General features: G+C 71.5%; 51 protein-coding genes and 1 tRNA gene (1 of these 52 only partly in view). 21 read left to right on the top strand and 31 right to left on the bottom strand.

What is annotated here, in order from left to right:
- The 4 genes from NE235_RS12435 to eno all read right to left on the bottom strand — a co-directional run.
- Positions 1-673, bottom strand: partial view of a Ppx/GppA phosphatase family protein gene (locus NE235_RS12435; RefSeq protein WP_252802083.1) — the 5' portion only. The gene continues 431 nt to the left of window position 1, outside the view; 673 of the gene's 1,104 nt are visible here — the first part of the coding sequence; it begins with the start codon at positions 671-673; its stop codon lies off the left edge, out of view.
- 121 nt (positions 674-794) lie between these two features.
- Positions 795-1,352 (bottom strand): DUF501 domain-containing protein, encoded by a 558-nt coding sequence (locus tag NE235_RS12430; protein ID WP_252802081.1) that lies wholly within the window; start codon positions 1,350-1,352, stop codon positions 795-797.
- 148 nt (positions 1,353-1,500) lie between these two features.
- Entirely contained in the window at positions 1,501-1,923 is a 423-nt protein-coding gene (locus NE235_RS12425) for an FtsB family cell division protein (protein ID WP_252802079.1), read from the bottom strand.
- 12 nt (positions 1,924-1,935) lie between these two features.
- The gene (gene eno / locus NE235_RS12420; protein ID WP_252802077.1) at positions 1,936-3,216 is read right to left on the bottom strand and encodes a phosphopyruvate hydratase; all 1,281 of its coding nucleotides are present in this window, start codon (positions 3,214-3,216) and stop codon (positions 1,936-1,938) included.
- Positions 3,217-3,485: 269 nt separating this feature from the next.
- Here eno and NE235_RS12415 point away from each other — a divergent pair, with 269 nt between their 5' ends.
- The 3 genes from NE235_RS12415 to NE235_RS12405 are packed head-to-tail and all read left to right on the top strand — an operon-like array spanning position 3,486 to position 6,214.
- Positions 3,486-4,532, top strand: a complete 1,047-nt coding sequence (locus NE235_RS12415) for an ABC transporter substrate-binding protein (protein ID WP_252802075.1) — start codon at positions 3,486-3,488, stop codon at positions 4,530-4,532.
- A 28-nt stretch (positions 4,533-4,560) separates the two neighbouring features.
- Entirely contained in the window at positions 4,561-5,340 is a 780-nt protein-coding gene (locus NE235_RS12410; protein WP_252802073.1) for an ABC transporter ATP-binding protein, read from the top strand.
- Entirely contained in the window at positions 5,330-6,214 is an 885-nt protein-coding gene (locus tag NE235_RS12405) for an ABC transporter permease (RefSeq protein WP_252802071.1), read from the top strand. The genes NE235_RS12410 and NE235_RS12405 overlap by 11 nt, the downstream gene beginning before the upstream one ends.
- A gap of 9 nt (positions 6,215-6,223) precedes the next feature.
- Here NE235_RS12405 and NE235_RS12400 read toward each other — a convergent pair whose 3' ends face one another.
- From NE235_RS12400 to mfd, 7 genes are all read right to left on the bottom strand, one after another.
- Positions 6,224-6,505 (bottom strand): PDDEXK family nuclease, encoded by a 282-nt coding sequence (locus NE235_RS12400; protein WP_252802069.1) that lies wholly within the window; start codon positions 6,503-6,505, stop codon positions 6,224-6,226.
- A gap of 201 nt (positions 6,506-6,706) precedes the next feature.
- Positions 6,707-8,227, bottom strand: a complete 1,521-nt coding sequence (locus NE235_RS12395; RefSeq protein WP_252802067.1) for an MFS transporter — start codon at positions 8,225-8,227, stop codon at positions 6,707-6,709.
- Between the two features lie 161 nt (positions 8,228-8,388).
- Complete coding sequence (locus tag NE235_RS12390; protein WP_252802066.1) at positions 8,389-10,788, bottom strand: penicillin-binding protein; 2,400 nt, start codon at positions 10,786-10,788, stop codon at positions 8,389-8,391.
- Positions 10,789-10,964: 176 nt separating this feature from the next.
- Positions 10,965-13,172: a transglycosylase domain-containing protein gene (locus NE235_RS12385; protein ID WP_252802064.1), complete on the bottom strand. Its 2,208-nt coding sequence runs from the start codon at positions 13,170-13,172 to the stop codon at positions 10,965-10,967.
- 85 nt (positions 13,173-13,257) lie between these two features.
- Positions 13,258-14,184, bottom strand: coding sequence for a MazG family protein (locus NE235_RS12380; RefSeq protein WP_252802062.1), 927 nt, complete (start codon positions 14,182-14,184; stop codon positions 13,258-13,260).
- Positions 14,172-14,855, bottom strand: coding sequence for a hypothetical protein (locus NE235_RS12375; RefSeq protein WP_252802060.1), 684 nt, complete (start codon positions 14,853-14,855; stop codon positions 14,172-14,174). The genes NE235_RS12380 and NE235_RS12375 overlap by 13 nt, the downstream gene beginning before the upstream one ends.
- A gap of 93 nt (positions 14,856-14,948) precedes the next feature.
- On the bottom strand, positions 14,949-18,533 hold the full coding sequence (gene mfd, locus NE235_RS12370) for a transcription-repair coupling factor (protein WP_252802058.1): 3,585 nt from the start codon (positions 18,531-18,533) through the stop codon (positions 14,949-14,951).
- 205 nt (positions 18,534-18,738) lie between these two features.
- Here mfd and NE235_RS12365 point away from each other — a divergent pair, with 205 nt between their 5' ends.
- From NE235_RS12365 to NE235_RS12355, 3 genes are all read left to right on the top strand, one after another.
- Positions 18,739-19,443, top strand: coding sequence for a class I SAM-dependent methyltransferase (locus tag NE235_RS12365; protein WP_252802056.1), 705 nt, complete (start codon positions 18,739-18,741; stop codon positions 19,441-19,443).
- 61 nt (positions 19,444-19,504) lie between these two features.
- Entirely contained in the window at positions 19,505-21,061 is a 1,557-nt protein-coding gene (cysC, locus tag NE235_RS12360; RefSeq protein WP_252802054.1) for an adenylyl-sulfate kinase, read from the top strand.
- A 104-nt stretch (positions 21,062-21,165) separates the two neighbouring features.
- Positions 21,166-22,158 (top strand): sulfite exporter TauE/SafE family protein, encoded by a 993-nt coding sequence (locus tag NE235_RS12355; protein WP_252802052.1) that lies wholly within the window; start codon positions 21,166-21,168, stop codon positions 22,156-22,158.
- Positions 22,159-22,258: 100 nt separating this feature from the next.
- On the opposite strand, the gene NE235_RS12350 is transcribed toward NE235_RS12355, so the two are convergent.
- Positions 22,259-22,714, bottom strand: coding sequence for an ATP-binding protein (locus NE235_RS12350; RefSeq protein ID WP_343886130.1), 456 nt, complete (start codon positions 22,712-22,714; stop codon positions 22,259-22,261).
- Between the two features lie 315 nt (positions 22,715-23,029).
- On the opposite strand from NE235_RS12350, the gene NE235_RS12345 reads away from it, so the two are divergent.
- The 4 genes from NE235_RS12345 to NE235_RS12330 all read left to right on the top strand — a co-directional run bounded on the left by NE235_RS12345 (position 23,030) and on the right by NE235_RS12330 (position 26,536).
- Positions 23,030-24,382 carry a sensor histidine kinase gene (locus tag NE235_RS12345; protein ID WP_252802048.1) on the top strand — a complete coding sequence of 451 codons (1,353 nt, stop codon included), beginning with the start codon at positions 23,030-23,032 and terminating at the stop codon, positions 24,380-24,382.
- Positions 24,379-25,062 (top strand): response regulator transcription factor, encoded by a 684-nt coding sequence (locus NE235_RS12340; protein WP_252802046.1) that lies wholly within the window; start codon positions 24,379-24,381, stop codon positions 25,060-25,062. The genes NE235_RS12345 and NE235_RS12340 overlap by 4 nt, the downstream gene beginning before the upstream one ends.
- Before the next feature lie 79 nt (positions 25,063-25,141).
- Positions 25,142-25,807, top strand: coding sequence for a hypothetical protein (locus tag NE235_RS12335; RefSeq protein ID WP_252802044.1), 666 nt, complete (start codon positions 25,142-25,144; stop codon positions 25,805-25,807).
- Between the two features lie 132 nt (positions 25,808-25,939).
- Positions 25,940-26,536 carry a hypothetical protein gene (locus NE235_RS12330; RefSeq protein WP_252802042.1) on the top strand — a complete coding sequence of 199 codons (597 nt, stop codon included), beginning with the start codon at positions 25,940-25,942 and terminating at the stop codon, positions 26,534-26,536.
- A 13-nt stretch (positions 26,537-26,549) separates the two neighbouring features.
- Here the strand turns inward: NE235_RS12330 and NE235_RS12325 are convergent, their stop codons facing one another.
- Entirely contained in the window at positions 26,550-27,416 is an 867-nt protein-coding gene (locus tag NE235_RS12325) for a beta-1,6-N-acetylglucosaminyltransferase (protein WP_252802040.1), read from the bottom strand.
- A gap of 169 nt (positions 27,417-27,585) precedes the next feature.
- Between NE235_RS12325 and NE235_RS12320 the strand changes: the two genes are divergently transcribed.
- Genes NE235_RS12320 through NE235_RS12310 form a run of 3 tightly spaced genes read left to right on the top strand, consistent with a single transcriptional unit; the run spans position 27,586 to position 29,878 of the window.
- Complete coding sequence (locus tag NE235_RS12320; protein WP_252802038.1) at positions 27,586-28,887, top strand: hypothetical protein; 1,302 nt, start codon at positions 27,586-27,588, stop codon at positions 28,885-28,887.
- Positions 28,836-29,333 (top strand): PssD/Cps14F family polysaccharide biosynthesis glycosyltransferase, encoded by a 498-nt coding sequence (pssD, locus tag NE235_RS12315; protein ID WP_406567566.1) that lies wholly within the window; start codon positions 28,836-28,838, stop codon positions 29,331-29,333. The genes NE235_RS12320 and pssD overlap by 52 nt, the downstream gene beginning before the upstream one ends.
- 26 nt (positions 29,334-29,359) lie before the next feature.
- A complete protein-coding gene (locus NE235_RS12310) occupies positions 29,360-29,878 on the top strand; it encodes a glycosyltransferase (protein ID WP_252802034.1) in 519 nt (172 codons plus the stop codon).
- 7 nt (positions 29,879-29,885) lie between these two features.
- Here NE235_RS12310 and NE235_RS12305 read toward each other — a convergent pair whose 3' ends face one another.
- The 5 genes from NE235_RS12305 to NE235_RS12285 form a co-directional block, all read right to left on the bottom strand.
- A complete protein-coding gene (locus NE235_RS12305; RefSeq protein WP_252802032.1) occupies positions 29,886-30,980 on the bottom strand; it encodes a glycoside hydrolase family 26 protein in 1,095 nt (364 codons plus the stop codon).
- Positions 30,981-31,090: 110 nt separating this feature from the next.
- A complete protein-coding gene (locus NE235_RS12300) occupies positions 31,091-33,166 on the bottom strand; it encodes a fibrinogen-like YCDxxxxGGGW domain-containing protein (RefSeq protein ID WP_252802031.1) in 2,076 nt (691 codons plus the stop codon).
- A gap of 218 nt (positions 33,167-33,384) precedes the next feature.
- A complete protein-coding gene (locus NE235_RS12295) occupies positions 33,385-34,284 on the bottom strand; it encodes a sulfotransferase domain-containing protein (protein WP_252802029.1) in 900 nt (299 codons plus the stop codon).
- A gap of 1 nt (position 34,285) precedes the next feature.
- Entirely contained in the window at positions 34,286-35,980 is a 1,695-nt protein-coding gene (locus tag NE235_RS12290; RefSeq protein ID WP_252802027.1) for a lipopolysaccharide biosynthesis protein, read from the bottom strand.
- The gene (locus tag NE235_RS12285; protein WP_252802025.1) at positions 35,977-37,398 is read right to left on the bottom strand and encodes an O-antigen ligase family protein; all 1,422 of its coding nucleotides are present in this window, start codon (positions 37,396-37,398) and stop codon (positions 35,977-35,979) included. Before NE235_RS12285 ends, NE235_RS12290 begins: the two co-directional genes overlap by 4 nt.
- A 282-nt stretch (positions 37,399-37,680) precedes the next feature.
- Here NE235_RS12285 and NE235_RS12280 point away from each other — a divergent pair, with 282 nt between their 5' ends.
- The gene (locus NE235_RS12280; protein ID WP_252802023.1) at positions 37,681-38,748 is read left to right on the top strand and encodes a hypothetical protein; all 1,068 of its coding nucleotides are present in this window, start codon (positions 37,681-37,683) and stop codon (positions 38,746-38,748) included.
- Between the two features lie 102 nt (positions 38,749-38,850).
- Complete coding sequence (locus NE235_RS12275; protein WP_252802021.1) at positions 38,851-40,779, top strand: Wzz/FepE/Etk N-terminal domain-containing protein; 1,929 nt, start codon at positions 38,851-38,853, stop codon at positions 40,777-40,779.
- 83 nt (positions 40,780-40,862) lie between these two features.
- Here NE235_RS12275 and NE235_RS12270 read toward each other — a convergent pair whose 3' ends face one another.
- Positions 40,863-41,759, bottom strand: coding sequence for a glycosyltransferase family 2 protein (locus tag NE235_RS12270; RefSeq protein WP_252802019.1), 897 nt, complete (start codon positions 41,757-41,759; stop codon positions 40,863-40,865).
- A 58-nt stretch (positions 41,760-41,817) separates the two neighbouring features.
- Between NE235_RS12270 and NE235_RS12265 the strand changes: the two genes are divergently transcribed.
- Positions 41,818-42,279 (top strand): PPOX class F420-dependent oxidoreductase, encoded by a 462-nt coding sequence (locus NE235_RS12265; protein WP_252802017.1) that lies wholly within the window; start codon positions 41,818-41,820, stop codon positions 42,277-42,279.
- A 59-nt stretch (positions 42,280-42,338) separates the two neighbouring features.
- Here NE235_RS12265 and cysN read toward each other — a convergent pair whose 3' ends face one another.
- From cysN to NE235_RS12220, 9 genes are all read right to left on the bottom strand, one after another.
- The gene (cysN, locus tag NE235_RS12260; protein WP_252802015.1) at positions 42,339-43,601 is read right to left on the bottom strand and encodes a sulfate adenylyltransferase subunit CysN; all 1,263 of its coding nucleotides are present in this window, start codon (positions 43,599-43,601) and stop codon (positions 42,339-42,341) included.
- On the bottom strand, positions 43,601-44,530 hold the full coding sequence (cysD, locus tag NE235_RS12255; RefSeq protein WP_252802014.1) for a sulfate adenylyltransferase subunit CysD: 930 nt from the start codon (positions 44,528-44,530) through the stop codon (positions 43,601-43,603). The genes cysN and cysD overlap by 1 nt, the downstream gene beginning before the upstream one ends.
- 22 nt (positions 44,531-44,552) lie before the next feature.
- Positions 44,553-45,323 (bottom strand): 3'(2'),5'-bisphosphate nucleotidase CysQ, encoded by a 771-nt coding sequence (locus NE235_RS12250; RefSeq protein ID WP_252802012.1) that lies wholly within the window; start codon positions 45,321-45,323, stop codon positions 44,553-44,555.
- Between the two features lie 17 nt (positions 45,324-45,340).
- The gene (locus NE235_RS12245; RefSeq protein ID WP_252802010.1) at positions 45,341-46,819 is read right to left on the bottom strand and encodes a sugar transferase; all 1,479 of its coding nucleotides are present in this window, start codon (positions 46,817-46,819) and stop codon (positions 45,341-45,343) included.
- 266 nt (positions 46,820-47,085) lie between these two features.
- The gene (gene pth / locus NE235_RS12240) at positions 47,086-47,673 is read right to left on the bottom strand and encodes an aminoacyl-tRNA hydrolase (RefSeq protein WP_252802008.1); all 588 of its coding nucleotides are present in this window, start codon (positions 47,671-47,673) and stop codon (positions 47,086-47,088) included.
- Between the two features lie 172 nt (positions 47,674-47,845).
- Complete coding sequence (locus tag NE235_RS12235) at positions 47,846-48,478, bottom strand: 50S ribosomal protein L25/general stress protein Ctc (protein WP_252802006.1); 633 nt, start codon at positions 48,476-48,478, stop codon at positions 47,846-47,848.
- Positions 48,479-48,868: 390 nt separating this feature from the next.
- Entirely contained in the window at positions 48,869-49,849 is a 981-nt protein-coding gene (locus NE235_RS12230; protein ID WP_308206063.1) for a ribose-phosphate diphosphokinase, read from the bottom strand.
- Positions 49,850-49,862: 13 nt separating this feature from the next.
- Complete coding sequence (gene glmU, locus NE235_RS12225; RefSeq protein ID WP_252802004.1) at positions 49,863-51,311, bottom strand: bifunctional UDP-N-acetylglucosamine diphosphorylase/glucosamine-1-phosphate N-acetyltransferase GlmU; 1,449 nt, start codon at positions 51,309-51,311, stop codon at positions 49,863-49,865.
- Between the two features lie 305 nt (positions 51,312-51,616).
- Positions 51,617-51,688 (bottom strand) — tRNA-Gln (locus tag NE235_RS12220).
- 283 nt (positions 51,689-51,971) lie between these two features.
- Between NE235_RS12220 and NE235_RS12215 the strand changes: the two genes are divergently transcribed.
- The 3 genes from NE235_RS12215 (at position 51,972) to NE235_RS12205 (ending at position 54,214) form a co-directional block, all read left to right on the top strand.
- Positions 51,972-52,913, top strand: a complete 942-nt coding sequence (locus NE235_RS12215; protein WP_252802002.1) for an acyl-CoA desaturase — start codon at positions 51,972-51,974, stop codon at positions 52,911-52,913.
- A 113-nt stretch (positions 52,914-53,026) separates the two neighbouring features.
- Positions 53,027-53,773 carry a TetR/AcrR family transcriptional regulator gene (locus NE235_RS12210; RefSeq protein WP_252802000.1) on the top strand — a complete coding sequence of 249 codons (747 nt, stop codon included), beginning with the start codon at positions 53,027-53,029 and terminating at the stop codon, positions 53,771-53,773.
- Between the two features lie 132 nt (positions 53,774-53,905).
- Positions 53,906-54,214 carry a hypothetical protein gene (locus tag NE235_RS12205; RefSeq protein ID WP_252801999.1) on the top strand — a complete coding sequence of 103 codons (309 nt, stop codon included), beginning with the start codon at positions 53,906-53,908 and terminating at the stop codon, positions 54,212-54,214.
- Between the two features lie 5 nt (positions 54,215-54,219).
- Here NE235_RS12205 and NE235_RS12200 read toward each other — a convergent pair whose 3' ends face one another.
- On the bottom strand, positions 54,220-54,597 hold the full coding sequence (locus NE235_RS12200; RefSeq protein WP_252801997.1) for a VOC family protein: 378 nt from the start codon (positions 54,595-54,597) through the stop codon (positions 54,220-54,222).
- Positions 54,598-54,709: 112 nt separating this feature from the next.
- Here NE235_RS12200 and NE235_RS12195 point away from each other — a divergent pair, with 112 nt between their 5' ends.
- Positions 54,710-55,210, top strand: coding sequence for a MarR family winged helix-turn-helix transcriptional regulator (locus NE235_RS12195; protein ID WP_252801996.1), 501 nt, complete (start codon positions 54,710-54,712; stop codon positions 55,208-55,210).
- A gap of 13 nt (positions 55,211-55,223) precedes the next feature.
- On the opposite strand, the gene NE235_RS12190 is transcribed toward NE235_RS12195, so the two are convergent.
- Both NE235_RS12190 and NE235_RS12185 read right to left on the bottom strand, forming a co-directional pair.
- On the bottom strand, positions 55,224-55,763 hold the full coding sequence (locus NE235_RS12190; protein WP_252801994.1) for a DUF488 domain-containing protein: 540 nt from the start codon (positions 55,761-55,763) through the stop codon (positions 55,224-55,226).
- On the bottom strand, positions 55,763-56,878 hold the full coding sequence (locus tag NE235_RS12185; RefSeq protein ID WP_252801993.1) for an amidase: 1,116 nt from the start codon (positions 56,876-56,878) through the stop codon (positions 55,763-55,765). The genes NE235_RS12190 and NE235_RS12185 overlap by 1 nt, the downstream gene beginning before the upstream one ends.
- A gap of 123 nt (positions 56,879-57,001) precedes the next feature.
- On the opposite strand from NE235_RS12185, the gene NE235_RS12180 reads away from it, so the two are divergent.
- Positions 57,002-57,574 carry a GNAT family N-acetyltransferase gene (locus tag NE235_RS12180; protein WP_252801991.1) on the top strand — a complete coding sequence of 191 codons (573 nt, stop codon included), beginning with the start codon at positions 57,002-57,004 and terminating at the stop codon, positions 57,572-57,574.
- Positions 57,575-57,671: the final 97 nt, after the last annotated feature.

The following is a 57,671-nucleotide window of genomic DNA, read 5'->3' as shown; positions in this document are numbered from 1 at the left end:
CGGCGCCCGGAGCGCCGTTGCCGGGCGGGCCGGGGACGCCCGCCGTCTCCTGCGCCGCCTGGCCGTCACGGACGCTCGCGAGGGCCGCGTCGATGTCCGCCACGGCGGCGGCCACCTGCTCCGGCGACGGCGGGTCGGAGCGCAGGTGCCGCTCCGTCAGGCGAACGCAGCCGATGTCGACCGAACGCGCCGCCTCGACCTCGCCGGTGCCGAAGACGAACTCGGTGGAGCCGCCGCCGATGTCGACGACGAGGTACGGGCGCATGGGCCGCAGCGCCGACAGGTCCTTCGTCGCGCCGATGAAGGAGAGGCGCGCCTCCTCCTCCCCCGTCACTACCTCGGGCTCCACGCCGAAGATGTCGACGACGCCCCGGACGAAGTCGTCCCGGTTGCTCGCGTCACGAGTCGCGCTGGTCGCCACGACCCGCGTCCGGATCGGGGTACCGGTGACGTCGTGCGTGGCGATCAGCTTCGCGTAGCCTCGCATGGCCGCGAACGTGCGGTCGAGCGCCTCAGGGGCCAGGCGACCGGTCTTGTCGACGCCCTGCCCGAGCCGCACGATCTCCATCCGGCGTTCGAGATCGGTCAACCGGCCGTCGACGATGTCGGCGATCAGCAGCCGGACGGAGTTCGTTCCGCAGTCGACCGCCGCGACACGCGTCGCTGTGCTCACGATTCGCTCGCCTCCCGGCGCACCTCTTCGGCGCGGTCGTCCCGCGCTCCTCCACCTCCGACCGCGCCCGAGAGGCCCGGCTCCCGCAGGCCGCCCGCTTCGGCCGCCGACTTACAGCAAATCATGACAGGCCCTGACAGGTCGTGTCATCGGATCCCGGGGGCGGCACGGCCTCGGTGCCACATGTGGCCGCGCACGAGCCCGTACGCCACCAGTCGGGCATCCGGTCCAGGGCCTCCCGGCCGAAGGGATTCACGCCGGGGACCGCCAGCTCGTGGGCGACCAGGGCGTGCAGGCACTTGACCCGGGCCGGCATGCCGCCCGCGGTCTGCATGCCGTCCGGGAGCGGCTCGAGGCCGTCCTCCTCGGCGGCGGCGTCACGGCGGTCGAGGTAGTCGCGGTGCGCCGCCTCGTACGCCGCGGCCAGCTCCGGGTCGGCGCCGAGCCGCGCGGTCATCTCGCGCATCAGCCCGCTCGCCTCCAGCGTCCCGATCGCCGAGGCGGCCTTCGGGCAGGTCAGGTAGAACAGCGTGGGGAACGGCGTGCCGTCGGGCAGCCGGGGCGCGGTCTCCACCACATCGGGCAGCCCGCAGGGGCAGCGATGGGCGATCGCCCGCAGCCCGCGCGGCGCGCGGCCCAGCTGCGCGGCCACCGCCGCGACGTCGCGTTCCTCGATCACCGGTAAGCCCTCCGGAGTCACCTGCAGGCCCGCCTGCCGGCCCGGGCCCGCAGCACCGGACCCGGCGCCGTCATCGGCGCGCCGGGCCGGGCCGGGACCTGCGAACCGGCCGCGCCGAACCTGATATGCCAGCGCTCAGAGTATGCGGTCAGCGGCGCCGATCCGCCGCGTCCACCGAGCGCCACAGCGTGACGTACCAGGGCGGGGTGGGCGGCGGACGCTTGTGGGAGGCGTCCTGGCCGCTCGTCTGCCCCCCACCCAGCACCACGTAGCACTTCGCGCCCGGATCGCACATGTGCAGGCGGCGGCGCGCCTCCCGCCTGATGTAGGACTCGTCGCCGAGCCGCTGTTTCTGCCGGGAGAGCTGCTCGACCTGAGCCCGCGCCACGCGCTGCTGCACGCGCAGCGAGGCGATCTCCCGTCGCTGGGCGATGTACTCCCGGACGGGATAGGCGAGGCTCAGGGCGATCGCGCAGGCGACGACCGCCAGGATGGCGGCGCGACTCGTCAGATGAGCGCGGCGCGCCTCCCTGGCCTTCCGCTCAGGCGGCCGCCGCTTCTCCTCCGCCATGGGGGCGTGGCCTCACTCCCCGTGGAAGCGAGGGAACGCCGCCTTTCCGGCGTACCGCGCGGCGTCGTCGAGGAGCTCCTCGATGCGCAGCAGCTGGTTGTACTTGGCCACCCGGTCGCTCCGGGCCGGGGCGCCCGTCTTGATCTGGCCGCTGCCCACGGCGACGGCCAGGTCGGCGATCGTGGTGTCCTCGGTCTCGCCGGAACGGTGGCTCATCATCGTGCGGAAGCCGCTCATGTGGGCGAGGCCGACCGCGTCGAGGGTCTCGGTCAGCGTGCCGATCTGGTTGACCTTCACCAGGAGCGCGTTGGCCGCGGCGGAGTCGATGCCGCGCTGCAGGCGCTCCGGGTTGGTGACGAACAGGTCGTCGCCCACGATCTGGACGCGGGAGCCGACGGCCTCGGTGAGCGCCTGCCAGCCGGCCCAGTCCTCCTCCGACAGCGGGTCCTCGATGGAGACCAGCGGGTACGCGTCGAGCAGCTCGCCGTAGTAGGACGCCATCTCCTCGGCGGAGCGCTTGCCGCCCTCGAAGGCGTAGGTGCCCTCGGAGTGGAACTCGGTGGCGGCCACGTCCAGGGCGAGCGCGATGTCGGCGCCCGGGCGGAAGCCGGCCCGCTGGATCGCCTCCAGGATCAGGTCGAGGGCGTCACGGTTGCTCGGCAGCTCGGGGGCGAAGCCGCCCTCGTCGCCGAGCCCGGTCGCCAGGCCACGGCCCTTCAGCACGGCCTTCAGCGCGTGGTAGGTCTCCGCGCCCCAGCGCACGGCCTCGCTGAACGTCGACGCGCCGATCGGCGCGATCATGAACTCCTGGATGTCGACGTTGGTGTCGGCATGGGCGCCGCCGTTGAGGATGTTCATCATCGGCACGGGCAGCAGGTGCGCGTTCGGCCCGCCGACGTAGCGGAAGAGAGGGAGGTCGGCGGACTTGGCGGCGGCCTTCGCCACCGCGAGGCTCACGCCGAGGAGGGCGTTCGCGCCGAGGCGGGACTTGCCGGGAGTCCCGTCGAGGTCGATGAGCGCCTGGTCGATCAGGCGCTGGTCGTCCGCGTCGTAGCCGAGGATCTCGGGCGCGATCTCGTCGACCACACCCTGCACGGCCTTCTCGACGCCCTTGCCGTTGTACCGCTCACCGCCGTCGCGTAGCTCGACGGCCTCGAACTGGCCGGTCGACGCGCCGCTCGGCACCGCGGCACGCGCCTCGGTGCCGTCGTCGAGCAGCACTTCCACCTCGACCGTGGGGTTGCCGCGGGAATCGAGGATCTCCCGAGCGTGTACGGCTTCGATCGACGACACTTGAGCTCCTTGTGATCACTATCGGACCTTTCGCCCCTGAGCCTAGTCGCCCAGGGGCTGACCGCCGCGCAACGCCACCCCCCTTCCGCGCGGACGATCGTGCCTTCCATCGTGCGGCCGGATCGGGCCACCGACCGTCCATCTGCGACCTGTTCGTCCCGTAGTCAGCCTGTTACACCCGCCTTCCCCGTACTTGACGCTCACTTCGATTCCCTTGTCTACTTAAGCGACCAATCAGACCTGTTCGATAGACAAAGTGGGAGACGCCCATGAAACCGCGGCTCGCGGCCTTCGGCCTTGCCATCCTCGCCGGCACCGGGCTGCTCACCGCGTGCGGCGGTGGCGGCGACGACGCGAAGGCGTCCTCCGGCGGCGACGACACCGTCGTCCGGCTCGGCTTCTTCCCGAACATCACCCACGCCACGGCGCTGGTCGGCGTGCAGAAGGGGATCTTCACGAAGCACCTGGGCAAGGCTCCCAAGACGCTGACCTTCAACGCCGGCCCGGCGGCCACCGAGGCGGTGTTCTCCGGCGCGGTCGACGCGACGTACGTCGGCCCCAATCCGGCCATCAACGCCTTCGTGAAGTCGCACGGCCAGGCCATCAAGATCATCGCGGGCGCGGCCAGCGGCGGCGCCGCCCTCATCGTCAAACCCTCCATCACGTCCGCCGCCGGCCTGCGCGGCAAGAAGATCGCCACGCCTCAGCTCGGCAACACCCAGGACGTGGCCCTCCGCTACTGGCTGAAGCAGCAGGGCCTCAAGACCGACAAGGCCGGCGGCGGCGACGTCCACGTCGTCCCCCAGGAGAACTCCCAGACCCTCCAGGCGTTCGCGCAGGGCCAGATCGACGGCGCGTGGGTACCGGAGCCGTACGCCTCCCGGCTCGTCCTGGAGAGCAAGGGCAGAAAGCTGGTCGACGAGGCGTCGCTGTGGCCCGGCGGCAAGTTCGTCATCACCAACCTGATCGTGCGGACCGAGTTCCTCAAGAAGCACCCCGCCCTGGTGAGGAAGCTCCTTGAGGCGCAGGTCGAGGCCACCGCCTACATCAACTCCGACAAGGCCGGCGCGGAGCAGGCCGCCAACACCGAGCTGGCGTCCCTGACCGGGAAACCGCTCAAGCAGGCCGCCCTCGACGCGACGTTCAAGAACGTCACCTTCACCAACGACCCGATCGCCTCGTCGCTGAAGGCCAGCGCCCAGCACGCCGAGGCGGTCGGCCTCCTCGACCACGTCGACCTGAACGGCATCTACGACCTCGGCCCGCTCAACGAGGTCCTCAAGGCGAAAGGCGAGCCGGCGGTGAGCGACTCGTGATCCGCGCGCTCGGCTGAGGGAGAAGGACATGTCTGCCACAACACGGGAACCGGAGCGCACGACCGCCCCGCCGGTGCGGATCGACGGCGTCTCCAAGGCGTACGGGACCGGCGGCGGGGCGCTGCTGGCACTCGACAAGGTGTCACTGTCGGTCGAACCGGGCGAGTTCGTCTGCATCCTGGGCGCGTCAGGGTGCGGCAAGAGCACGCTGCTGTCGATCGTGGCCGGGCTGGACCGGCCGACGCTCGGCACGGTCGACGCCGGCGGCGCGCGGGTCGGCCTGATGTTCCAGGAACCCGCGCTGTTCCCCTGGCTCACCGTCGCCGGCAACGTCGAGCTGGCCCTGCGCACGCGGGGCGTGCCCAAGGCCGAACGCCGGCGGCGGGCCGCCGAGCTGCTGGCCGCCGTCCACCTGGACGGCTTCGGCCGCAAGCGGCCCCACCAGCTGTCCGGCGGCATGCGCCAGCGCGTCGCCATCGCCCGCGCCCTCGCCCAGGACAGCGACGTCCTGCTCATGGACGAGCCGTTCGGCGCGCTCGACACGATGACCCGCGACCTGCTCCACGACGAGCTGGAGCGCATCTGGTCCGAGCGCTCCCTGACCGTGCTGTTCGTGACGCACAACGTGCGCGAGGCCGTACGCCTCGGCGACCGCGTCGTCCTGCTGTCCAGCCGCCCCGGCCGGGTGGTCGAGGAGTTCCCCGTGCCGCTGGACCGGCCCCGGCGCATCGACGACGCCTCCGTCGCCGCCCTGGCGGGACGGATCACCGACCGGCTGCGTGAGGAGGTCGGCCGCCATGGAGCGTGAACCGGCGAAGCCGGGCACCCCGGCGACGAACGTGCTCGAGCGACAGATCGCGGGCCTGGACGCGCTCGAGATGGCGAACCGCTCACGGCCCGGTCTCCTCCGGCGGACCTGGGCGTCGACGTGGCCGGTGCTCGCCGCGGTCGCCATCGCGATCGGCGCCTGGGAGCTCGTCGTGCTCAGCGGCTGGAAGCCGACGTACGTCCTGCCCGGTCCGGCGCAGGTCTTCCCGCAGCTGGGCAGGGACCTGAGCGAGTCGTCGTTCTGGGCGGGGCTGGGCCTGACCATGCGCCGCGCGATCATCGGCTTCGCGCTGGCGATCATCGCCGGGGTGCTGCTCGGCGCGGTCGTGTCGCGGGTGCGGTTCCTGCGGGTGGCGTTCGGCTCGCTGATCACCGGGCTGCAGACGATGCCGTCGATCGCGTGGTTCCCGCTCGCGATCCTGCTGTTCCAGCTCAGCGAGAGCGCGATCCTGTTCGTCATCGTGCTCGGCGCGGCCCCGTCGATCGCGAACGGGCTCATCGCCGGCGTCGACTACACGCCGCCGATCCTGCTGCGGGCCGGCAAGATCCTCGGGCTGCGCGGGCTCGCGCTGTACCGGCACCTGATCCTGCCCGCGTCGCTGCCGGCCTTCGTGACCGGGCTGAAGCAGGGGTGGGCGTTCGCCTGGCGCAGTCTGATGGCCGGCGAGCTCCTGGTGATCATCGGGCACCACACGTCGCTCGGCGTCCGCCTGGAGTACGCCCGGGAGAACATCGACGCCCCCGACATGATCGCGGTGATGATCGTGATCCTGTTCATCGGGATCGTGATCGACCGGCTCTTCTCCGCCGCCGACCGCGCCCTGCGCCGCAGCCGCGGCCTCGACCCGTCCTGAGGATCGCCGTCAGCGACGGCGCTTGAGCAGGTCCGCCGGGTCGATCTCCCCGAGCGGATCGGGCAGCTGCAGCGTCTCACCACATACGGCTCGGGCCACCTCGTCGTAGTGGCCCGAGCCGAGCCGCTGCAGGATCAGCGTCGGCCGCTCGTCGTCCTCATCGACCTCCACGAGGAGGTACCAGGGAATGCGGGCGACGGAGTACAAGTGATTCTTGTAGACCCCGTCTTCCTCGGTCCAGGGACCGTCATGGAACCAGAAGTCTTCGTACGGCACGGCTTCGGCGATCACCTTCGCCCGCCTTCCGACGATGTCGACACCAGTCTGGCATGCCGGCATCCTAAGCAGGAATGAGCACGCCGTGCAGGTGAATCACTACTCTTCGCAATCGACCGGCAAAACGCCGGATCACATCCACACGGCGCCCGGGCCCGCATCGGGGATTCTCCGATGCGGGCCCGGGCGCCGTCAGGATGGGGTGAGGTGGGGCCGTCAGACGGCCGGAGCCGGGCCGGGGCCGGGCTCGAGGTCCTCGATCCGCTCGACGAGCGTCTCCGGGACCTTCTTCGCCGCGCCGAGCGGGGCGGCGAGCTCCTCCAGCGAGACCCCCTCGGCCTTGACGCCGAAGATCGCGGCGATGACCCCCGCGAAGGCCATGACGCCCGCCGCGATCAGGTAGGCGATGAACAGCTTGCCGCGGTCGGGGTGGTCCTGGTCGCCGATCAGGGCGCCGAAGATCGTCGGACCGAGGGACCCGAAGACCTGCGCGATCGCGAAGAACAGGGCGATCGCCTGGGACCGGAGCTCCATCGGGAAGATCTCACTGACCGTCAGGTAACCCGAGCTGGCGGCGGCCGAGGCGATGAAGAAGATCACCGTCCAGAGCACCGTCTGCGTGAGAGCCGACAGCGAACCGATCTTGAAGAGGTAGCCGCTGACCGCCAGAAGCACGCCCGACACGAGGTACGTACCGGCGATCATCTGCTTGCGGCCGACCGTGTCGAAGAGCCGGCCGATGAGCAGCGGGCCGAGGAGGTTCCCGGCCGCGAAGGCGAAGAAGTACTTCGCCACGTCGTGGTCGGACACCCCGTAGAAGTGCTTGAGCACCAGGCCGTACGTGAAGAAGATCGCGTTGTAGAGGAACGACTGGCTGATCATCAGGGTGGCGCCGAGCAGCGACCGGGACGGGTAGTCACGGAACAGCGTCTTGGCGACCTGGGCGAACGAGACCGACTCCTGCGGCCGAATCTCGACGTACCGGTCGGGGTCGACCGGCTCCAGGGTGCGGCCGGACGCCTCGACCTCGCGTTCGATCAGCGCGACGGTCTTCTCCGCCTCTTCGGCCTGGCCGTGCGCGAGCTGCCAGCGGGGGCTCTCGGGGAGGGTGCGCCGCAGGCCCCAGATCGCGACGCCGATCACCGGGCCGATGAAGAAGCCGACCCGCCAGCCGACGTTGTCGGCGAGCAGGCTGTGGTTGAGCAGGGCGTACTCGCTCAGTGAGGCGACGATCGCGCCGAACCAGTAGGTGCCGCTGACCGCCAGGTCGACGCGGCCTCGGAATCGCGCGGGAATGAGTTCGTCGATCGCGGAGTGGATGGCCGCGTACTCACCGCCGATGCCCATTCCGGCGATGAAGCGGAGCGCCAGGAAGCTCCCGTAGTTGAACGAGAAGGCGGTCAGCCCGTTGGCGACCAGGTAGAGCGCGAGGGTGGCGACGAACAGCCGGCGGCGTCCGAGCCGGTCGGACAGCCGGCCGAACACCAGCGCGCCGACGACCTCGCCGATCAGGTAGATGGTCGCCGAGAATCCGACGTTCTGAGAGCTGAGGTGGAGGGTGCCGGAGTGCTGTAGAACCGGGCCGACGATGCTGGCGATCTGGATCTCGAGCCCGTCCAGGATCCACGCCACGCCGAGCGCGGCGATCATCCGGGTGTGGAAGCGGGACCAGGGCAGCCGGTCGATTCGGGCGGGCACGAGGCTTCGTACGGGGCCCTGTTGCGGGATAGCGCCCACGTCGTCTCCTTTGCCGTGTGGTTGCGTACCGTCAGGATGCGCTTACGTTAGAAAGCGGCGAACACACGAAGAAGAGATCGTGGATAGATCTGAGGTTCAGGGCGTGATTCGGCGCGCAACGCCCGATATTTGGCGATATGCGGCGTTCTCCGGATGCGGGATCAGAGGGCGCCGTGGGCCCGGCCGACCGGGGGGATCGTCGGCGGGGTCGGGATGCCGGGCGGGGGCGTCTGGACCGGGCCGCCCGGCGGCTTCGGCCCGTCCGGCGGGGTGGGTCCCTTCGGCGCGCCCTTGCTGACGTAGAGGGTGACCGTGGTGCCGGGCTCGACCGAGGCTCCGCCGCCCGGCGAGGTCCGCGCGACGGTGCCCTTGGGGTAGGCGTCCGAGGAGACGCGCGGGCCGAAGCTCACGTCGAAGCCCGCGCCCCTCAGCCGGGCGGCGGCCGCCGACGCGCTGAGACCGAGGACGTCGGGGACGTGCACGCGGTCCTCGCCGGATCCCTCGCTGTAGTAGTCGCTCGGCGGGCGGTGGAAGTCGTGCGCGGGCACGTCCCGCAGCGCGCCGAGCATCGTCTGGCGCCAGATCGGCGCGGGGATGTCCGCGCCGAACACCTCGCCGAAGCAGCGGCCGCCCAGGCAGACGTCCCGCAGCGGATGCCGGTAGCCGCCCCGCGGGTCGCCGACCCAGACCGCACTCGCCAGGTCGGGGGTGTAGCCGGCGAACCAGGCCGAGGAGAAGCCGTCGACCGTGCCCGTCTTGCCCGCCGCGTCGCGGCCGATGCCCTCCCCGGCGGCCGTGCCCCGGGTCAGCACCCCGCGCAGGACATGGTTGACGGCGTCGGCGACGCCTCTGTCGACCGCCTGGTGGCAGTGGGCGCTCGGCACCTTCAGCTCGTGCCCGGCGGTGTCGGTGACCCTCGTGAGGACGATCGGGTCGCAGTACTCGCCGCGCGCGCCGAACGCCGCGTACGCCGCCGCGACCCGCAGCGGCGAGACGGTGTTGAAGCCGAGGGTGAAGGAGGGGTACTGCTGCAGCGCCTTTCCGTCGGCGCGGCGCATGCCGAGCTTCTCGGCCACCTTCACGGTGTCGCAGAGGCCGACCTCCTTCTCCAGCCGGAGGAAGAAGGTGTTGACCGAGTGCCAGGTTCCGGTGACGAGGCTGAACGTCCGGCCGCCCTCGCCGTCGCCGGAGTTGCCCAGCGACTCGGTGGAGCCGACCGGCTTGCCGTCGCAGTCACGGAACCCGGTCGGGGTGTAGTGGTCGGGGGCCATCAGGCGGTGCCCGAACGGCATCCCCTGGTCCAGCGCGGCCGCCAGCGTGAAGATCTTGAAGGTGGATCCCGCCTGCATGCCGATGCTGGTGCCGTGGTCGGAGTCGGCGGCGAAGTTGACCCAGGTCTTGCCGCGCTTCTCGGCGGGCCCCAGCTTCCGGTCGACGACCATGGCCTTGACCTTGCCGGTGCCCGGCTCGACGAGCGCCTCCGCCGCCGCCTTGTGGCTGGAGTTCTTCGGCGGGACGTAGTGGTCGACGGCGCGCTGGGCGGCGCGCTGCATCCGCGGGTCCAGCGTCGTCCGGATGACCAGACCGCCGCGCCGCAGGAGCCTGGTGCGCGCCTTGACCGTCTTGCCGAAGATCGGGTTTCCGAGGATCTCCCGCTCGACGTAGTCGCAGAAGAACGGCGCCGAGCTCTCCGTACAGCCGTTCGGCGTCGACGTGACGTGCAGGTCGAGCGGGGTGCGCTCGGCGGCGGACGCGGTGCCGGCGGACAGCCAGCCGAGCTCGCTCATCCGGGCGAGCACGGTGTTGCGGCGCTGCGCGGCCAGTTTCGGGTTGACGGTCGGGTCGTAGGCGTACGGATAGCGGACGATGCCGGCCAGCAGCGCCGCCTCGGAAAGGGACAGCTTCGCGGCGGAATGCCCGAAGTAGTGCCGTGCGGCGGCCTCGACGCCGTACGCACCCCCGCCGAAGTAGGCGATGTTGAGGTACCGCTCGAGGATCTCGTCCTTGGTCAGCCGTTTCTCCAGCGCCACGGCGTACCGCAGTTCGCGGAGCTTGCGGGCCGGCGTCGTCGCCAGCGCCGACCGGCGTTCGGCGTCGCTGTCGGCCGTCTCGACGAGGAGGTTCTTGACGTACTGCTGGGTGATGCCCGACCCGCCCTGCGTGACCTCGCCGGCGGCGAGGTTGCTGGCCAGCGCGCGCACCGTGCCCTTGAGGTCGAGCCCGCCGTGCTCGTAGAAGCGGCTGTCCTCGATCGCGAGGATCGCCTTGCGCATGATGGGGGCGACCTTCTTCAGGGGCACGTCCAGGCGGTTCTCGTAGTAGAACGTCGCCAGCTTCGACCCGTCGGCGGCGAGGATCACCGAGCGCTGCGCGACCGGCGGGGTCTGCAGATCACCGGGGATGGCCTCGAACCAGTTCGCGCCGTTGCGCGCGCCGACGCCGACCATCCCGACGGTGGAGAAGGCGATGAGCGCCGCCAGCACGCCGGCGACGACCCCCGCGCCCGCGAGGCGCCCGATGATTCTCAGGGCGTCACTGCGCGGGCCGACCCCAGAAGACACGGGGTCAGCGTACGCCGAACCGAGCTCGGAAGGATCTCCGCGGTCCAACAAAACACCGCCGCTTCCGGACACAGCAGCACAGGAAGCGACATATCAACCACGGAATCGGCGTTCCGCGGCCGTCCGGGAGGAGTTCGGTACCGTCCGGGAGGAGTTCGGTACCGTCCGGGAGGAGTTCAGTCTCCCTTCCACGGCCAGGTGGACGGCGGCCTGAAGAACCACGGCAGGTGGCTGTTCGGCTCGGGACCGTCCCTCCGCTCCTGATCCGCGCCCTCGGCCTTGTCCTTCGCCTTGTCCTTGTCCTTGTCGTCGTCCTCCTTCTCGCCGTCACCGGCCCGGAAGTACTCCCCCGGCGGGGACTCGAAGTCGTGCGCCGGGACCCCCTTCAGCGCGGCCTCCATCGTCGCCCGCCAGATCGGCGCCGGGACGTCCGCGCCGTACACCTGGGCGTAGCACGCCTCACCGAGGCACACGTCGCGCAACGGGTGCTTGTAGCCGCCACGCGGGTCGCCGACCCAGACCGCGCTCGCCAGGTCCGGGGTGTACCCGGCGAACCAGGCGGCCGAGAAGTTGTCGACCGTGCCCGTCTTGCCCGCCGCCGGGCGCCCGAGCTCGTTGCCCTTGGCCGTGCCCTTGGTCAGGACGCCCCGGAGCACGTGGCTGACCGCGTCGGCGACGCCCTCGTCGATGGCCTGGTGGCACTTGGCGCGCGGGACCGGCAGGGGCCCCGTCGGGCCGGTGATGCTCGTGATGGCGATCGGGCGGCAGTAGCGGCCGCGGGCCGCGAACGCCGCGTACGCCGCCGCGAGCCGCAGCGGCGAGACCGTGTTGAACCCGAGTGTGAACGAGGGGTACTGCTCCAGCTTCTGCCCGGTCGCGCGGCGCATGCCCAGGCGCGTCGCCATCTTGTACGTGGCGCAGAGCCCTACCTTGCGCTCGAGTTCGAGGAAGAAGGTGTTGACCGAATGCCACGTGCCCGTGACCAGCGTGAACTGCTTCCCGCCCTCGCCGTCGCCCGCGTTGCCGAGTGAGACGCTCGGGTCGCCGACGCGGTCGCCGTCGCAGTTGCGGAACCCCGTCGGCGTGAACGACTTCGGCGCGTCCAGCCTGTCACCGAACGCCATCCCCTTCTCCAGCGCGGCGGCGAGCGTGAACACCTTGAACGTCGACCCCGCCTGCATGCCCAGGCTCGACCCGTGGTCGGAGTCGACGGCGAGGTTCACCCACAGCGTGCCGCGTTTGGTGCTGTCCCCCATCCGGCGGTCCAGGGCCATCGCGGTGATCTCGCCCGTACCCGGCCGGATGAGCACCTCGGCGGCCGCCTTGCCCGATTTGTTGTCCGGGGGAACGAAATGGTTCAGCGCGTGCTGGGCGGCCTTCTGCATGCGTGGTTCGAGGCTCGTGGAGATGCGCAGACCGCCGCGTTGCAGGAGGAACCGGCGCTCCTGGGCGGTCCTCCCGAAGGCCCGGTTCGCCAGGAGCTCCCGCTGGACGTAGTCGCAGAAGAACGGCGCCGAACTCTCCACGCACCCGTTCGGCGTGGCGGTGATCCGCAGTTCCAGCGGCCGGGCCTTGACCTCCGCCGCCTGCGCGGGCGTGATGATCTTCAGCTCGGCCATGCGGTCCAAGACCGTGTCCCGGCGCTTCCGGCCCCGCACCGGGTGCAGGTTCGGGTCGTACGTCTGCGGCGCCCGTACGACGCCCGCCAGCGTCGCCGCCTGGGCCAGGGACAGGTCGGCGGCGTGCACGCCGAAGTAGTGCCGGGCCGCCGCCTCCACGCCGTACGCGCCGTCGCCGAAGTAGGCGATGTTGAGGTAGCGCTCCAGGATCTGGTCCTTGGTGAGGTGCTTCTCCAGGCCGATGGCGAGCCGCAGTTCACGGAGTTTGCGGACCGCGGTCGGTTCGAGCGCGTCCTGGCGCGCCGCGGTGGTCGTCGCCGTCTCGGCGAGGGCGTTCTTAACGTACTGCTGGCTGAGCGTGGACCCGCCCTCGACGACGGTTCCGGCGCTGAGGTTGGCGATGAGCGCCCGCAGGATGCTCTTCGCGTCGAGGGCACCGTGCTGGTAGAAGCGGCTGTCCTCGATCGCGACGATCGCCTGGCGCATGACGGGCGCCACCCGGCTCAGCGGCACCTCGACGCGGTTCTCGTAGTAGAAGGTCGCGAGCTTGGAACCGTCCGCGGCCAGGATGACCGAACTCTGCGGCAGCACCGGGGTGGCCAGCGAGTCCGGCAGCGTCTCGAAGGCGTGGTTCGCGGCCTTCATGCCCAGCCCGGTGGGCAGCAGGACGGGCAGCGCCAGGCACGCCGACAGCACGCCGGCGGCGACCGCGGCGATCACCAGGTCCTTCAGCCGCGCCGATCGCCGCCCCGTATCCGTCCCCACACTTCGCGGTCATCCCCACACAGACGGTGATCGGAACCTGGGGAGGGGATTTCCGGCCATCGCCGCGGCCGTCCGGTCTCGCCGGTTATCGGCCCTGATGCCGCTCGACCCGCTCCTGGAAGCGGCGGGCGGCGGCGCGCAGCTCGGCCTCGGGGTCGCGGCCCTCCTCGCGGAGCCGGCGGACGAGTGCGAACAGGTCCGCGCCCGCGCCGTCGTCGGCGAACAGCTCCTCCGGCACGTCCGCCTTCGCGGCGCGCCGCTGCAGCTGCGCCGCGAGTGAGAGGGCGGGCTGGGCCATCGGGACCCCGTGGAAGATCGAGGCGTCCTCGCCCCGCTCCGCGGACTTGATCTTGTCCCAGTTCGCGTTGACCTCGTCGGCGTCCGCGACCGTGACGTCGCCGAACACGTGCGGATGGCGGCGGACGAGCTTCTCGATGATGCCCTCGGTCACGTCGTCCACGGTGAAGTCCGCCGACACCTCCGAGTGGAACACCACCTGCATGAGGACGTCGCCGAGCTCCTCGCGCAGCGCCTCCAGGTCACCACCCTCGATCGTGTCGATGACCTCGTACGCCTCCTCGAGGAGGTACGGCGCGAGGGAGGCGTGCGTCTGCTTGCGGTCCCAGGGGCACTCGCGGCGCAGCGTCTCCATCACCGCGACGAGGTCGAGGAACCGCGCGCCGGGCAGGTCGTACGCGCCCTGCACGACCTCGACCTGCGGGGGCTCGTCCATCCCGACGAGGAGCGAGCCGACCGCGCGCATCAGCGCCTCCTCGCCGTCGGGGCCGGCGAGCCACACGACCGTGCCGGACGACGCCTCGCGGACCAGGGCGGCGGCGTCCGGCTCCACGATCTCCACCGGAACACCGGCGTCGCGGACGTACGGGAGTTGCGGGTGCTCGCCGTCGCCGGCGAGCACCCGGTCCGCCGAGCGCAGCGTCTCCCAGGCGGCCCAGGTCAGCTGCCCCGGCGCGACGCGCGGCGAGGAGGCGAGGAAGGTCAGGCCTGGCACGAGACTCCACCGCTCGTGGTCGGCGTGCCGGAGTCCGGCTTGGACAGGGTCGGGCAGACCGGGCCCAGGACCATGCGCTGGAAGTCGAACGAGCCGTAGCGCGGGTTGACCTCCAGCCTGAGGCGGTGGCCCGCCCGCTGGTAGCTGCCGGCGGCCTGCTCCAGCGCCCGCTGCTGTGACTGCTGATCCTGTGCGGTGTTCACGCCGTACTTCTGGAAGACCGCGCCGCGGAGAAGGATCGACTTCACCCAGTCGCGGCCGTACTCGACCGGCAGGCCCTGCGCGAGCACGTTGGCGTCGATGGCGGGCTTCCCGCCGTTCTGCGCGATGACCGCGTCGACCTGGCCGCCGCTGATGCTCACGCCTTCGGCGCGCGCGACCTCGTTCCAGACCTTCATGTCGACGAGTTGGTAGAGGGCGCTGCGCTGCGGGGAGGACGGGTCGAACGGTATCTGCTTGCCCTGGGCCTGCGCCTGCTGGGCGACCTGCTGCGCGGCGGGGTACTTCGGGAGCTCCTTGGACCACTCGTCGACCGTGGAGTTCAGCTTCGCGATCGTGATGCGGTCGTTCCCGACCAGGGCGGCCGCCCCCGTCTTCACGGGGCCGCAGGCGGTGAGCGCCGCGCCGGCCAGCCCGGCGGCGATCATGATCTTGAATGGCTTACGGATCACAGCGTCCTTCTCGATTCCTCGCCCGCGGGGGTCGCGGGGTACGTCCGGCACCGGGGGTCTCCTCGCCCCGACTCGTCATCTGGCCACGGCACGTCATCGGGCCACGGGATCTGGCAGGAACAGCGCCTCCACCAGATCGGTACACCATTTCAGCAGCTCCTGGTCGCGCAGCGGACGCCCGCCGAGCGGAGCGGTCTTGGGCACCGGCACCAGCAGGGTATTCGTCGCCGCCTTGAGGATGCTCTTCGGGTACAGGCGCTGCAGCCGCACCGTACGCGACTCCGGCAGGCTCACCGGTGAGAACCGGATGTGGTTGCCCTGCAGGGTGACGTCCGTCAACCCGCCCCGGCGGGCCAGCGCCCGGAACCGCGCGACCTCCAGGAGGTTCAGCACCGGCACCGGCGGCGGCCCGAACCGGTCCGCCAGCTCGTCGCGGACGGCGACGATCTCGTCGTCGTTCTGGATCGCCGCGATCCGGCGGTACGCGTCCAGCCGCAGGCGCTCGCCCGGGACGTACTCGTGCGGGATGTGCGCGTCGACCGGCAGCTCCACCTTGACCTCGGGCGTCTCGGGCACGCCCTCCTCGCGCAGCTCGCGCACGGCCTCGCCGACCATGCGCACGTACAGGTCGAAGCCGACACCGGCGATGTGCCCGGACTGCTCGGCGCCCAGGACGTTGCCCGCACCCCGGATCTCCAGGTCCTTCATCGCCACGAACATGCCCGCGCCCATCTCGGTGTGCTGGGCGATCGTGGCGAGCCGCTCGTGCGCGGTCTCGGTCAGCGGCGTCTCGGGCGGGTACAGGAAGTAGGCGTACGCGCGCTCCCGGCCCCGGCCGACGCGCCCGCGCAGCTGGTGCAGCTGCGACAGGCCGTACATGTCGGCGCGGTCGACGATCAGGGTGTTGGCGTTCGGGATGTCCAGGCCGCTCTCCACGATCGTGGTCGCGACGAGGACGTCGTACTCCTTCTCCCAGAAGTCGACCATGATCTTCTCGAGCTGGTGCTCGTTCATCTGGCCGTGCGCGACGCCGACCCGCGCCTCCGGCACCAGCTCGGTCAGGTGCTTGGCGACCTTGTCGATCGAGCGGACCCGGTTGTGGACGAAGAAGACCTGGCCCTCGCGGAGCAGCTCCCGCCGGATGGCCGCGGCGATCTGCTTGTCGTCGTACGGGCCGACGAACGTCAGGACCGGGTGCCGCTCCTCCGGCGGGGTGAGGATCGTCGACATCTCCCGGATGCCGGTGAGACCCATCTCCAGGGTGCGCGGGATCGGCGTGGCCGACATGGCGAGCACGTCGACCTGGGTGCGCATCTCCTTGAGGCGCTCCTTGTGCTCGACGCCGAACCGCTGCTCCTCGTCGATGATGATCAGCCCGAGGTCCTTGAACCGGGTCTCCGGCGACAGCAGGCGGTGCGTGCCGATGACGAGGTCGACGGTGCCGTCGGCGACGCCGCGCAGCGTCTCGGCGACCTCCCGGTCGGTCTGGAACCGGCTGATCGGCTTGATCACCACGGGGAACGACGCGAACCGCTCGGTGAACGTCGACAGGTGCTGCTGCACCAGCAGCGTCGTCGGCACCAGCACGGCGACCTGCTTGCCGTCCTGCACGGCCTTGAAGGCCGCCCGCACCGCGATCTCGGTCTTGCCGTAGCCCACGTCGCCGCAGATCAGCCGGTCCATCGGGACGGGCTTCTCCATGTCGGACTTGACCTCGTCGATGGCGGCGAGCTGGTCCGGCGTCTCGATGTACGGGAAGGCGTCCTCCAGCTCGCGCTGCCACGGGGAGTCCTGCTGGAACGCGTGCCCCGGCGACGCCTGCCGGGCGGAGTAGAGGCGGATCAGCTCGCCCGCGATCTGCCGGACGGCCTTGCGCGCCCGGCCCTTCTGCTTCTGCCACTCGGCGCCGCCGAGCCGGTGCAGGCTCGGTGCCTCGCCGCCGACGTAGCGGGTCACCTCGTCGAGCTGGTCGGTCGGCACGAACAGCCGGTCGCCCTTGGCGTACTCGATGATGAGGTACTCGCGGGTGGCGCCCTGCACCGTCCGGCTGGCCATCTCGACGTACCGGCCGACGCCGTGCTGCTCGTGCACGATGTAGTCGCCGGGGGTGAGCTGCAGCGGGTCGACGCCGCCGCGCCGCCGCGACGGCATGCGCCGCATGTCCTTGGTCGAGGACTTCTGCCCCGACAGGTCGGTCTCGGTGAGCACGGCGAGCTTGACGGCGTCCCAGACGAAACCGTGGTCGAGCAGGCCGCAGGAGACGTTGACGATCGCCGGCTCCGGCGCGCCGGGCAGCTCCGTTACCTTCGCGCCCAGGCCCTCCTCGCGGACCACCTCGGCCAGCCGCTCGGCCGGGCCGTGGCCCTCGGTGACGAGCACGACCCGCCACTCCTCGTGGATCCAGCCCTTGACGTCGGCCATCACTCGCTGGGTGTCGCCCCGGTAGGACTCCGCCGCCCGTGCCCCGATCCGCAGCGCGCCGTCGTCGCCCGCGTCCGGCGCCTCGCCGGCGGCCACCTCGGTGAGCTCACCGGTGGCGGCGGAGTACTCGCGGCGGGTCCGGCCGGTGCCCGTCGGCTCGGCGCTCGCGAACGGCGTGATCGTCCACCACGCCAGCCCGAGCTCCGTCGTACGGTCGCGGACCTCCTCCAGGGTCCGGAACGCCGCCGCGCCGAGGTCGATGGGGGCCTCGCCGCCGGCGGCGGCGTTCACCCAGGACGCCTCGAGGAACTCCTGGCTCGTGCTGACCAGCTCGGCGGCGCGCGTGCGGATGCGCTCGGGGTCGCAGACGACCAGCGAGGAGCCGGCCGGCAGCACGTCGAGGAGCAGCTCCATGTGGTCGGCGAGGACCGGCGCGAACGCCTCCATGCCCTCCACCGCCGCGCCGTCGGCGATCTGCTGGAGGATGTCGGCGAGCGCCGGGTGCTCGGCCGCCAGCGCGCGGGCGCGCTCGCGCACGGCCTCCGTCAGCGGCAGCTCACGGCACGGCGGCGCCCACAGCCCGTCCTGGGCGACCTCGAGCGAACGCTGGTCGGCCGCCTTGAAGTAGCGGACCTCCTCCACCTGGTCGCCCCAGAACTCCACCCGCAGCGGGTGCTCCTCCGTGGGCGGGAACACGTCGAGGATGCCGCCGCGGACGGCGATCTCACCGCGCTTCTCGACCAGGTCGACGCGGTTGTAACCGGCGTCGACCAGGCGGCGCACGGCGTCGTCGAGCTCGGCCTCGTCCCCGGGGCGGAGGCGTACGGGCTCCAGGTCGCCGAGGCCGGCGACGATCGGTTGCAGCACGGCCCGGACCGGGGCGACGACGGCCTGCAGCGGCCCGGCCGCCGGGTCGTCGGGGTCGCCGTGGGCCAGCCGCCGCAGCACGGCGAGGCGCTGGCCGACCGTGTCCGACCGCGGCGACAGCCGCTCGTGCGGCAGCGTCTCCCAGGCGGGGAAGTGCGCGACCGCGGCCGGATCGAGCAGGCTCGTCAGGGCCGCGGTCAGGTCCTCCGCCTCCCGGGCCGTCGCGGTGACCATCAGGACGGTACGCCCGCGCTCACGGGCCAGCGCGGCGCCGAGGAACGGGCGCAGCGCCGGCGGCGCGACGAGGTCCAGGTGGGCGTCGGCGCTCTTCAGCGCACGAACGAGCGCGGGATCGGCGGCGGCGACGTCGAGCAGTCCGGAAAGGGTCATGGGCTCATCAAGGGTCAGGCAGGCAGCGTGAGGGCCCGAGAGTGATCTCACCCCGGGGTCCCCAGCCTACGCGTCGCCGGTACCACAACCCGCAGCGCCCCGGTCAAGCGGGTGGTTCGGAAACCGCCGATGACCGATGACGCCGACGACACGGACAATGCCGAATGGGGCCACACTCCGCGAGCGGACGGCTACGCTCCGGGGCGTGACCGAGCTGCGGACCCCGCCGATCTCCGATTCCGACGTCTTCCACCGGCGCGTTCGCGAGTACGCCGACGAGCGGCCGTACGAGCGACTGCGCGTCCTGGACGCGGGCTGCGGCCGGAGCGCGCCGCTCGACCTGCACCCCGCCGAGTGCCACGTCACCGGCGTCGACGACGACCTGCCGGAGGCGCGCGCGGGCGTCCGCGCCCGCCGCGACCTCGACGCCTGGCACCTCGGGGACCTGCGCACGGTGCCCATGCCGCCGCGCGTCTACGACATCGTGCACGTCTCGCACCTGATCGAGCGGGTCCCGCACGCCGAACTGATCCTCGACCGGTTCGTCGCGGCGCTCCGGCCCGGCGGACTGATGCTGGTCCGGGTACGGGACCGCGACAGCGCGTTCGGCCGGCTCGACCGGGTCGCCCCGGGGTGGCTGCGCTCCGTCCTGTGGCAGCGCGACACCCCGCCGCGGCCGGTGTACGAGCGGGTGGCCTCGGCGGCCGGTATGCGGGCGTACTGCCTGATGCGGGGCCTGGTCGTCGTCGAGGAGCACACGTCCGCCGGGATGACGGCCCGGTCGGGGACCATCGTCCGGCTGCTGTGCCGGGCGGTGGGCGTCTTGTCCGGGAATCGCGCGACCTCGGCGTACAGCGACGTCGCCATGGTGATCCGCAAACCGGAGAATCGCTACGCCCGCATCATCTGAGGTGACGCCGCCAGAGCGTAGAGTGCAATGGTCAACGGTCGAATCACGATCGGAGCCTGCGTTGACGACGGAAGCCGGCGACCTACGCGACCTGCCGAGCCTGACGCCCGGCCCGGCCGAGCTGGCCGACCTCGAACTGCTGCTGAACGGCGCGTTCCAACCGCTGACCGGTTTCCTCGGCGCGGTGGACGCGGCGACCGTGGCCGCCGCCGGGCGGCTGGCGGACGGCACGCCGTGGCCGGCGGCCGTGACGCTGGCCGTCCCGGAGGACCTCACCAAGGAGGAGCGGGTCGTCCTGACCGACCCGGAGGGCGTTCCGCTCGCGATCCTGCACATCGCCGAGACCTGGCAGGACAACGTGTCACCGGCCGGGTTCCCCGGGGGCGATCCGCTCCGGGCGTCGGAGACGACGTCCTGGCACGCGGCCGGCCGGGTCGAGACGCTGGCCCTGCCGGAGCACGGGACGTTCCGGCGGCTCCGCCTGACCCCGCGCGAGGTGCGCGCGGAGCTGGCCGGGGCGACGACCCTGGCGCTGGCGACCCGCGGCCCGTTGCACCGGCGGCACCTCGGCCAGCTGCGCCAGCTCGCCGAGAAGCTCGACGCGCGGCTGCTGCTGATGCCGTTGATCGGCGAGGGTCACGACGACGCGCTCGTCCGCGCCCTGCTGGCCGTCCGCCGCGAGCTGCCGGCCGGCACGCTCGTCGTTCCGGTCCCGCTGATCGAGCGGCCGGGCCGTGACCTGGCCCTCGCGGCCCACGTCGCCGCCGCGTACGGCGCCACCCACTTCTTCCTGGAGCCCGCCGCCGGCGCGGAGGAGGCCGCGCGGGCGGGCGCCCAGGCCCTGCCGCTGACGAGCGGGCAGCTCCCGATCGAGCCGGTCACGCCGGAGCCGTGGGCGTACGACGAGAGCGTCGAGGTCTGGCGGCCGGTCTCCAAGATCGAGCCTGACCACATCCGGCCCGAGCCGACCGAGGCGGAGCTCGCCGCGATGCTGGACCGCGGCGAGAAGATCCCGGAGTGGTTCACGCTGCCGGCGGTCGCGGAGGAGCTGCGCCGGGCCAACCCACCGCGGCATGAGCGGGGTCTCACCGTGTTCTTCACGGGACTGTCCGGCTCGGGCAAGTCCACGATCGCCCGCGGGCTCGCCGACGCGCTCGTCGAGCGGGGCGGCCGCACGGTCACCCTCCTGGACGGCGACGTCGTCCGCCGGCTGCTGTCGGCCGGCCTGACGTTCTCCCGGGACGACCGGGACCTCAACATCCGCCGCATCGGCTACGTCGCCGCCGAGATCACCCGGCACGGCGGGGTCGCGATCTGCGCGCCGATCGCGCCGTACGCCGCGACGCGGGCGGAGGTGCGCCGGATGGTGAACGCCGCGGGCGACTTCGTCCTGGTCCACGTGGCCACGCCGCTGGAGGAGTGCGAGCGCCGCGACCGCAAGGGCCTGTACGCCAAGGCGCGGGCCGGCCTGATCCCGGAGTTCACCGGCATCTCCGACCCGTACGAGCTGCCGGACGACGCCGAGCTCACGATCGACACCTCGCAGCTGACGCCCGAGGCCGCGGTGGAGCGGGTCCTCGACCTGCTCGTCGCCGGCGGCTGGGTGCGCTCCGAGTAAGGAGTCCGTCACCGAACGCCAACGGGGACCTGCCTGGCGCTCCCCGGCCATCACCGTTTAACCTGAGTGTCCGACTTTCCCGATATAACGGGTAGGGCATACGGATGCACTTCGATTATCAGATGGCCCTGGGATCGTTCCTGGTCGCGATCGTGGTGGGACTGACCGGCATGGGCGGCGGCGCCCTGATGACGCCGATGCTCACGGTCTTCTTCGGCGTCCCGCCGCTCACCGCCGTCTCCAGCGACCTCGTCTCCGCGGCCGTCATGAAGCCGGTCGGCAGCCTCGTGCACCTGCGCCGCGGGACGGTCAACCTGCGCCTCGTCGCCTGGCTGTGCGCCGGATCGGTACCGACCGCGTTCTGCGGCGTCCTCCTCGCCCGCGCCCTCGGGCACGGCAGCCACGTGCAGGACGTCATCGAGATCGCCCTCGGCGTCGCGCTGCTCATCGCCGCCTCCGGACTCGTCATCCGCAGCTACCTGACGATGGCCGCCGGCGGCCCGCGCCGCGCGGCCCGCGCCACCGGCTCCCCCGAGGACGGCGCGTCCCCGGCGGCCGTTTCCGTACGCCCGATCCCGACCATGCTGGTCGGAGCGGTGGGTGGTCTCGTCGTCGGCATGACCTCGGTCGGCTCCGGCTCGCTGATCGTCGTCGCCCTCCTCGCCCTGTACCCGAAGCTCACCGCCAACCGCCTCGTCGGCACCGACCTGCTGCAGGCCGTGCCCCTGGTCTGGTCCGCGGCGCTCGGCCACATCCTGTTCGGCGACTTCCAGCTCAGCGTCACGCTCGCGCTGCTGGCCGGGTCGATCCCCGGCGTCTTCCTCGGCTCGCTCGCGTCGTCCCGCGCCCCGGGCGGCCTGATCCGGTGGGCGCTGGCCTTCGTCCTGCTGGCGTCGGCGCTGAAGATGTTCGGCGTGCACACGACGCCGATGGCGTGGGCCCTGATCGCCGCCGTGGCCGGCGGCACGGCGGCCTGGTCCCTCCTCCGCACCTGGAACGGCCTGCCGCCGTTCCCCCTCCCCCGCCACGACGCGCCCTCCCCGAGGGCCGTCCCGATCCGCCGCTCCGAGAAGGACCCGTCCGTCGTCCCGCACTGACCCGGTCCCTGCCGCCGCGGTCCAGGAGGCGTCGCGAGGGTTCACCGCCGCCCGACCCTTACCGCCGCCCCCACTCATCCGGTCGAATCGGACGAGGCGCTCATGTCCAGATCTCCTTGACCTCACAGGGAAGATCCGCAGGGGTGGCGAGCCGGCCTTCGCCCTGACTCGGCAGGATCGCCCAGACGCACTTGCCCGAGGCCGCCAGGCGAGAGCCCCACATCCCGGAAAGGCAAGCGATGAGATGCATTCCCCGCCCGGACTCCTTCTCGAAATCGATGGGTACGACTTTCGGCCGGTCGGGAGAGTCGTCCCACATCTCCAGCCGTATTCGCCCGCCGTTCCAGTCGATGGCGGCGACGAGTTCTCTGGACGCGGCGTGCAGGAGTGCGTTGTTGAACAGCTCTCCGATGATCACGGTGGCGTCTTCGATCTGATCGGCGCGCCCCCAGGCTCTCAGCCGGGACTCCACGAAGTCTCGGGCCGTCCCTGCGGCGGCCCTGACGGGAGGGAGGTGCCTTTCGTAGCGGTGCTGAACGTGTGGGGCGACTGTCATGCCGATCTCCGTGTGTCCGGCTCTGAATTCACTCAGCGTGACGCCTCGATCACTGGCGAGGAAGCGGATTCGGCTCTACCCTCGACAAGTGCGGCCCCCACCGCACCGGGTACGGAAGGGTGTGAGTCCCGATGCCAGCACGCATGACCGGCCGGGCGTACTTCGGCCGAAGGCTGAGAACGGCTCGCGAACGGCAGGTTCCGAAGCTGAGCCGGCGTGCTCCACTCCACCACCTGGTGGAGATGGCGAAGCACGAACATGTGATCATCCAGGGGCGGGAGTGCGTCGCGGGGTGATCGTCCGTACGGTGGGGGCGTGGACCTCACACGGCTGCGTCGTCGGGCGGAAGCGGTTCCGCCGTGGGCCGGCGAGGCGATCCTGTGTACGGCCGCCCTGGCGGTGACCGTCTACCGCATCGGTACGGCGGCGCCGGACGGTGGTGAGCGGAGTCCCGATGCCTGGGCCTACGGGATCGGGCTCGCGATGGCCGTGGTGCTGCCGGTCCGCCGGCGCAGTCCCGCTCTGGCGCTCGGCGCCGTCTTCCTGTTGTGGGTGATCTACCACATCGCGAACTATCCGGGCGGGGCGCCTGCCATTCCGGTCTGGATCGCGCTGTTCTCGGTGGCCGCCGCACCGCGGCGGAGAACGGGGCTGGCGCTCGCGGGCTGGCTGATCGTGTCGGACGCGCTGGCCCGGACGAAGTCCACCGGCGCCAGCCTGTTCGACGCGGCGCTCGACGGATCGACGGTGGTGTTCGTCGCGGCGCTCTTACTGGGCGATTCCGTACGCAGCCGTCGCGCGCGGCGCGCCGAGTACGAGGCCCGGCTGGCGCTGCTGGCCGCGCACCGGGACCAGGCCGCCGCGCAGCGGCTCACCGAGGAGCGGATGCGCATCGCCCGTGAACTCCACGACGTGTCCGCGCACACGATCGCGGTGATCAACGTGCAGGCGAGCGTGGCCGCCGAGCTGCTGACCGAGGCCCCCGACCAGGCCCGGGAGGCACTCGAGGCGGTCCGGCGGGCCGGTGGCGAGGCGCTGGCCGAGATGCGGGCGACCGTCGGCGTCCTGCGGGAGCCGGACCGCGCGGAGGGCGACCTGGCACCTCCCGCTCCGGGCATCGACCGGCTGCCGGACCTGGCCCTGGCCGGTGCCGGGAGCGGGCCGCGCGTCGACGTGCGGGTCGAGGGCGAGCGCCGTCCGCTGCCCCGTCTGGTGGAGTTCACGGCCTACCGGATCGCGCAGGAGTCCCTCACCAACGCATTGCGTCATTCCGGCGCCGGCCTGGTGGAGATCCTGGTCCGGTACAAGGAGGCCGGGCTCGTCCTGGAGGTCCGCGACGACGGCGGCGGAGGTGACGACCGCCCCCGGAAGGGGCCCGGGTGGGCCGGGGAGGGCGACCGCCGCACCGGCTGGCGGGGACGGGTGACGGAGGACGACGGCCGTACCGGCGCGCCCGGGCGGGCCACGGGCGGTAACGGCCTGCGGGGCATGGCCGAACGCGTGGCGGGCCTGGGCGGCCGGTTCAGCGCGGGCCCGTTCGAGTGGCCCGGCGGCGCGGGACGGGGGTTCCGGGTGCGCGCCTGGCTGCCGGCCACGAACGACGACCCGGCGACGCGCACGAGGGTGTCCCGAGCGGGCGACCGGACGCGAGGCGAGGAGACGACGTGACGATCCGTGTGCTGGTGGCCGACGATCAGGCGCTCGTTCGGGCCGGGTTCCGCGTCCTCCTCGACCGGACGGAGGACATCGAGGTCGTCGCGGAGGCCGCCGATGGAGAGGAGGCCATCACCCTGACGCGGACGCACCGCCCGGACGTCGTGCTCATGGACGTGCGGATGCCCGGCACGGACGGGCTCGTCGCAACGAGACGGATCCTCGCCGACGAGCGGACCCCGGACGTCAGAGTGATCGTCCTGACCACCTTCGACCTGGACCAGTACGTCTTCGCCGCGCTGCATGCGGGGGCCAGCGGGTTCCTGCTCAAGGACATGGATCCCGACACTCTTCGACAGGCGGTGCGCACGGTGTTCGCCGGGGACGCCCTTCTCGCGCCTCAGGTGACCCGCCGGTTGATCTCGGCCTTCGTGGGGCGGCCGGGCGGGCCGTCCTTCGACCCGGCCCTGTCAGCGACTCTCACCGGCCGGGAACGCGAAGTCGTGGCGCTCGTCGCCGAGGGCATGTCCGACCAGGGCGTGGGCCGGCGGCTAGGGATGAGCCCCGCGACCGCGAAGACCCACGTCAACCGGGCGATGACCAAGGTAGGGGCGCGGGATCGTGCCCAGCTGGTGGTGTTCGCCTATCGGTCGGGGCTGGCGGTGGCGCCACCCGGCGTACCGCCTTCGGGGTAATTCCGGTACCGCGAAAGCCGTATCGCATCGCGCCGTGAAGCGGATGGAATCCGCGGCGCGGATTTCTAGCGTTGCCCGCATGGTCATCCACTCGGGCAAAGGAGAAGCGATGCACTCGGTTTCCCGGATCATCGCCGGCGGCTGTCTCGTCATGGGCCCGGCGCTTCAGGCCATTTCAACGTTCTATTGGAGCGACCGCTACCAGGGCATCACCGCCGGAACTCTCATCGTGGCCGCGACGACCTGCTGGCTCATCGGCCTGGTCGCGCTGTACCGCCTCATCGAGCCACGGGTGCCGCGCTACACGGCGATCGCACTGCCGCCGGCGATCTACGGGTGCGTCGGCGGCGCCTCATTCGGGCTGCAGGGAATGCACGAGGAACTGTTCGACGTCTCGCACTCCGAGGCGGTGCGCCTGATCCAGCAGCATCCCGGGGCGGCGTTCGTGACGTTCTGGTTCGCCGGCTCTGCCTTCCCGCTCAGCCTCTTCATGCTCGGCGTCGTGCTCACCCGGATCCGCGCGGTTCCCGGGCCGATCGGCGTCCTGCTGTTCGGTGGCGCTCTCGCGTTCCCGCTCAGTCGCGTACCGCGCGAAATCGCGATAGCCCACCTCGCGGACCTCGTCCTCCTGGTGCCTTTCGTCTATCTCGGGGCTCGGATGGTGCTGGGCCATCTGGCCCTGGCTCCTGCTGCGGACCGCTCGACGGCCGCTTTGCCGGATTCGCCGATGAGCTCACGACAATGAGCGGGCAATGATTCAGCAGCCCACCGCCCGGAGCGTGATCGGCATATCCGCTCCGGGTACGCCCGCGGAACGGACCGTTCGCGTCCGGTGGCAGCGACTCGCAGGGGTGGGGAAATGATCCGACGGGGCACCTTGGGCGCATCGACCGGTGGGAAGGTCACATTTCACCGCAGGGCGGCCGCCGGGGCCCTGGTGGGCGGCGTCCTCGGCCTCGTCTGGCTCCCCTCCGTGGCCGCGGCCGCCCGCATCCCGGCCAATCCGCAGGGCCGGCTGGTCACCGACCACAACAATGGCGGGAACGGCCATCACAACACCACGGCGATGTCCGTGCGCAGTCCCATCCGCAATCGCGGCTATCAGCACACCACCAACCGGAACGCCGGGGGTGTGAGCGACGTGCAGAACGCGCTCTGCCACAGGGCACGGGTCTGCAATCTGACGCAGAAGGTCACCATCGTGAATCCCGAGCGACCGGCGCCGACGGCCGTGTCCGTCGTGCCGCCCCGGCCCGCCGTCGTACCGGATCCCGCCACCGCCGCACGGCCTCGGCCCGCCGTCGTACCGGCTCAGGCCATCGCCGCGCCACCGCCGTCCGCCGCCGGTCCGCTGCTCGCCATGGGACCGTACGGTCTGCTGCTTACCGGCGGGCGGTCCGCCGGCGCGGACTCCGCCGAGGACGCCGACGGTCCGGCGCGGTGGCTCGCCTCATGGATCGGCCCCTTCTCCTGACTCGGATCCCCGGTCAGGCGACCGGCCCGCGGTCGGCGGCGAGCTGGTCGAGCAGGTCGGGGACCTCGGGGTGCGCGGAGGCGTCGACCTTGCGCGCGAAGAACGCGTCACTGGCCCGCAGTTCGTCCAGGTGCGCCGCGGTGATCAGGTCGGGGTGGCTCGCGTCGGCGCCCCACCGGATGAACCGCCTGCTGTCGTTGGCGACCGAGCGGGCGGGCCGGGCGTTCAGGGCCATCGAGCAGATGAAGGTCTCGTCCGGGATCGGCGCGTACCGCAGGTAGCGCAGCAGGCGATCGGCCAGCGGGTCGGCCAGCATGCCGTGCACGGTCGCGGCGGACAGGTTGAACCACATGTCGCCGACGTACAGCCCCACCCCGTTCCGGTAGGGGTGCCGCCGCTCGAACGGCAGCGGCACCGAACGGTGGGTGCCGGGCAGCCGCCGCTTGCGCAGGTAGCGGCGGCGGGTCACCGCCTGCCAGGGGTCGGTGTCCGCCGCCGGGTCGGGGGTCACCGCGAAGTGCCGGAGGTACGCGTCGTACGGCGAGGCGGCGAGCTCCTTCTCGATCGCGGTGATGGGCCGGATCGGGTAGTCCTGGCCCGAGACGAGGAGCGCCCAGGAGAATTCCGGGATGTTCGCCGCCACCCAGCGCAGCGACCGCCACTGCGCCTCGACCAGGGAGAGCCGCCCCCACTGGCAGGGCCTCGCGTCTGGGACGAGCGCGACGTTCGATGACGGGCGCAACGTGAGCGGCTCGCCGGTCGGGTCGTGGTGGACGACCGCGACCGTGTCGACGCCGGTCCGGATGCGGTCCACGAGCCGGGCGACCTGACCCGGGTTCCGGTGCGACAGCACGATCACGACCAGCGGTCCGCCGCCCATGCCCATCCCGCGCCCTTCACCGTGTTCCGCCTGCGTGACCGAGCGTACCGACGTTCCGGAAAAGCGGTGACGCGTCCGCTGATGACAGGCTGATTACGGTAAAGTGCCGGGAAAGTTGGAGTCGGTCACCGGGACGGATCCGGGCTGATCAAGGGCACCAGGGGGCGCAGTGCTCCGCGCACTTGTCGAACGGCTATGGCTGCCCGAGCCGGAGTCCTCAGGGTGGCCGGTCCGGGTCACGTCGGGCGAGGTCCCACCGGGGTACCAGGTGGTCGAGCGCTACGCCGTGGTGCCCTCCCCCGATCGGCCGCGTTTCCTCGTCCCGCTCGACGGCCGGGCCGTCGCCGCCGGCAGCCTCACCCACTACAACGGGCTGCGCTGGGCCCGCCTCCGCGTCCCCCGTACGGTCCTGGGCGCCGGTTTCCGCACCGGAATCGCGCCGCTCGTGCTGCGCCACCGGCTGCTCGTCTGCGTTCCCGAGAAACTCCCGGACGCCGAACTGAGCGACTACCTGCTGAGCGCGCATCTCGGGCGCGTGCTGGGTCTGCCGCGCCCTGCGCTGGGGGTGGGCGTACGCGCGCCCGATCCGAACTCGAAGCCGACGCTCCAGCTCTTCGGCGCCGACGGCGCCCCCGTTGGCTACGCCAAGGTCGGCTGGAACCCCGCCACCCGGGAGATGACCCGGCGAGAGGCGGACGCGATCGCCGCGGTCAGCGCGACGCCGGCGGCCGGCATCCGCGTTCCGGAGCTGCTGCACCACGGCCCGTGGCGCGACTACGACCTCACCGTCACCGCGCCGCTACCGCCGAAAATCCGCCGTTACCGCGAGGCCGAGCCGCCCCGTGTCCCGCACGACGCGGGTTCCCCCGACCAACCGACCCCGACCGGCCTGCTGTTTTCCCCCGACCAACCGACCCCGACCGACCTCCCGGGCCCTCCGAACCTCCCGGGGCCCTTCGCCGTCCGTACGACGAAGCTGGCCGACACGGCGTTCTGGCGGGCGCTGCGGGCGGAGGCCGCCGTCCTGGCCGCCGACGATGACGAACGGCGTCTCGCGGCCCTCGTCACCGCGCACTTGGACGAGCTCGAACGCGAGCACGGCGACACTCCCCTGCGCGTCGGCCGGTGGCACGGCGACTGGGTGCCCTGGAACATGGGCCGGTACGCCGGGGACCTGTACGTCTGGGACTGGGAGCACAGCGCCGAGGAGGTCCCGGCGGGCTTCGACCACCTGCACTGGAGGTTCCAGGACGCGCTGGTGCTGCGCGGCCGGCCGCTGGCCGAGGCGGTCGCCGCCGTACGGGCCGCCGCCGGGACCGAGCTTCCCGAGCTCCCCTCCGACCATCGCCGACTGCTCGGACGGCTCTACCTGCTGGAGATGTTCATGCGGACCTACCACCTCAAGCGGCTGGGCGGCGGATGGAACCCCGCCCTCCATCCGGCCATGCTCGAGGTCCTGGAGGAACGGTGAAGGTCCTCCTGGTCTGCTCCACCGGCGGGCACCTGACCCAGCTGTACCGGCTGCGGCCCTGGTGGTCCGAGCACGAGCGGATGTGGGTGACGTTCGAGAAGGCCGACGCGTGCTCTCTCCTCGCGGACGAGCAGGTGACCTGGGCCTACCATCCGACGACCCGGAACATCCCCAATCTGCTGCGCAACCTGTGGCTCGCGCTGCGGCTGGTCCCGCGTTACCGGCCGGATGTGATCGTCAGCTCGGGGGCGGGCGTCGCCGTGCCCTTCTTCCTCCTGGGGAAGCTGCTGCGCCGGCGGACGGTCTACCTCGAGGTGTACGACCGCATCGACTCGGGCACGCTGACCGGCCGCCTGTGTTATCCGATCGCGGACCTGTTCCTCCTGCAGTGGGAGGAACAGCGGGCGCGCTACCCGAAGGGCACCGTCGTGGGGCAGTTGCTTTGACCGGCCCGGACAGACCGCTGGTCTTCGTGACCGTGGGCACCGACCATCACCGGTTCGACCGGTTGATGGGGTGGATGGAGCAGTGGCTCGCGGCGAACGGCCACGTCCGCTGCGTCGTGCAGCACGGCCCGGCCGGCCCGCCCGCGGGCGCCGAGTGCCACGAGTTCCTGCCCCACGCCGACATGCAGGAGCTGTTCCGGCAGGCGACCGCCGTCGTCTGCCAGGGCGGCCCCGGCTCGATCACCGAGAGCCGGCAGGCGGGCCGGCTGCCGATCGTCGTTCCCCGGATCGCGCGGCTGGACGAGGTCGTCGACGACCATCAGGTGCGGTTCTCCCGGCACGTCGCGACCTTCGGCAAGGTGGCCCTGGCCGAGACCGCCGAGAGCCTGCACGCCCACCTGAACCGCGCCCTGGCCGACCCGGCGAAGTACGCCGTGCCGGACGAGGCCGACGAGACGGCGCCCGCCGTCGCGCGGTTCGGGCGGCTGGTGGACGAGCTCGTCGGCGAACCCCGGCGCCGCCGGCGCTCCCGGCCGGCGCGGTGAACCCGCCTCAGCGACCGGCGGTGTTGAGGTAGGAGTCGCGGCCGGCCGCGGCGTACGAGCCCAGCATGCCCGGTCCATTGTCGACCTTCAGGTTGCAGCCCGGCCCCGCGTCGAAGCGGATCAGCCCTGCGATGTTGGGGTACTTGCTCCGCAGCACGCCGGGGATCGCGCGGTACCACTGGATCGAGCGCTTCGGATCGGCCGGGTCGTACTGCGTGCCGTACTCCGGGAGCATGAACGGCTTCTTGGCGAACCCGTGCTGCTGGAGGAAGCGGTACGTCGGCCCGACCTTCTCGTCGAACGTGTGCCACGGCCCGTTGTGGCACTTGTAGAAGTTGTACGGGTCCCAGCCCACCCAGTCGGCGTACGCGTCACCGGGGTAGGAGTCGAGCATCCGCTGGGGGTTCTCGCCGCTCATCGTGCCGGTGACGACCCAGACCCACACGACGTTCGTGACGCCGGCCTTCTGGAAGACGTCGTGGACGTGCCGGGCCGCCGCGACGTACTCGGCCGCGGTGCCCTTCATCTCGCCCTTGTTCTGGTGGCGGTCCATCTCCGGGTCGAAGGACATGAAGACCTTCTTCCCGTACGCCTTCACGCGCCCGGCCACCGGCTCGAGCACGGAGCGGTCGTAGGCGCCGGCCGCGATGTCGCGCCACTTGTAGCTCTGCTGCCGCTGGTAGACCTTGCTCTCCCAGGCGAAGAACAGCAGCCGGTCGCGGCCGAGCGCGCGTTCGGAGGCGTCCGGGAAACGGCCCGGCCCGGCCGCGTTGGACCAGTCATGGAAGCGCAGGACGATGTCGAAGCGCCGGCCGACTTTCCCCTCGATGCCGGTCACGGCCGAGGTGAGCGACCTGCCCTGCACGGAGTAGATGCCCCAGTAGGCGCCGCACTTGGGCATGAGCTTGGCGTCGGCGCCGCAGTTCCCGCCCGCCGCGGCCGACCTGCCCTCCGCGAGGGTGGCCGCCCGTGCGTTCGCGGAGGTCTTCCCGCCCTTGCCGTCGGTGCCGGCCGCGGAGCCGCAGGCCGACAGCATGGCGCCCGCGCCGACCAGCGCCACCGCCGACAGGGCGGCGCGCCCGCGCACTCTGGGGATCCTCATGTCTCAAGCCTCCCATTCCCGGGGCTCCCAACGTGGGATCGGGGAATCACCCGGTGGGTGATTCCCCGATCACGATGCGGAAGGTGTCCGCGCCCGGTCCGGATGCGGGATCAGGGGCAGAACCGGCCGAAGCCACCGAGCCACTGGTAGGCGGAGCCGTTCCAGGAGCCGCTCTTCAGGTCGCCACCGGCCCACATGCACCCGTTGCCGTCCTTCACGAGCGCCCACACGCCGTTGCCGGCCCGCGACGCGAAGGAGGGGTTCCAATTCGGCAGGTACTTGCCGGTCTTGGCGTCCCACGCGCCCACCATGTTGAGGCGGTGCACGTTGGAGTAGCCGCCGGTCTTCGGGTCCGGGTACGTCCAGCCGTCGGTGTAGTCGAAGTCGAAGCCGTGCGACCCGGCGTACAGGACACCGTTGATCTCGACGGTCGACTGGAAGTCACCGCCGGAGCGGGCGAGGTTGCCGCCGATCTTCTTGTCGAAGTCCCGGTCGTAGACCTGCAGGTCGTGCTCGGAGCCGCCCATCCAGACGCGGTCGCCGACCTCGAGGATCGTGTTGCGGTACGGCTTGTCCGGGTTGTCCGTGCTGGGGATCCACTTGGTGTCGCCCAGCCCGGAGATGTGGCCGCCCGGCGCCGCCGTGCTGACGATCGCGAAGTCGTTGACCGACACGTCCTTCTGCTTGCCCATGTGCTTCATGCGGCCGCCGAAGTAGACGCGGTCGCCCTTCGAGCTGGCGTCGACCGAGTACACGCCCGCGTCGAAGAACGGGTTCCAGGTGGTGTCCGGGGTGCCGTCCGTCACCTTGACGCGCGCGGCGCCGCCGACCCAGAACGGCGACTTGGTGATCGTCGTGCCGCCCTTGATGTGGTCGAACGTGCCACCGATGTACAGCCAGCCGTCCTGGACGTCCATGGCCCGGCCGCGCGGGATGTTGGGGTTGCCGTTGGCGTCCTTGCCGCCGCGGATCAGGCTGGCCTTCCAGGTGGACAGCGGCGCGCCGGTCTTGAGGTCGAGCGCGGCGACACCCGCCGTGTTCGCGACGCCGTTCACGTTGGTGAAGTCGCCGGAGACGAACAGCTTGTCGCTGGTCCCCTTGATCGCCCAGACCCTGCCGTCGAGCTTCGGGCGGAACCCGGTCTTCCACTCGCCGGTGCTCGTGTCGAACGCCGCGAGGTAGGACTGCTGGACCTTCTCGCCGGAGGCCGGGTTGGCGCCCTTCTGCACGTACTTGAATTCGCCGCCGACGTAGAGGGTGCTTCCGACGACGCCGAGGGCGTGCACCTCGATGTGGTCCTCACCGCTGAGGCCGCTGACGACGCCCGTCACGCCCCAGGGGCTGGAGGAGGTCTTGCCGCTGAGCAGTTTCGGTGTCGCCGGGGCTGGCCCGCCGGTCGAGGTCGTGATCTTGGGGCGGATCCAGACCTGCGTGAAGGGGGTGGGCAGGCCGCTGGAGGTCGCCTTCCAGAGGTAGCTGCTCGCGCTGCTCGACGCGCCCGACACGCTGGTCGTGTACGCGAAGCCCTTCTTGTACGAGTCGTCCTTGGTCTTGACGGTCGACAGGCCGTTGTACGGGTGCAGGTAGTCGGACTTCTTGATCGCGTCGGTGTACCCGCCGCTGTAGGTCGCGCCGTCGAAGGACGCCGAGCTCAGCGGGAGCCCGCCGTCGAAGGTCCAGGACCAGTCGGCCAGGTCCTTGAACTTCAGCGAGACGTCCTGCCATGAGGTGCCGTCGGCGTTCTTGGCGCGGTGCAGCCGGACCTCGTCGATCGAGCCGCCGTTGAACAGCCCGTTGATGGTGTCGCCGGGGACCGTCGCCGGTGCGAAGGCGGCGGTGCCGGTTGGAGTGCTGCGCACCTTGGACGTGCTGCTCTGACCGGCGTAGTGGAAGTTCCAGCTCTCGCGACCGCGGCCTACGAGGATCCATCCTCCGCCATCGGTGGTCATGTCGCAGTAGAACTGCTGGGCGCTGCTCATCCGAGGCGTCTTCAGCCAGTACAGGCCGGTGGCGCTCTTCGGGTAGTCCTGCTTGACGGCCCAGCAGGACAGCGCGGCGGCGCCGGAGGACTTGCCGTCCGGCGCGCCCGCGCTGGCCCAGTTGGGAACGAAGATGACGCCGGCGGCGACCAGGGCGGCCGCACCGGCGACCAAGGGGGTCTTGCGCGCAGGCAGACGGAATGCCATGAACTCTCCCGCGGAGTAAAGCGGCGAGCAGAGGGGCTCGGGGGATAATCAATCTGCGGCACAGAGAAGCTGGCGCAGGAACGTGGCAAAATTAGTGCAACGTGCACTCGTTGTCAACGAGAGTAATCATTTCGCTATTACTGGTGATTAGCGCCCGAAAAGTGGCTGCTGAGGCGTAAACCTTCGCCGGGTGCTACGCGTCCCCCTGTCTCGCGGCGTCAGGCCGGCCAGGAGTAATCCTCGCCCAGCAGGTCGTAGAGCGCCCGGTTGTGCGGACGGTAGAACTCGGTGAGCTCCTCCTTGGTGGCCGGGTTCATCGGCGGCGCCGGGAGATGGTTGTGCCTCTCGGCGATCTTCAGCGGATGCTCAGGAAGTCCCAGGAATCGGGTGACCCGGTCCACGGCGGCCTGTTCGTCGGCGTACAGGTCCTCCGCCGGCATGATGAGGAACTGCGCGCGGGGGAAGACCGAGAACCAGTTCTCCAGTTGCGGCCGGTAGATACCACGGTCCCGGTAGGTGTAGAAGTCGTGCGCCCGGCTGTAGTACATCGGGTCGGCGGCCATCTTCTCCCGCTCGCCGCGCAGCCGCTCCGGCTCGGCGGCCAGGGCCTCTTCGAAGCTCAGGTCCTCGGCGCCGTCCCCGACCCGCTCCCAGTAGTGGGAGTAGGCACGCTTCACCGGATCGCGCAGCGTCACGATGATCTTCACGTCCGGGGTGCGGGCGCGCACCCGCTCCGGCACCGGCGGGTAGTACATGTAGTACGGACACGCCTCCCCGGTGACGGGCCGGGTGCCGAGGCGCTCCTGCACCCGGTCGAGCTCCTCCTCCGTGGCGAAGTGCGAGCGGTACCAGTCGTCGCCCTTGTGGTAGTTGACGTAGTAGTAGCCGGGGCTCTTGACCCCGCGCGACGCCGGGTACATCGGCATGACCAGCGGATGCTGAATGAGGTAGTTCCACAGCGAGGTCGTGCCGCCGCGCTTGGTGCCGATGATGAGGAAGTCCGGCAGGTGCCGCCGGTCGGCGGTCCGCACGGCGTACGCGCGCGTCGTCGCGTTGGCCGCGTCCTTCATCCAGCGTGGCGAGCGGTCCTTCGCCCACCCGACGAACCCGGTCGGCACGTCAGCCCTCCTCTTTCCCTCCGGAGCGCCCGCGTGACCGCAGCGCCCCGACCATCACATCGGCGTGCAGCACGTGCCGCAGCCGCCACAGCACGGCACCGTAACCGCCGGTGGCCAGGACCGCGTACGCGGCGAACACCGGCAGGCCGGTGCCCAGGAGGGCCCGCAGCGCGACGCCGAGGCCGCCGAACCACACCAGCGCCCAGGCCCCGACGGGCGCGAGCGTCCGCGTCCGCAGCCGCAGGCCCATGAGGTAGCGCACCTGCACGACGGCCAGCAGGTTGTCCACGAGCATCGAGACGCCCCACGCGGTGGCGGCGCCGATGATGCCGAACGGCGGCACCAGCAGCAGGTGCAGCACCACCATGAGGACCACGACGACGGCCTTGTCGATCAGGTTCCACGAGCTCTTGCCGCCCATGAGGAGGACGGTCTGGACGTTCCCGGTCGCCAGTACCAGCGCCATCGCGCACGCGAGGATCGCCATCGCCCCGGCGCCGCCACGGAAGTCCGTGCCGAACAGCGTGAGGACGAACGGCCCGAACACCGCGAGGGCGAGGTACAGCGGCCAGGAGGCGGCGACGATCCAGCCGGTGGCGACGGCGTTCAGGTCCTCGGCCTGCCGGGTCTCACCCCGCGCGAGCAGGCCCGCGATCTGCGGCGCGACGGCGAGCCGCGTGGCGGCCAGCACGAGGGTCCCGGTCGTGATGAACCGCCCGGCGGTGGCGTAGATGCCCGCGTCGTGGCTGGACACCATCGCGCTGACGAGCGGCACACCGAGCCAGGTGACGACGATCTCGAGCATGGCCGCCACACCGCGCAGCCCCGAGAAGGCCCAGAACTCCCGGACCGCCGAGGACGCCACGGGGCCGGGCGCGGCCTCGTCCGCTCTGGCTGCTCCGTCCGCTCTGGCTGCTCCGTCCGCTCCGGCCACGGGCGGCGCGGCGCGGCCGGCCGTCACCGCCGCGGGTTCGGCCCCGGCGTGAACACCGGCGTTTCCCGCGTGCCCCTCGGACTCGGCCCGGCGGAGGAGCCGCCACAGGATCGCGACCGCCGCGACGAAGGTCAGCGCGATCGGCAGGGACCAGGCGACCATGACCCCGCCGGCGCCGTACCCGACGGCGGCGACGGCGATCACCAGCACCGGCCGGCTCAGCGGTGTGATGACGTTCGCCTGGACGGTGAACGCCGCCAGGCTGCCCATGCCGCGGGTGCCCGACAGCGCGACGTTGCGGGCGGCCGACACGGCCAGCACGGGCCCGCAGACCCGCAGCAGGAACACCGCGTCGTCGTGGTGCGCGGCGTCGACGAGCAGCCCGGCCAGCCACGGCGCCAGCGCGAACACCGCCAGTCCGGTGACCGCGCCGGCGGCCAGCACCGGGACCAGCGCGGCGACGACGACCCGGCGCAGGTCACCGACCCGGCCGAGCGCGCGCAGGCGCGCCGTGGTGCGCACCAGGCCCGTGTCGGCGCCCAGCTCGGTGACCTCCGTGAGGATCATGAAGAGGGCGACGACCGTGAAGAAGACGCCAGTCCGCGCCGGGCCCAGCACCCGCGCGACGACGACGGTGAGCAGGAAGCCCGCCACCGCCGCGACGCCGGAGCCGACCAGCCCGATCGCGCCGCCGCGCGCGAACTCCCGGACGTGCGAGCGCCCGGCGCGGTCGTCCCGTGCGGCCTCGGCCTGAGTGGTCAATCGTCGTCCTCTCCCTGGCTCCAGGTCGGCCCGGGGGTGTACCGGCCCCAGCCGGACAGGGCACGGGCGTCCGGCCTGGCGAGACCGGTCCCGGGCCGCCGGCGGGGCGAACCGGGCGGTGCCGCCTCCGGGCCGCCCACCGTCTCCCGCATCACGAGCGCCGCCGCCACGAAGATCACCACAAGCTGTGAGCCGTCCAGGCCGTAGTAGAACATCATGAAGGAGGCCATCACCGTGACGACGTGCAGCCACAGCAACGCGCCCGGCGCGGCCCGCGTCCGCAGCGGGAGCGACCACAGCCAGGCGCAGAACAGGATCAGCGCCACGAAGCCGAACGAGAACATGACGTTCCAGAACTGGCCCTGGGTGCCGACCGAGATGTTGAGGGTGAGCGACGGGCGCGGCGCGCCGAACCCGATGAACGGCGACTCCAGCGTGCGCTCGAACGCCTCACGGTAAATGGTCGCCCGGCCGGCGTTCGTCGAGCTGTACTGGGTGCGGCTGCCGATGCTCTGCCCGACCCCGAGCGCCGACGCCGTCGCCAGGCCGATCGCCAGCAGGACGAGCACCGCCGCCAGCCACTTCACCTGGCCGCGGAAGCCGAACCGGACGGCGGCGTACACGACCCCGACACCGACGGCGAGGAACATCCCGCGGTTCAGGGTGCTGAAGGCGGGGACCAGCGAGGCGAGCAGCAGCACGGTGACCGCCTGGCGCCGCCACCGGACCGCCGCCGTGCGCATGTACAGGATCGCGAACGGCACGAGCAGCGCGAAGTGGCTCCCCCACGTGTTGGTGTACGGGAACGGCGCGCTGGGCCGGTTGTACGCGCGCGGCGCCCCCCACGGCCGCTGCACCTCGGCGAACTTCGGGTGGACCAGATCCTTCACGTAGTCGTTGCCGACGATCGACCCCGGCAGCAGGCTCTGCATGGGCGTGCTGATCGACCCGTTCGGCAGGAGGACGCCCAGGTAGCCGCCCGCCACCACCCAGATCCAGAACAGCACCATGAGGCCGATGACGCGGGACAGCGGCAGCGCGCGGCGCGAGGCGTTGTAGACGTAGAGGAAGAAGACGGTCGCCGCGGCGTAGTTCATGAACCGGAAGACGAACCCGATCATGCGGCCGGCGGAGTCCAGCTGGGTCCCGGAGAATGTCATCCAGATCAGGAACAGCAGCCACAACCCGAACGCGGGCGGCACGCGCAGACCGCGGCGCAGCAGCAGGATGCCGAACATCGGCAGCGCGGCCAGGTCGGCGGCGAACCCGCCGAGCCCCAGCACCCACAGGACGGGGTATCCCGCGAAGAAGACGGCGAACGGCCACCGGGGCAGCTCCTGGCCCCACGACGGCTCGTCGGCGGAGGGCGCGCCGGAGCCGTGCCGGGACCCCGACCGCGGGTTCGAGGGGCTGCTCACGGCGGTCACGAGGCGGTCAGGCCCGCAGGCCGGGAGACGCGTTCGACGGGCCACGCCCGGCCGCCGGAACCGCCCCTTCGTACCCGTTCGACACCGACAGCTCCTTAGACTGCTCGTCCCATCGCAGGCTTCCTGGCCGTCCTCGGACTGTTCGTCCCGTCCTCAGACTGCTCGGTCCGTCTTTAGACTGCTTGTCCCGCCGCCACGCGGGCAGGAGTTTACCGGGGCCCACCCCGGGCCTTACCTTCTCAGAGTCCTCAGTGGGGAGATCCAGGGATCAGCATGCCCATCCGCCTCTACCGCGCGCCTTCGGTGGTGCTGGCCGCGCTCTGCGCCTTCTGGCCGACCGCCGCGGCCGCGCGTGCCGGCGGGGATCCCGGCCCCCTCGACGCGCAGGTCCTCGAGGTCGTGACCGACACGCGCATCACGCAGGCGAGCGGGCTGGCGACGAGCGAGAACGGCCGCGTCCTCTACAGCCACGAGGACTCAGGCCGGTCCACGGACGTCTTCGCGCTCGACGCCAAGGGCAGGACGCAGTTCACCGTACGCCTGCCCGCGCGGTCCAACCAGGACTGGGAGGACCTCGCCGCGGTCCGGCTGCGCAGCGGCAAGCGGGCCGTCTACGTCGGCGACATCGGCGACGCGCTCCGCACCCGGCAGACGGCGCGCAGGTCCGGCCGCCGGGACTACACGGTGCTGAGGTTCGACGAGCCGCCCGCGAACTCGACCGGACAGGTCACCCCGGCCGGTCTGGCGACCTACCACCTGCGGTACGCCGACGGCGTCGCCGGGCGCACCGCCGAGACGCTGCTCGTCCAGCCGGGCACCGGCCGCGTCTTCGTCGTCACCAAGACCGAGAGCGCGCAGCAGCGCGCGTCGCTGTGGGAGGCCCCGGCGAGCCTGAACCCCCAGGGCGTCAACCTCCTGCGGAAGGTCCTCGACGTACCCGTCACCCGGGCGTCCGGAGGCGCGTTCTCCCCCAGCGGCGACCGCGTCGTCATCCGCAACGACGACACCGCCTACGTCTGGTGGGTCACCGACGGCGACGTGGCCAGGTCCCTCACCGAGAGACCGACCGAGGTCCTCCTGCCCCAGCAGCGGCAGGGCGAGGGCGTGACGTTCACCGCGGACGGCCACTCCCTCCTCGTCGACTCCGAGGGCGCCGACCAGCCCATCTGGCGGGTGCCGCTGCCCAGCTCCGTCAACGCGATGAGCACACCCTCGGCCGCGCGGCAGGACGCCGGCGCCGCCGGCGGGCAGCACACCACCACGATCGCGCTCGCCATCGGCGGGGCGGCGTTCGCCCTCGCGGCCGTGCTCATCGGCTTCAACATCAGACGACGCGCCTAGGGAGCGCGCCGGGGAGCCCGCGCAAGCACACGGATCGGCCAAGCCCGGCAAGGTATGTTATGGCGGTCTCATAGACCTTCGGCGAAGGGGCCACGCAGTCAGATGGACGCCACGGCCACGGGGGGCTCCCGCGAGCTCGCGGACTACCTCGCAATGCTCAAACGCCGCTGGTGGGTGGTCGTCGCCGCGGCCGCGCTCGGCGTCGCGGTGGCAGCGATGCTCGTCGTCGTCATGCCCAAGACGTACTCGGCGTTCACCGTCGTCAACGCCACGCCGACGAACCTCGACAGCGGCAGCCAGTCCGGTAAGCAGCAGGACATCAACCTGCAGACCGAGGCGCAGCGCGTCCGCTCGTACGACGTGGCCGAGCGGGTGGCGCGGGACCTGCACACGAAGGAGACCCCCAGCGCGCTGAGCTCGTCCGTGGCGGTGAACGTCCCGAACAACTCGACGGTCCTCTACATCACCGTCAACGCCTCGACCGCCCAGGGCGCGCGCGACCGCGCGCACGCCTTCGCCCAGGCCTACCTCGACGACCGTCGCGACAGCGCCACCAGTGTCCTGACGACCCAGATGGCCGCCCTCGAACGGCAGATCAACTCGCTGTCGAAGCAGCTGCGGACGATGACCGACAAGGTGCAGAAGAACCTGGTCGTCGCCCAGATGCAGGCCCTCAACAACAAGGCGTCCGACCTGCGGGTGACGGCGGCCAACGTCAACCCCGGGCAGATCATCACGGACGCCCGGCTGCCCGCCTCGCCGTCCGACCCGAGCCTGACGAGGTATCTGCCGAGTGGGTTCGTCGGCGGCCTGCTGCTCGGCGTGATCCTGGCCATCCTCCTGGACCGTACGGACAAGCGGGTGCGCACCGCGCAGGACATCGAGCGGGTCCTCGACCTGCCGGTCCTGGTGGACATCCCGGCCAAGCGCGGCCGGGAGGGCCTGGGCCTGCTGCCGGCGCGCAGCCGTACCGGGCAGAGCTTCCACGAGCTGTCCCACGTGCTCACCGCGACGCTGGGTCACGGCAACCACGTCCTCCTCGTCACCGGTGCGGCGCCGGGCCGCGGCGGCAGCTTCGTCGCCGCGAACCTCGCGGCCGCGCTCGCTCGTACGGGCTCGGACGTGCTGCTGGTCTGCGCGGACCTGGGCTCCTCGGTGGCCGGTGAGCTCCTCGGCCTCCCGGAGGGGCCGGGCCTGTCGGAGGTGCTGCTCGGCTGGGCCGAGCCGCAGGAGGTGGTCCGGAAGAACCACGGGGCGCCGACGCTGAGCGCCATCACGGTCGGCGCGAACAGCGAGCTGGCCGCCGAACTGCTGCAGCGCGAGCAGATGACCAGTCTGATCGGCTCGCTGCGGGACAAGTACCGGTTCACGGTCATCGAGGCTCCGTCCACCGAGCTGGGCGCGGACGCCCAGGCGCTGGCGGACCTGGCCGACGCCGCGCTCATGGTGGTCGAGGTCCCCCTCGCGCGCTACGCCCAGGTGCGCGACGGCGTCCGGCGCATCGACCGGATGGGCGCCGCGGTGATGGGCGCGGTCGTCCTGCCCGTGCAGGACGCCAAGGTGTCCGCGCCGCCGCCCCGGCCCGTACCGGCCCGGACCCCGCCTCCGCTGCGCGACCGGCCGGTCACCTCCCCGTCGACGACGACGGCGCCGACGCCTTCCCCCGCGACGGCGCAGAGCAAGTACCAGGCCATCGAGGACGCGCCGACGGTTCTCGACATGGTGGCCGTGTCCGACGAGGGCGCCCCTCCCCCGAAGGGGCGGCGGCACCGGCCCGCGCCGCTTCCTCCCGCGTCCGGTGAGCAGTCCGCCCGGTCGTCGGCGCCGGCGCGTTCCACCGGTCAGGCCCGCTCCGATCTGGCCCGGTCCGTCGACCCGTCACGGCCGGCCGAGACCGCGCGCCCGGCCGAGGCGCCCCGCCCGGCCGAGGCCCCGTCGCGCAACGACACGACCGAGGTCTCGCGGTCGGCACCGGCCGACAACAGCGCGGCGGAGACGGCCGCGAACCCCAAGGTCACCTGGACGACCTGAGCATCGCCGGTCCGGCGCGCGGAGGCACGGCTTCGCACGCCGGACGGTCGCCGTTCCACCGGGGCGGGGTGCCTCCGGAAGGGTCAGATGCCGCGGCCGCGGGCGTGCAGGGTCAGCAGGACCCGCTTGCCGGAGACGACGCCGCAGGCCACCGCGAGCGCGAACGGCACCCGCCGCTCCCGCCAGTTCGCCCGCATCGCCCGGCCCGCCCAGCGCACGGCCTCCCGGCGCCGGCCGATGGTGGCGCAGCCGAACGCGATCTGCCCGTACACGCGCCCGGCCGCGGCCGGGGACCCGCCGATCTCCGGGTACCGGTCGAGGAACCACCGCAGGGCCTCGACCTTCGTCTCCCAGGCCTGCGCGTAGTAGGAGGTCTGGCCGAACAGCACGCGGACGTACGGCCGGTCGACGTTGACGATGGGATGCCGCCGGGCCGCACGCAGCGCCAGGTCCCAGTCCTCGCCCTGGCCGCCGGGGATCGTCTCGTCGACCATGCCGATCTCGATCAGCGCCTCGCGCCGCGCGACGTACGTCGAGGAGTGCACGCTCACCACGCGGTCGCCCACCAGGTCCTCGAAGTGGACCCGGTCCGCGCCGGCCAGGCGGGGCATCTCCCGGCCGTCGAAGTCCACCAGGATGCCGCAGCTGGCGAGGACCGCGCCGGGCTCGGCCTCCAGCGCGGCGACCTGCGCGGCGAGCTTTCCGGGCAACCACACGTCGTCGTCGTCGCAGGAGGCCACCAGGTCGGTGTCGAGCGCGAGGATGCCGGTGTTGCGGCTGCCGGGGAGCCCGGGCGTACGGGTGTTGGCGAGCACCTCGACCCGGTCGCCCGCCAGGCTCACGTCGGGCTCGGCCCGGTCGTACACGACGACGACGCGCACCCGTCCGTCGTAGTCCTGGGCCAGCACCGACTCGATCGCCTTGCGCAGCAGGTGGGGACGGTTGTGAGTGGGGATGACCACTCCCACAGAGGGCGGCATTCGCGACAGTTTAGAGTGCTGCCGGTAACGACGAGCAGCGTACGGAGAGGTGATGTCAGTGGCTCCGAGGATCGCGACCGCCGAGCGTGTCGGCCGAGAGCAGTTGCTGGAGTTCCTCCGGCCTCGGCACCACGGGCTGCTGTCCACCGTGCGTGCGAGCGGCCGGCCGCAGATGTCCCCCGTGACGTGCGGCGTGGACGCCGACGGGCGGATCGTGGTCTCGACGTACCCCGCGCGGGCCAAGGCCCGCAACGCGCGCCGGGACGAACGGGTGTCGATCTGCGTCCTGTCCGACGACTGGGACGGCCCGTACGTCCAGGTCGACGGGCGCGCCGAGGTGCTGGACATGCCCGAGGCGCTGGACGGGCTGGTGGAGTACTACCGCTGCATCGCCGGCGAGCACCCCGACTGGGATGAGTACCGCGAGGCGATGCGGCGGCAGGACAAGTCGCTGATCCGCGTCCACATCGAGGAGTGGGGGCCGATCGCGACCGGCGGCTTCCCGCCCGAGCGGTCCTGATCCGAGCGCGTACGGGCCCGGCTCCCACGAAGGGAGCCGGGCCCGTACGCGCTGAAGGACTAGCGGTTCTCCATGATCATTCCGGCGCCGACCGTCGCGTTGGTGGCCTCGTCGATCAGGATGAAGCCGCCGGTGGCCCGGTTGCGGGAGTAGTCGTCGGCGAACAGCGGCTGGGTGACGCGCAGCCGCACCCGCCCGATCTCGTTGAGGTCCAGGCGCTCGGCGTCCTCGTGCCGGTGCAGCGTGTTGACGTCGAGGCGGTACTGCAGCTCCTTGACCATGACGCGCGCGGTGCGGGTCGTGTGCTTGATGACCAGCTTGCCGCGCGGCACGAGCGGCCGCTCGTCGGACATCCAGCACACCATCGCGTCGACGTCCTGGGTGACCTGAGGCCGGTTGTGCGGCCGGCAGATCATGTCGCCCCGGGAGATGTCGATGTCGTCCTCCAGCAGGAGGGTGACCGACATCGGCGGGAACGCCTCGTCCACCGGGCCGTCGGCGGTGTCGATCCGCTTGATCCGCGTGGTCAGCCCGGACGGCAGGTGCATGACCTCGTCGCCGGGCTTGAGCACGCCGCCCGCGACCTGGCCGGCGTAGCCGCGGTAGTCGTGCAGCTCCGGGTCGGTGGACTTGTGCGGCCGGATGACGTACTGCACCGGGAACCGCACGTCGATGAGGTTGCGGTCGGAGGCGATGTGGACGTTCTCCAGGTGGTGCAGCAGCGACGGGCCGTCGTACCACGCCATGTTCGCCGACCGCTCGACGACGTTGTCGCCGTGCAGTGCCGAGATCGGGATGAACGTCAGGTCACCGACCGACAGCTTCGCCGCGAAGGACGTGAACTCGTCCTTGATCCGCTCGAACGTCGCCTCGTCGTAGTCGACCAGGTCCATCTTGTTGACCGCGAGCACGAGGTGCGGCACCCGCAGCAGCGTCGTCAGGAACGCGTGCCGGCGGGACTGCTCCAGGATGCCCTTGCGCGCGTCGATCAGGACGATCGCCAGGTCCGCGGTCGAGGCGCCGGTCACCATGTTCCGGGTGTACTGGATGTGCCCGGGGGTGTCGGCGATGATGAATTTCCGGCGGGGCGTGGCGAAGTAGCGGTAGGCCACGTCGATCGTGATGCCCTGCTCCCGCTCGGCGCGCAGGCCGTCGGTGAGCAGCGCGAGGTTGGTGTAGTCCTCGCCCCGGTCACGGCTGGTGCGCTCGACCGCCTCGAGCTGGTCCTCGAAGATCGACTTTGAGTCGTACAGCAGGCGCCCGATGAGGGTGGACTTGCCGTCGTCGACCGAGCCCGCGGTCGCGAGCCGCAAGATGTCCATTAAAAGTAGCCCTCCCGCTTGCGGTCCTCCATGGCGGCCTCGCTGGTGCGGTCGTCGGCGCGGGTCTGACCGCGCTCGGTGATCCGCGTGGCAGCGATCTCGGCGATGACCTCGTCCAGGCCGGTCGCGGTCGACTCGACGGCGCCCGTGCAGCTCATGTCGCCGACCGTGCGGTAGCGGACCATCGCCTCGAACGCCGGCTCGTCGTCACCCCGGTTGGAGTACGGGCTGTCGGCGAGCAGCATGCCGTCGCGTTCGAAGACCGTGCGGGTGTGCGCGAAGTAGATGGAGGGAATTTCCAGGCCCTCCAGCCGCAGGTAGTCCCAGATGTCGAGCTCGGTCCAGTTCGACAGGGGGAAGACCCGCACGTGCTCGCCCTGGCGGATGCGGGTGTTGTAGAGGTTCCACAGCTCGGGCCGCTGGTTCTTCGGGTCCCACTGGCCGAAGTCGTCGCGGAAGGACACGACGCGCTCCTTCGCGCGGGCCTTCTCCTCGTCGCGCCGGGCACCGCCGAACGCGGCGTCGAACCGGTGCTCCTCGATCGCGTCGAGCAGCGTGGTGGTCTGCAGGCGGTTCCGGCTGGCCCGCCGGCCCGTCTCCTCGACCACGCGTCCCTTGTCGATGGACTCCTGCACGGACGCGACGACGAGGCGGACGCCGAGCTCGGCGACCCGGCGGTCGCGGTACTCGATGACCTCCGGGAAGTTGTGTCCCGTGTCGACGTGCATGACCGGGAACGGAACCGGCGCCGGCCAGAAGGCCTTCTCGGCGAGGCGCAGCATGACGATGCTGTCCTTGCCGCCGGAGAAGAGCAGGACGGGTCGTTCGAACTCGGCCGCGACCTCGCGGATGATGTGGATCGATTCGGATTCCAGGACACCGAGCTGAGATGTCCGGTAGTCACGGGTGTCCGCGGTACTGCGCTGCATGTGGAGCCGCTCCCGGGGTCGGTTACGAGACCGCCCGGATTCCGGCGAGCAGCGTTGGCGCCAAATCCGGGTGGCAAACCAGGATATCCGGCAGCAGGGTGTTCTCATGGTTGTAGGTCAGGGGTGACCCGTCGATGCGGGAGGCGTGGGCGCCCGCGGCGAGGGCCACCGCGACCGGCGCCGCGGAGTCCCATTCGTACTGACCGCCCGCGTGGACGTAGGCGTCGATGTCGCCGAGGAGCACCGCGGCGACCTTCGCGCCGGCCGATCCGATCGGCATGATCCGCACGTCCTGCTCGACCTCCTCGACGAGCCGGTCGAGGAACGCCGGGGGGCGGCTGCGGCTCACGGTCATCCGGATCCGCGACGGGTCGGGCAGCGGAGGCAGCGCCGGGGGCTCGGCGGTGGAGAGGGTGCGTCCCTGGGCGGGCAGTGCGACGGCCCCGGCGGTGAGCCGTCCGGTGCCGTCGGCGCCGCGCTCCCAGAGCGCGACGTGGACGGCCCAGTCGGCCCGGCCCTCCTCGCCGTACTCGTGCGTGCCGTCCAGCGGGTCGATGATCCATACGCGGTCGGCGTCGAGGCGGCCGAGGTCGTCCTTGCCCTCCTCACTGAGGACCGCGTCACCGGGACGCTGCCGGGCGAGCGCCTCGGTCAGGCACAGGTGTGCCTCCCGATCGCCGGTGTCCCGCAGTGTTCGTACGTCGGCGAAGCCGGAGTCGGCGCGCAGGCGGAGCAGGAGCGCTCCCGCCTCGGTCGCAAGATCCCTGGCGAGGGCGTGGTCGTCGTGGATCACGTACTTCTCTCTACACGTCAGTAGGCACCGGAACCGTGCAGGACGGCGGCCCAGGTCTTCCACAAGATCTGCAGGTCGAGGGTCAGGGACCAGTTCTCGACGTAACGCAGATCCAGGCGCACGGATTCCTCCCAGGTCAGGTCCGCCCGTCCGCTCACCTGCCACAGACCGGTCATGCCCGGTCGTACGACGAGGCGGCGGCGCACGTCATCACCGTACTGCGCGACCTCCTCCGGCAGCGGCGGGCGGGGCCCGACCAACGACATGTCGCCCCACAGCACGTTGAACAACTGGGGCAGTTCATCCAGGGAGTAGCGCCGCAGCCAGCCTCCGATCCGGGTGACCCGCGGATCGTTCTTGATCTTGAACAGGACGCCGTCGTGCTCATTGAGCTGCAGGAGCTCGGCCTTGCGCCGCTCGGCGTCCACGACCATCGTCCGGAACTTCAGCACCGTGAACTCGCGACCGTCCTGGCCGACCCGGGTCTGGCGGAACAGCGCGGGGCCGGAGCTCTCCAGCCGGATGGCGATCACGATGGCGGCCAGAAGTGGCCACAGGACCATCAGCGCCGCCGCCGCGACGGTCCGGTCGAACGCGTTCTTGGCGAGCCGGCGGGCGCCGCTCAGCTCGGGGTGCTCGACGTGCAGCAGCGGCAGCCCGGCGACCGGGCGGATCGACGTGCGCGGACCGGCGACCTCCATGAGCGCCGGCGCGACGACGAGGTCGACGTCGTCCTTCTCCAGCTGCCAGGCGAGGCGGCGCAGCGCAACGCCGTCCAGTTCGGGGCAGGCGAGCACGGCGACGGTGTCGGCGTGCACCGCCTCGACGGTTCCGGCGATCCGGGCGAAGTCGCCCGCGACCCTTACACCCTCGATCTCGCTGACCGCGTCGTCGCCCGCGGCGAGCATCGGCGGCAGGCAGGCCGCGACGACCTCCATGCCGTGCTGGGGCTCGCGGCGCAGCTGCCGCACCAGGTCGGCCACTGCCGCACGGTGCCCGGCCGCCACGACCCGGCGCATGCACTCGCCGGCCTTGCGCCGCCGGTGCAGCCGCTTGCGCAGCTGGTACCGCCCGACCAGGTCGAGTCCCGTGGTGAGGGGCAGCGCCACGATGACGTAGCCGCGCGCCACGTCGACCTTGGTGGCGTACGCGAGGATCGCCACGGTCGCCGTCAGGGAGAAGCCGGCCTGGATGATCCGGCGGAACTCGTCGGAGCCGACGCCGAAGAGCCGCTTCTCGTACGCGCGGCCCATGCCGAGCACACCGGTCCACAGGAAGGGCAGGAACAGGCTCAGCCCGATGTACGGAGTGCTCCACGGGTCGCCGAAGGTCGGGTAGCGGAACCGCGCGACGAAGGCGAACAGGCCCGCGAGCAGGGCGACGAGAAAGTCGACGCACCACGCCTGCCGGGCATAACCGGAGGTCCAGGCCTCGACCTGCGAACGACTGCTGTGGGCGGCCTGGGCTTCGGGCCACGCCTTTCCGACGACCGCCATCTCACCCCTCGCCGTGTGTAACACAGACCTCTGCCGAAGCAGGACGCCCAGGAGTCACGAAAGGTTCACCGGGTTTCGGAAGATATCGCCCTTCGCGTCACATCGAGGACGCCGGGCGCCGAAACAGTGATCTTTCCGGCGGCGATCACGGGGAGGGCGCCGCGCTCTTGGGGGTACACCTGGCACGATAGAGACAGAGAGCGCACAGAGTGGCGGAAACCACGTAATCGCCCGCAGGTGGCCTGCCGGGCGGGAGAAGGTCTTTCCTAAGCGGTGTGATAGACGTTCTGCGCACGGTCCAGGCCGTCCGTGAACAGCGCCTCCGTGGCGTCGGCGGCGCGCTCGGTGTTGAGGTCGAGCTCCTTGCGCTCGGCCGCGGCGAAGTCACGCAGCACGAACACCGCGGCGTCCATGCGCCCGGGCGGCCGGCCGATCCCGAACCTGACCCGCAGATAGTCGCGCCCGCCCAGCGCCTTGGTGATCGAACGCAGGCCGTTGTGCCCGTTGTCGCCGCCGCCGCACTTCAGGCGCAGCGTGCCGTACGGGATGTCGAGCTCGTCGTGGACCACGATCACGTGGTCGAGCGGCACCTTGTAGAAGTCACGCAGGGCCTTCACCGGGCCGCCGGACTCGTTCATGTACGACCGGGGCTTGGCGAGCACCACGCGACGTCCGGCGAGCCGCCCCTCGACGACCTCCGCGCGCGCCTTGTGCGCCTTGAACCGGCCGCCCATCCGCGCCGCAAGCAGGTCCAGGACCATGTAGCCGGCGTTGTGCCGGTTGCCGGCGTACTCGGGGCCCGGGTTACCGAGCCCGACGACGAGCCAGGGAGCGTCCGCGCCTGCGTCCGCCATCACCGACCACCCTCCGACGCATCAGAGCCCGCGCGGGGACCGCCGGGCTGTCCGGCGCCCATTCCGCACGGGCTCACCGCGCCCCGGACGGGGCGCATACGACTCACGAACCACGAGGCGCCGCGCGGCGAATCCGCCGCGAGCGGCGCCGGCCGCCGCGTGAGCGGCGCTGTTACTCCTCGCCGGTCTCGCCCTCGGCGGCCGCGGGCGCCTCGGCGGCGGGCGCCTCGCCCTCACCGGTGGTCGACGCCTCGATCTGCTCGGCCGTCGGCGCCGCCAGCACGTGCAGGACCAGGGCCTCCTCGTCGGCGCCCAGGGTCGAGCCCGCCGGCAGCTTGAGGTCCTTGGCGAGGACCTGGGTGCCGACCGCGAGGCCCTCGACGTCGACCTCGACCGCCTCGGGCAGGTGGGTGGCCTCGGCCTCGAGGGCCACCTGCACGAGCTGCTGGTCGAGCATGCCGCCCGGCGCGACCTCGCCGGTCACCTGGACCGGGACCTCAACGGTGACCTTCTCGCCGCGCTTCACGACGAGCAGGTCGACGTGCTCGAGGAAGCCCTTGAGCGGGTCGCGCTGGACGTCCTTCGGCAGCGCGAGCTCGGCGCCGTCCTCGAGACCCTCGACGCGCAGCAGCACGTTGGGCGTCTTGAGGGCGAGCATCAGCTCGTGCCCGGGCAGCGTGATGTGCTTCGGGTCGGTGCCGTGGCCGTACAGAACAGCGGGCACCTTGCCGGCCCTGCGAGCGCGCCGTGCGGGGCCCTTACCGAATTCGGTGCGGGGCTCGGCGGCAATGCGTACCTCGGACACGGCGAAAACTCCTCGCTCAAATGAAGCTTGTCAGTACAAGTCGACGCGCGTAGCGTCGAAGATCATCGGCGCTCCTCGCGGCGGGGCTCAGAGTGGGCGAGCCCTTGGACGCAGCGTCGGACGCACACGGTCTCCCAAGTTTAGCCGATTCGCGTTCCGTTTCGTGCCGGGGCCCGCAATCTCCGCCGTGCCCCGCCGAACGGCCCGGCCGCCGAGCCCGGCGGCGACGGCCGAAAAGGCCGGTCACCGGGCTCATCGCGGCCCCCGGGCGACCCCCGCCACCGGCTCGATCCCGGTCGCCCGAGAGGCCGTCACGGGGCTCGGCCGCGGCCGCCGGTGAGGGCGGCCGCGAACCTCAGCCGTGGCCGCCGCCAAGGGCGAACGCGAAGCTCAGCTGTGGCCGCCGAAGAGGCTGGTCACCGAGCCGTCGCTGAACACCTCGCTGATCGCGCGGGCCAGGAGCGGCGCGATCGACAGCACGGTCAGCTTGTCGAACCGCTTGTTGTCCGGAATCGGCAGCGTGTTGGTGAGAACGACGTCGGAGATCCGGGAGTTCTTCAGCCGGTCGACGGCCGGACCGGACAACACCCCGTGCGTCGCGGCCACGACGACGCGCTCGGCGCCCTCCTCGAACAGCGCGTCCGCCGCCTTCACGATCGTGCCACCCGTGTCGATCATGTCGTCGACGACGACGCAGGTACGACCGGCGACCTCACCGACGACGTCGAAGACCTTCACCTCGTTCGCGACCTCGGGGTCGCGCCGCTTGTGGATGATGGCCATCGGGCAGCCGCCGAGCTCGTCGCTCCAGCGCTCGGCGACGCGCACCCGCCCGGCGTCCGGGGCGACGACGGTCACCTGCTCGGTGTCCAGCTTCGCCCCGATGTGCCGGGTGAGGATCGGCAGGGCGAACAGGTGGTCCACCGGGCCGTCGAAGAAGCCCTGGATCTGCGCGGTGTGCAGGTCGACCACCATCAGCCGGTGCGCGCCGGCCGTCTTGAACAGGTCGGCCATCAGGCGCGCGGAGATCGGCTCACGGCCGCGGTGCTTCTTGTCCTGCCGGGCGTACCCGAAGAACGGCGCGACGACCGTGATCCGCTTGGCCGACGCGCGTTTGAGCGCGTCGACCATGATCAGCTGCTCCATGATCCACTGGTTGATCGGCGCGGTGTGGCTCTGCAGCACGAAGGCGTCGGAACCGCGCACCGACTCGTTGAACCGCACGAACGTCTCACCGTTCGCGAAGTCGTACGCCGAGGTGGGCGTCGGCTCGATGTCGAGAGCCTCGGCCACCTCTTCGGCGAGTTCGGGGTATGCCCGGCCGGAGAAGAGCATCAGCTTCTTCTCGCCGGTCGCCTTGATGCCTGTCACGCGTACGGTCCCCTCACTCGCTGTTCTTGCCGTCCTGCTCGCGGGCGCGCTGAGCCGCCTCCGCGGACGGCGTGCCGGCGCGCTTGCGCTCGACCCACCCCTCGACGTTGCGCTGGCGGGCGCGCGCGACCGCCATCGCCCCCGGGGGGACGTCATTCGTGATCACCGAGCCGGCCGCGGTGTAGGCGCCGTCGCCGATCGTCACCGGAGCCACGATCATGTTGTCGCTGCCGACCTTGACGTGGTCTCCCACGACACTGCGGCTCTTGGTCACGCCGTCGTAGTTGACGAAGACGCACGCCGCCCCGATGTTGGAGCCCTCGCCGATCTCCGCGTCGCCGACGTAGGTCAGGTGGGGCACCTTGCTGCCCTCGCCCACGACGGCGTTCTTCGTCTCGACGTACGTGCCGATCTTGGCCTTGCGGGCCAGCCGGGTCCCCGGCCGCAGGTACGCGAACGGGCCGACGCTGACCTCCGGGCCGATCTCGGCGGAGACGCACACCGCGTTGACGACCGTGGCGTCCTCACCGACGGACGTGTCGGTCAGCGTGGAGTTCGGGCCGATCCGCGCGCCCGCCGCCACGTGGGTGCCGCCGTGCAGCTGCGTGTTCGGCTCGATGACCACGTCGGGCTCCAGCGTCACCTGGACATCGACCCACGTGGACAGCGGGTCGACGATCGTGACGCCGGCGCGCATGTGCTCCTCGAGGACGCGGTCGTTCAGCTGCCGTCGCGCCTGCGCGAGCTGGACCCGGTCGTTGACGCCCTGGGTCTCGATCCAGTCGGCCGCCTTGTACGCGCCGGCCCGGTGGCCGTCGCCGCGGAGGATCCCGACGACGTCGGTGAGGTACTCCTCGCCGCCGGCGTTGTCGGTGGTGATCCGGCCCAGCGCGTCCGCCAGCAGCTTGCCGTCGAAGACGTACATGCCGACGTTGATCTCGTGGATCGCGCGCTCGTCCGGCCCGGCGTCCTTGTGCTCGACGATCCCGACGACCTCGCCGCCGGGGCCCCGCACGATCCGGCCGTACCCGGTCGGGTCCGGGATGTCCGTGCTCAGGACCGTGACGGCGTTGCCGTCGGCCTCGTGCGTGCGGACGAGGTCGGCGAGGGTCTCGCCGCGCAGCAACGGGTGGTCCCCGTTGGTGACGACGACGGTGCCGGGCAGCGCGCCGACCGCCTCGAGGACGGTCCGGACCGCGTGGCCGGTGCCGTTCTGCTGCTCCTGGGTCACGGCGACCGCGTCCGGCGCGATCTCCGCGAGGTGCCGGACGACCTTCTCCCGGCCGTGCCCGACGACGACCACGAGGCGCTCGGGCCGCAGGTCGCGGGCCGCGGCCAGCACGTGCCCGACCAGGCTGCGCCCGCCCAGCTCGTGCAGGACCTTGGGGGTGGTGCGGGACTTCATCCGGGTGCCCTCGCCCGCGGCGAGGACGATGACGGCTGCGGGACGGCTCATGGTCACGCGACCACCTCACCGGACGGCTCGGTGGTGTGCTGGTGACATGGCATCGCCCGGTGGCTCGCTCCGCTCACTGGAGGAGGCTCCTCGGCGTCGCTGACAGGTTCGAAGCCGGGCGCGGACGTCTGGAGGGACCTCCGGTGAGGGTGCCGGCCTGCGATGAGACGGGGTCGCAGGCCCGTTACCCGCCCGACATCCGAAGGATACCGCCCACCGGCGGGCCGCACGCGCCCCGGTCGGGGCCGTGCGGCGGCGAAGCCGAGGTCACCGGGCCCGTACGGGGCGCGGAGGCTCGACGGAGAAGGGGGCTCCGGCGCCTGGATTCGAACCAGAAATAAAGGGACCAAAACCCTCCGTGATGCCGATTTCACCACGCCGGATCGCCGCCGCGGCATCGCCTGCCGCCTCGGCACCCCTAACGATAGCGGCTGCCCCGTCAGGTGGCGCGCTCGTTTCGATCAAGCCCTGCGCGGGACGTCGATCGCCGGGTCGCCGACGCCACTGATGGCGCCAAAGCGAACCAAGTGGCGGCTTGCCATCTGGCAACCCTCGTGTGACCGAGGCGACATGTTTGCGGAAATCCCGCCGGGTATCTACCTAACCTACGCCGCCGTAGGTTACGGTTGCGTAAGCGTAAGTTTCCCGATGAGCAGGAGGAAGCGTATGACCGTAGCCCCGTCCGCGCCCCCTCGACCGCAGGCACTACCCGAGCTCGAAGCGAAGCCCAAGGGCGTTTTCGAACGCGTCCTTCTGGCCGTCTTCATCGCGGTACCGCTTCTCGCCGTCGCGGCGGCCGTACCGTTCGCCTGGGGCTGGGGTCTCGGCTGGAGCGATGTGGCCATCACCGTGCTGATGTACACGGTGACCGGCCTGGGAGTGACCGTCGGCTACCACCGGCACTTCACGCACAAGTCGTTCAAGGCCAAGCGTCCGCTGCGCATCGCGCTCGCCCTCGCCGGCAGCCTCTCGATCGAGATGAGCGTGATCGACTGGGTGGCCACCCACCGCCGCCACCACAAGTACTCCGACAAGGAGGGCGACCCGCACTCGCCGTGGCGGTTCGGCAGCGACTGGAAGGCGCTGACCAAGGGCCTGGTCTGGGCGCACATGGGCTGGCTGTTCGACGCCGGCCGTACCTCGCCCGCGAAGTTCTGCCCCGACCTGGTGGCCGACAAGGACATCCGCCGCATCAGCCGGGTGTTCCCGGGTCTCGTCGCCGTCTCGATGCTCCTGCCGGCCCTGCTGGGCGGCCTGATCACGATGTCCTGGTGGGGCGCGCTGACCGCCTTCTTCTGGGGCTCGCTGGTGCGCGTCTCCCTGCTGCACCACGTCACCTGGGCCATCAACTCCATCTGCCACGTGATGGGCGAGGAGGTGTTCGACTCCCGGGACAAGGCGCGGAACGTCTGGTGGTTGGCGATCCCCTCGTTCGGTGAGTCGTGGCACAACCTGCACCACGCCGACCCGACGTGCGCCCGGCACGGCGTGCTCAAGGGTCAGATCGATATCAGCGCGCGACTGATCTGGATCTTCGAGAGGTTCGGGTGGGTTCATGACGTTCGCTGGCCGAACGCCGAACGCCTCGCCGCGAAGCGGATATCGTAAGCCAAACTAACCGTCTCACACGGCGCCGCCTGCGGTCGGGAGTCCAGGGCCGCCAGGGAAGAGCAGCAGTGAGCGTAGCCAACGATTCGGCCGCTACCGCGACAATTGAGGACGTGAGCGAACCCCCACGGTCACGCCGGAAGCGCATGACCGGAAAAGAACGACGAGAGCAGTTGCTCGACATCGGCCGGACACTCTTCGCCGAACGCGGTTTCGACGGCACCTCCATAGAGGAGATCGCCAGCGTGGCGGGAGTGTCCAAGCCGGTGGTCTACGAGCACTTCGGCGGCAAGGAAGGCCTGTACGCCGTCGTCGTCGACCGCGAGATGGAGCGCCTGCTCAACCTGATCACGCAGGCGCTCGTCGGCGGGCACCCGCGGCAGAAGATCGAGCGCGCGGCCCTCGCGCTCCTCGAGTACATCGAGCACAGCAGCGAGGGCTTTCGCATCCTGGTCCGCGACTCGCACGCCGCGTCGGCGACGGGAACGTTCGCCAGCCTCCTCAGCGACATCGCCAACCAGGTCGAGCACATCCTCGGCGACGAGTTCAAGGAGAAGGGGTACGACCCCAAGGCGGCCCCCCTGTATGCCCAGGCGCTCATCGGGATGGTCGCGATGACCGGCACCTACTGGCTGGACGTGCGCAAGCCCAAGCGCGAGGAGGTCGCCGCCCACCTGGTGAACCTCGCCTGGAACGGCCTGTCCGGGCTGGAGTCGAGGCCGCACCTCACGACGGACCACAAGGCCCGCCAGAAGGTGCTGAAGGTGCGGGCGAAGGAGGCGGCCAAGGAGGCCAAGGAGGCCGCCAAGGAGCAGGCCCGCGCCGCCCGCCGGAACGGTGCCGATCCCACCGCCCTCTGACCCCGCGTAGCCGTTCTGTCACACCTGGCTCCTATCGTCGTCGCGACAGGCGACGGTGACGGGCGCTCGCCCGCCGTGGATCCCGGCCCGCACGGGGCGGCGGTCCACCGTCGCCGGAGCAGGAGGTGGGCAGTGCGATACCGATCCGGCGACTCCGGCCGGCGCCGCGAGGGCCGTCGGCGTCTCCGCGGGGCAGCCGAAGAGCCTGGAGCACCCCGGCTCGCGGGCCGGACGACCGACACGCCAGGTGATGCCTGCGCGATCCGGCTCACCGAGAGTCTGGAGGATGCTCTCCTGGCGCTGGACGCCCAGTCGGCCGGTTTCGAGGACGCCGCCCGCAAGGCGGATCACGTGGAGGAGCTGCGGCGGGTCCTGGGCATCCTGCTCGACGTGCTGGCCGACTGGGAGATGCTGGCCGACCGGGAGGCGCGGGGCCCATGACCCGGTCAGGCCGGCGCGATCGGCTGGAGGAACTCCAGGCGGTTCCCGACGGGGTCCTCGGCATAGAAACGGCGATATCCGGGCAGCAGGTCATCGGGCACGATCCGGTGACCGGCCGCCGCCCGGAGCCGGTCCGCGAGCGCGTCCAGGTCGTGGACGAGGATCCCCGGGTGGGCCTTCCTCGCGGGCCGGAAGCCGGCCTCGGCACCGATGTGGATCTCGATGCCCGGGCCCCGGAACCACACTCCGCCTCGCGCCGCCAGAACCGGCGGCTTGGGCACCTCGGTGAGGCCGAGTTCGCCCGCGTAGAACTCCCGCATCCGCGGCTCGGCCCCCGGGGGCGCGGCGAGTTGCACGTGGTGGAGTCCGGCCAGGAGGCTCATCGCCGCTCCCTTCGCCCCCCGGCGTCGGCGCGACAGGGGCGCATATCTTGACGTCGAGACAGATGCTCCCGGCATCGATATCTCGATGTCAAGACAGGTAAGGTGATCGCTTGTGAAGGACGAGGTGGACCGGCTGGTCGAGGCATGGCACGCGGAGCGCCCGGACCTCGACGTGGAGCCCCTGCACGTCCTCAGCCGGGTCTCCCGCCTCGCCCGGCACCTCGACCGTGCCCGGCGGGCGGTGTTCGCCGCGCACGGGATGGAGTCGTGGGAGTTCGACGTGCTGACCGCGCTGCGGCGCGCGGGCCCCCCGTACGAACTCAGCCCCGGCCGGCTGCTCCGCGCCACACTCGTGACGTCCGGGACGATGACCAACCGCATCGACCGGCTCGAGTCCGCCGGCCTCGTCCGCCGCGGCCCCGACCCGCAGGACAAGCGCGGTGTCCTCGTCCGGCTGACCGACGCCGGCCGTACCCGCGTGGACGCCGCGTTCGCCGACCTCGTCGACCGCGAGCGCGAGCTGCTCGGCTCCCTCAGCCCCGGCGACCGCCGCACCCTCGCGAACCTCCTGCGCTCCCTCCTCGTCCCCTTCGACACCGATCCGGCCGCCTGACCCGGGCCGGAGATCAGATCAGCGGCTCCTGGCCGCCGTCGTACACGAGGAGCCCGTCCTCACGGATCCGGGCGCCCGGCGCGGGCGGGTGCGGTGTGAGACGCCCGTCGTGCATGAGGTGGACGACCGGAACCCCCCGGACCAGGACGAGGTAGTCGGCGATCAGCCGGCGATGGCAGCGCCACCACACGCTCTCGCTGCACATCACGGCCTGCCGGCGGTCCTCGGCCAGCAGCGCGTCGATGCCCGAGGCGAACTCCTCGGTGCGCATGTGCGCCGCGTAGCCGCGGAACATCACCTCCCGCCAGAACACGTCGGGCGAGTCCGCGGGCGGCCGCCGGAAGCCGCCGAGACGCTTGTCCCACCGGTAGCCGATCCCGCGCTCGGGCAACCAGCGCTCCAGCTCATGCCGCGCGACCTGCGGGTTGCGGCGGCTTCCCGGCGCCGTACGCACGTCGACGAGCAGCTCGACGCCCGCCCCACCCAGCAGCTCGGCGATCCGGTCCGCCGACGCGGTGCCGTGCCCGAAGGTGACGAGAGGCGCCGGAGGCATCAGCGCAGCGCCGCCTCGATCATCGCGCCGACGGCCAGGAGCCGCTCCTCACCTCCGGCGGGCCCGACGAGCTGCAGCGACGCGGGCAGGTCCGTGCCGGCCGCCGGAACCGGCAGCGCGAGCGCGGGATGGCCGGAGAGGTTGAACGGCAGGGTGAGTTCGGTCAGGTCGACCTCGCGCTCACCGCCAATCCGGGGCGGCGGCTGGGAGATCGTGGGCAGCGCGAGCACCGGGTACCGCGCGAGCAGCTTGTCGAACAGGTCCCGCGTCGCCACGCCGGTGGTGTACGCCTCGTCGAACATCCCGTCGGTGACGGACGCGCCGCGTTCGATGCGCCGACGGATACGGGAGCTCATCCGGTCCGGATAGGCGAGCAGGCCACGGTGCTCACGATGCCCCTCGCCCAGGATCAGCGTGTTACCCGCGGACAGCGCCTCCTGCCAGGCGTCGACGGGCTCGTCGGCGAACGTCAGGCCGGCCGCGCGCAGCGCCGCGTCGACGGCGGCGTCGAACACCGGGTCCACCGCCACGCCCCCCGGACGCAGCCGCCCCACGACGGCTCCGGGCCCGTACGGCTCGGAGGTGAACCCGGGCTCGATCAGCCGCATGCCCAGCGCGACCGCCGCCACGTCAGGGCCGAGCGGTCCGACGGTGTCCAGCGACGGCGCGAACGGGAAGACACCCTCCAGCGATACCCGGCCGTGGGTGGTCTTCAAGCCAACGACCCCGCAGCAGGCCGCGGGGATGCGCACGGACCCGCCCGTGTCGGTGCCCAGCGCGACGTCCGCCTCGCCGTTCGCCACGGCCACGGCCGAGCCGCTCGACGACCCGCCCGGCACGCGTTCCGGATCGACCGGGTTCACCGGGACCCCGGTCCACGGGTTGATCCCGTCGGCGGCGCGGCAGAGCTCGGTGAGGTTCGTCTTCCCGACGATCCGGGCGCCCTGCGCCCGGGCCGCGGCGACGCACGGCGCGTCCACGGCCGCGGGCTCCGCCCGATCCCCGATCACCGGGCAGGCCGCGGTCGTCGGCACCCCCGCGACGTCGATGGCGTCCTTGACGGCGAGCCTCGGGCCGTCCCCGGGCGCGTCCATCCGTACGAGCCACGTCGTCACGATCCGCCCCGTTCGCTCACGATCATTAAGGTCACGGAGACATCTTGCTCCTCCGGCCCCTTCTGTGTCGTATCACGGGTGATCGGGGATCGAGGATCGGAGCCTTCCAGGAGAATGCGCTCCATGCCCCAGGCGACCCTCCGCACCGACCGCATCCGGCTCGTCCCCCTGTCCGACGACCACCTCGCGCACGAGATCGAACTCGACTCCGACCCCGAAGTCATGCGTTACCTCGGCGGTACCCGTACGCCCGAGGAGGTCGAGACGTGGCACCGCCGGCGGCTCGCCGCCGCCGGCCGTGTCCCGGGGCTCGGATTCTGGGCCGGTTTCGTCGACGGGCGGTTCGTCGGCTGGTGGCTCCTCGAGCCACCGGAGCGCCCCGACCAGGGACCGGTCGAGGGACAGGCGGAACTCGGCTACCGGCTCCTGCGCCGCCACTGGCGCCAGGGCCTGGCGAGTGAGGGCGCCCGTGAGCTCATCCGGCACGGCTTCGAAGATCTCGGCCTGACCCGCGTCTTCGCCGAGACGATGGCGGTGAACACCGCCTCCCGCGCGACGATGGCCGCACTCGGCATGCGGTACGTCCGTACGTTCCCCATGGACGGCGACGACCCGACCCCCGGCAGCGAGCTCGGTGAGGTCGAGTACGCGATCACCCGGCAGGAATGGCTCGCCCGCCAGGCGACCAGGGCCTGAGAGCCCGTCCGGACGCCGCGGTCCGCCCCCGCCCTCATCAGACACCGGCCTCCAACGCACCGCCGCTCGGGGCGAGCCTCCAACGCACCGCCGCTCG

It is taken from the genome of Actinoallomurus spadix, assembly GCF_024055725.1.
Classification (GTDB): Bacteria; Actinomycetota; Actinomycetes; order Streptosporangiales; family Streptosporangiaceae; genus Actinoallomurus; species Actinoallomurus spadix.
This window is presented reverse-complemented; position numbering and strand designations above follow the sequence as displayed.

Coding starts and splice junctions, on each gene's coding strand:
- NE235_RS12425 (WP_252802079.1), bottom strand. CDS start 1,923: ATGGCGGAGGAGAAGCGGCGGCCGCCTGAGCGGAAGGCCAGGGAGGCG.
- NE235_RS12415 (WP_252802075.1), top strand. CDS start 3,486: ATGAAACCGCGGCTCGCGGCCTTCGGCCTTGCCATCCTCGCCGGCACC.
- NE235_RS12410 (WP_252802073.1), top strand. CDS start 4,561: ATGTCTGCCACAACACGGGAACCGGAGCGCACGACCGCCCCGCCGGTG.
- NE235_RS12405 (WP_252802071.1), top strand. CDS start 5,330: ATGGAGCGTGAACCGGCGAAGCCGGGCACCCCGGCGACGAACGTGCTC.
- mfd (WP_252802058.1), bottom strand. CDS start 18,533: ATGACCCTTTCCGGACTGCTCGACGTCGCCGCCGCCGATCCCGCGCTC.
- NE235_RS12355 (WP_252802052.1), top strand. CDS start 21,166: ATGCACTTCGATTATCAGATGGCCCTGGGATCGTTCCTGGTCGCGATC.
- NE235_RS12350 (WP_343886130.1), bottom strand. CDS start 22,714: ATGACAGTCGCCCCACACGTTCAGCACCGCTACGAAAGGCACCTCCCT.
- NE235_RS12335 (WP_252802044.1), top strand. CDS start 25,142: ATGGTCATCCACTCGGGCAAAGGAGAAGCGATGCACTCGGTTTCCCGG.
- NE235_RS12325 (WP_252802040.1), bottom strand. CDS start 27,416: ATGGGCGGCGGACCGCTGGTCGTGATCGTGCTGTCGCACCGGAACCCG.
- pssD (WP_406567566.1), top strand. CDS start 28,836: ATGGAACCCCGCCCTCCATCCGGCCATGCTCGAGGTCCTGGAGGAACG.
- NE235_RS12305 (WP_252802032.1), bottom strand. CDS start 30,980: ATGAGGATCCCCAGAGTGCGCGGGCGCGCCGCCCTGTCGGCGGTGGCG.
- NE235_RS12300 (WP_252802031.1), bottom strand. CDS start 33,166: ATGGCATTCCGTCTGCCTGCGCGCAAGACCCCCTTGGTCGCCGGTGCG.
- NE235_RS12280 (WP_252802023.1), top strand. CDS start 37,681: ATGCCCATCCGCCTCTACCGCGCGCCTTCGGTGGTGCTGGCCGCGCTC.
- NE235_RS12275 (WP_252802021.1), top strand. CDS start 38,851: ATGGACGCCACGGCCACGGGGGGCTCCCGCGAGCTCGCGGACTACCTC.
- NE235_RS12270 (WP_252802019.1), bottom strand. CDS start 41,759: ATGCCGCCCTCTGTGGGAGTGGTCATCCCCACTCACAACCGTCCCCAC.
- cysN (WP_252802015.1), bottom strand. CDS start 43,601: ATGGACATCTTGCGGCTCGCGACCGCGGGCTCGGTCGACGACGGCAAG.
- cysD (WP_252802014.1), bottom strand. CDS start 44,530: ATGCAGCGCAGTACCGCGGACACCCGTGACTACCGGACATCTCAGCTC.
- NE235_RS12245 (WP_252802010.1), bottom strand. CDS start 46,819: ATGGCGGTCGTCGGAAAGGCGTGGCCCGAAGCCCAGGCCGCCCACAGC.
- pth (WP_252802008.1), bottom strand. CDS start 47,673: ATGGCGGACGCAGGCGCGGACGCTCCCTGGCTCGTCGTCGGGCTCGGT.
- NE235_RS12215 (WP_252802002.1), top strand. CDS start 51,972: ATGACCGTAGCCCCGTCCGCGCCCCCTCGACCGCAGGCACTACCCGAG.
- NE235_RS12200 (WP_252801997.1), bottom strand. CDS start 54,597: ATGAGCCTCCTGGCCGGACTCCACCACGTGCAACTCGCCGCGCCCCCG.
- NE235_RS12190 (WP_252801994.1), bottom strand. CDS start 55,763: ATGCCTCCGGCGCCTCTCGTCACCTTCGGGCACGGCACCGCGTCGGCG.
- NE235_RS12180 (WP_252801991.1), top strand. CDS start 57,002: ATGCCCCAGGCGACCCTCCGCACCGACCGCATCCGGCTCGTCCCCCTG.